The organism is Paenibacillus qinlingensis, from assembly GCF_013204845.1.
GTDB classification, from domain to species: domain Bacteria; phylum Bacillota; class Bacilli; order Paenibacillales; family NBRC-103111; genus Paenibacillus_E; species Paenibacillus_E qinlingensis.
The window spans coordinates 1-57,671 of sequence record NZ_JABMKY010000010.1 but is presented as its reverse complement, the minus strand read 5'-3'; the positions used below and the strand labels follow the sequence as shown (position 1 = coordinate 57,671).

At 45.4% G+C, this 57,671-nt stretch carries 54 protein-coding genes, 1 tRNA gene and 1 other annotated feature (1 of these 56 running past the window's edge); of the genes, 9 read left to right on the top strand and 46 right to left on the bottom strand.

Annotated elements, in window-relative coordinates; genetic code table 11:
* From minD to HQN88_RS18760, 9 genes are all read right to left on the bottom strand, one after another.
* Positions 1-27, bottom strand: partial view of a septum site-determining protein MinD gene (minD, locus tag HQN88_RS18800; RefSeq protein WP_056610363.1) — the start only. 768 nt of this gene lie to the left of the window's left edge; 27 of the gene's 795 nt are visible here — the first part of the coding sequence; its start codon is at positions 25-27; its stop codon lies beyond the left edge, outside the window.
* A gap of 36 nt (positions 28-63) precedes the next feature.
* Positions 64-723: a septum site-determining protein MinC gene (gene minC / locus HQN88_RS18795; protein ID WP_173115360.1), complete on the bottom strand. Its 660-nt coding sequence runs from the start codon at positions 721-723 to the stop codon at positions 64-66.
* Positions 724-795: 72 nt separating this feature from the next.
* Positions 796-1,323, bottom strand: coding sequence for a rod shape-determining protein MreD (mreD, locus tag HQN88_RS18790; RefSeq protein ID WP_173115357.1), 528 nt, complete (start codon positions 1,321-1,323; stop codon positions 796-798).
* 13 nt (positions 1,324-1,336) lie between these two features.
* Positions 1,337-2,200 carry a rod shape-determining protein MreC gene (mreC, locus tag HQN88_RS18785; RefSeq protein ID WP_246320322.1) on the bottom strand — a complete coding sequence of 288 codons (864 nt, stop codon included), beginning with the start codon at positions 2,198-2,200 and terminating at the stop codon, positions 1,337-1,339.
* Positions 2,201-2,221: 21 nt separating this feature from the next.
* Positions 2,222-3,256, bottom strand: coding sequence for a rod shape-determining protein (locus HQN88_RS18780; protein ID WP_173115354.1), 1,035 nt, complete (start codon positions 3,254-3,256; stop codon positions 2,222-2,224).
* A 36-nt stretch (positions 3,257-3,292) separates the two neighbouring features.
* Entirely contained in the window at positions 3,293-3,982 is a 690-nt protein-coding gene (gene radC / locus HQN88_RS18775) for a RadC family protein (protein ID WP_173115351.1), read from the bottom strand.
* A 110-nt stretch (positions 3,983-4,092) separates the two neighbouring features.
* Positions 4,093-4,542 (bottom strand): RrF2 family transcriptional regulator, encoded by a 450-nt coding sequence (locus HQN88_RS18770; protein WP_173115348.1) that lies wholly within the window; start codon positions 4,540-4,542, stop codon positions 4,093-4,095.
* Positions 4,543-4,663: 121 nt separating this feature from the next.
* Complete coding sequence (locus HQN88_RS18765) at positions 4,664-5,266, bottom strand: Maf family protein (RefSeq protein ID WP_173115345.1); 603 nt, start codon at positions 5,264-5,266, stop codon at positions 4,664-4,666.
* A gap of 52 nt (positions 5,267-5,318) precedes the next feature.
* On the bottom strand, positions 5,319-5,561 hold the full coding sequence (locus HQN88_RS18760; RefSeq protein WP_056610348.1) for a DUF4321 domain-containing protein: 243 nt from the start codon (positions 5,559-5,561) through the stop codon (positions 5,319-5,321).
* Between the two features lie 164 nt (positions 5,562-5,725).
* Between HQN88_RS18760 and HQN88_RS18755 the strand changes: the two genes are divergently transcribed.
* Positions 5,726-6,961 carry an N-acetylmuramoyl-L-alanine amidase gene (locus HQN88_RS18755; protein WP_173115342.1) on the top strand — a complete coding sequence of 412 codons (1,236 nt, stop codon included), beginning with the start codon at positions 5,726-5,728 and terminating at the stop codon, positions 6,959-6,961.
* 56 nt (positions 6,962-7,017) lie between these two features.
* Here the strand turns inward: HQN88_RS18755 and HQN88_RS18750 are convergent, their stop codons facing one another.
* The 6 genes from HQN88_RS18750 to HQN88_RS18725 form a co-directional block, all read right to left on the bottom strand.
* A complete protein-coding gene (locus HQN88_RS18750) occupies positions 7,018-8,373 on the bottom strand; it encodes a hypothetical protein (RefSeq protein WP_173115339.1) in 1,356 nt (451 codons plus the stop codon).
* A gap of 163 nt (positions 8,374-8,536) precedes the next feature.
* Positions 8,537-9,925: a UDP-N-acetylmuramate--L-alanine ligase gene (gene murC, locus HQN88_RS18745; RefSeq protein ID WP_173115336.1), complete on the bottom strand. Its 1,389-nt coding sequence runs from the start codon at positions 9,923-9,925 to the stop codon at positions 8,537-8,539.
* Positions 9,926-9,932: 7 nt separating this feature from the next.
* A complete protein-coding gene (locus tag HQN88_RS18740) occupies positions 9,933-11,306 on the bottom strand; it encodes a bifunctional folylpolyglutamate synthase/dihydrofolate synthase (RefSeq protein ID WP_420794187.1) in 1,374 nt (457 codons plus the stop codon).
* Between the two features lie 70 nt (positions 11,307-11,376).
* The gene (locus HQN88_RS18735) at positions 11,377-14,037 is read right to left on the bottom strand and encodes a valine--tRNA ligase (RefSeq protein WP_173115330.1); all 2,661 of its coding nucleotides are present in this window, start codon (positions 14,035-14,037) and stop codon (positions 11,377-11,379) included.
* Positions 14,038-14,092: 55 nt separating this feature from the next.
* Positions 14,093-14,353 (bottom strand) — a binding site (T-box leader).
* 187 nt (positions 14,354-14,540) lie between these two features.
* A complete protein-coding gene (locus tag HQN88_RS38430) occupies positions 14,541-15,641 on the bottom strand; it encodes a LysM peptidoglycan-binding domain-containing protein (RefSeq protein ID WP_173115327.1) in 1,101 nt (366 codons plus the stop codon).
* 116 nt (positions 15,642-15,757) lie between these two features.
* Positions 15,758-16,645, bottom strand: coding sequence for an RluA family pseudouridine synthase (locus HQN88_RS18725; protein ID WP_173115324.1), 888 nt, complete (start codon positions 16,643-16,645; stop codon positions 15,758-15,760).
* A 265-nt stretch (positions 16,646-16,910) separates the two neighbouring features.
* Here HQN88_RS18725 and HQN88_RS18720 point away from each other — a divergent pair, with 265 nt between their 5' ends.
* Positions 16,911-18,419: a phosphodiester glycosidase family protein gene (locus HQN88_RS18720; RefSeq protein ID WP_246320321.1), complete on the top strand. Its 1,509-nt coding sequence runs from the start codon at positions 16,911-16,913 to the stop codon at positions 18,417-18,419.
* 655 nt (positions 18,420-19,074) lie between these two features.
* Here HQN88_RS18720 and hemL read toward each other — a convergent pair.
* Complete coding sequence (gene hemL, locus HQN88_RS18715) at positions 19,075-20,373, bottom strand: glutamate-1-semialdehyde 2,1-aminomutase (protein WP_173115318.1); 1,299 nt, start codon at positions 20,371-20,373, stop codon at positions 19,075-19,077.
* A gap of 81 nt (positions 20,374-20,454) precedes the next feature.
* Between hemL and HQN88_RS18710 the strand changes: the two genes are divergently transcribed.
* Entirely contained in the window at positions 20,455-21,114 is a 660-nt protein-coding gene (locus HQN88_RS18710) for a Crp/Fnr family transcriptional regulator (protein WP_173115315.1), read from the top strand.
* Here the strand turns inward: HQN88_RS18710 and hemG are convergent.
* From hemG to lonB, 15 genes are all read right to left on the bottom strand, one after another.
* Positions 21,111-22,562: a protoporphyrinogen oxidase gene (gene hemG / locus HQN88_RS18705; protein ID WP_173115312.1), complete on the bottom strand. Its 1,452-nt coding sequence runs from the start codon at positions 22,560-22,562 to the stop codon at positions 21,111-21,113. The two genes, HQN88_RS18710 and hemG, sit on opposite strands and share 4 nt — an antisense overlap.
* Entirely contained in the window at positions 22,559-23,506 is a 948-nt protein-coding gene (gene hemH, locus HQN88_RS18700) for a ferrochelatase (RefSeq protein WP_173115309.1), read from the bottom strand. The genes hemG and hemH overlap by 4 nt, the downstream gene beginning before the upstream one ends.
* Position 23,507: 1 nt before the next feature.
* Positions 23,508-24,572: a uroporphyrinogen decarboxylase gene (gene hemE / locus HQN88_RS18695; protein ID WP_173115306.1), complete on the bottom strand. Its 1,065-nt coding sequence runs from the start codon at positions 24,570-24,572 to the stop codon at positions 23,508-23,510.
* Between the two features lie 159 nt (positions 24,573-24,731).
* Complete coding sequence (hemB, locus tag HQN88_RS18690) at positions 24,732-25,724, bottom strand: porphobilinogen synthase (RefSeq protein ID WP_173115303.1); 993 nt, start codon at positions 25,722-25,724, stop codon at positions 24,732-24,734.
* Positions 25,721-27,265, bottom strand: coding sequence for a uroporphyrinogen-III C-methyltransferase (gene cobA, locus HQN88_RS18685; RefSeq protein WP_173115300.1), 1,545 nt, complete (start codon positions 27,263-27,265; stop codon positions 25,721-25,723). The genes hemB and cobA overlap by 4 nt, the downstream gene beginning before the upstream one ends.
* A 5-nt stretch (positions 27,266-27,270) precedes the next feature.
* Positions 27,271-28,215 carry a hydroxymethylbilane synthase gene (gene hemC, locus HQN88_RS18680; RefSeq protein WP_173115297.1) on the bottom strand — a complete coding sequence of 315 codons (945 nt, stop codon included), beginning with the start codon at positions 28,213-28,215 and terminating at the stop codon, positions 27,271-27,273.
* Between the two features lie 13 nt (positions 28,216-28,228).
* Positions 28,229-28,978, bottom strand: a complete 750-nt coding sequence (locus HQN88_RS18675) for a precorrin-2 dehydrogenase/sirohydrochlorin ferrochelatase family protein (protein WP_173115294.1) — start codon at positions 28,976-28,978, stop codon at positions 28,229-28,231.
* A complete protein-coding gene (locus HQN88_RS18670) occupies positions 28,969-29,799 on the bottom strand; it encodes a cytochrome C assembly family protein (protein WP_173115289.1) in 831 nt (276 codons plus the stop codon). Before HQN88_RS18670 ends, HQN88_RS18675 begins: the two co-directional genes overlap by 10 nt.
* Before the next feature lie 32 nt (positions 29,800-29,831).
* Positions 29,832-31,235 carry a glutamyl-tRNA reductase gene (gene hemA, locus HQN88_RS18665; RefSeq protein ID WP_173115287.1) on the bottom strand — a complete coding sequence of 468 codons (1,404 nt, stop codon included), beginning with the start codon at positions 31,233-31,235 and terminating at the stop codon, positions 29,832-29,834.
* A gap of 153 nt (positions 31,236-31,388) precedes the next feature.
* Positions 31,389-31,925 (bottom strand): S-adenosylmethionine decarboxylase, encoded by a 537-nt coding sequence (locus HQN88_RS18660; RefSeq protein ID WP_173115284.1) that lies wholly within the window; start codon positions 31,923-31,925, stop codon positions 31,389-31,391.
* 117 nt (positions 31,926-32,042) lie between these two features.
* Positions 32,043-32,450 (bottom strand): adenosylmethionine decarboxylase, encoded by a 408-nt coding sequence (gene speD / locus HQN88_RS18655; RefSeq protein WP_056610310.1) that lies wholly within the window; start codon positions 32,448-32,450, stop codon positions 32,043-32,045.
* A gap of 307 nt (positions 32,451-32,757) precedes the next feature.
* Positions 32,758-33,345 (bottom strand): non-ribosomal peptide synthetase module, encoded by a 588-nt coding sequence (locus tag HQN88_RS18650; RefSeq protein ID WP_173115281.1) that lies wholly within the window; start codon positions 33,343-33,345, stop codon positions 32,758-32,760.
* 243 nt (positions 33,346-33,588) lie between these two features.
* A complete protein-coding gene (gene yihA, locus HQN88_RS18645; RefSeq protein WP_173115278.1) occupies positions 33,589-34,239 on the bottom strand; it encodes a ribosome biogenesis GTP-binding protein YihA/YsxC in 651 nt (216 codons plus the stop codon).
* Between the two features lie 17 nt (positions 34,240-34,256).
* Positions 34,257-36,608, bottom strand: a complete 2,352-nt coding sequence (gene lon / locus HQN88_RS18640) for an endopeptidase La (protein WP_173115275.1) — start codon at positions 36,606-36,608, stop codon at positions 34,257-34,259.
* A 259-nt stretch (positions 36,609-36,867) separates the two neighbouring features.
* Positions 36,868-38,586: an ATP-dependent protease LonB gene (lonB, locus tag HQN88_RS18635; protein WP_173115273.1), complete on the bottom strand. Its 1,719-nt coding sequence runs from the start codon at positions 38,584-38,586 to the stop codon at positions 36,868-36,870.
* A gap of 191 nt (positions 38,587-38,777) precedes the next feature.
* Here lonB and HQN88_RS18630 point away from each other — a divergent pair, with 191 nt between their 5' ends.
* The gene (locus HQN88_RS18630) at positions 38,778-39,458 is read left to right on the top strand and encodes an N-acetylmuramoyl-L-alanine amidase family protein (protein WP_173115271.1); all 681 of its coding nucleotides are present in this window, start codon (positions 38,778-38,780) and stop codon (positions 39,456-39,458) included.
* 1 nt (position 39,459) lies between these two features.
* Here HQN88_RS18630 and HQN88_RS18625 read toward each other — a convergent pair whose 3' ends face one another.
* The 6 genes from HQN88_RS18625 to HQN88_RS18600 form a co-directional block, all read right to left on the bottom strand.
* Positions 39,460-40,209 carry a divergent polysaccharide deacetylase family protein gene (locus HQN88_RS18625; protein ID WP_173115658.1) on the bottom strand — a complete coding sequence of 250 codons (750 nt, stop codon included), beginning with the start codon at positions 40,207-40,209 and terminating at the stop codon, positions 39,460-39,462.
* A gap of 234 nt (positions 40,210-40,443) precedes the next feature.
* Complete coding sequence (ispG, locus tag HQN88_RS18620; RefSeq protein WP_056610296.1) at positions 40,444-41,544, bottom strand: flavodoxin-dependent (E)-4-hydroxy-3-methylbut-2-enyl-diphosphate synthase; 1,101 nt, start codon at positions 41,542-41,544, stop codon at positions 40,444-40,446.
* Positions 41,545-41,641: 97 nt separating this feature from the next.
* Positions 41,642-42,910: an ATP-dependent protease ATP-binding subunit ClpX gene (gene clpX / locus HQN88_RS18615; protein WP_171630418.1), complete on the bottom strand. Its 1,269-nt coding sequence runs from the start codon at positions 42,908-42,910 to the stop codon at positions 41,642-41,644.
* Between the two features lie 12 nt (positions 42,911-42,922).
* Complete coding sequence (clpP, locus tag HQN88_RS18610; RefSeq protein WP_028556985.1) at positions 42,923-43,513, bottom strand: ATP-dependent Clp endopeptidase proteolytic subunit ClpP; 591 nt, start codon at positions 43,511-43,513, stop codon at positions 42,923-42,925.
* 196 nt (positions 43,514-43,709) lie between these two features.
* Positions 43,710-45,011 carry a trigger factor gene (gene tig / locus HQN88_RS18605; protein WP_173115269.1) on the bottom strand — a complete coding sequence of 434 codons (1,302 nt, stop codon included), beginning with the start codon at positions 45,009-45,011 and terminating at the stop codon, positions 43,710-43,712.
* A gap of 110 nt (positions 45,012-45,121) precedes the next feature.
* Complete coding sequence (locus HQN88_RS18600; protein WP_173115267.1) at positions 45,122-46,042, bottom strand: hypothetical protein; 921 nt, start codon at positions 46,040-46,042, stop codon at positions 45,122-45,124.
* A gap of 153 nt (positions 46,043-46,195) precedes the next feature.
* On the opposite strand from HQN88_RS18600, the gene HQN88_RS18595 reads away from it, so the two are divergent.
* Together HQN88_RS18595 and HQN88_RS18590 are read left to right on the top strand one after the other, a co-directional pair.
* A tRNA-Arg gene (locus tag HQN88_RS18595) sits at positions 46,196-46,269 on the top strand.
* A 208-nt stretch (positions 46,270-46,477) separates the two neighbouring features.
* Positions 46,478-47,332: a methyl-accepting chemotaxis protein gene (locus tag HQN88_RS18590; RefSeq protein ID WP_173115265.1), complete on the top strand. Its 855-nt coding sequence runs from the start codon at positions 46,478-46,480 to the stop codon at positions 47,330-47,332.
* A gap of 125 nt (positions 47,333-47,457) precedes the next feature.
* Here HQN88_RS18590 and HQN88_RS38125 read toward each other — a convergent pair whose 3' ends face one another.
* From HQN88_RS38125 to HQN88_RS18580, 3 genes are all read right to left on the bottom strand, one after another.
* Positions 47,458-47,589 (bottom strand): hypothetical protein, encoded by a 132-nt coding sequence (locus tag HQN88_RS38125; RefSeq protein ID WP_274319606.1) that lies wholly within the window; start codon positions 47,587-47,589, stop codon positions 47,458-47,460.
* Between the two features lie 174 nt (positions 47,590-47,763).
* Positions 47,764-47,877, bottom strand: coding sequence for a DUF4023 family protein (locus HQN88_RS18585; RefSeq protein ID WP_082595252.1), 114 nt, complete (start codon positions 47,875-47,877; stop codon positions 47,764-47,766).
* 46 nt (positions 47,878-47,923) lie between these two features.
* Complete coding sequence (locus HQN88_RS18580; protein ID WP_173115263.1) at positions 47,924-48,280, bottom strand: hypothetical protein; 357 nt, start codon at positions 48,278-48,280, stop codon at positions 47,924-47,926.
* A gap of 177 nt (positions 48,281-48,457) precedes the next feature.
* Here HQN88_RS18580 and asnB point away from each other — a divergent pair, with 177 nt between their 5' ends.
* Positions 48,458-50,302 (top strand): asparagine synthase (glutamine-hydrolyzing), encoded by a 1,845-nt coding sequence (asnB, locus tag HQN88_RS18575; protein ID WP_173115261.1) that lies wholly within the window; start codon positions 48,458-48,460, stop codon positions 50,300-50,302.
* 73 nt (positions 50,303-50,375) lie between these two features.
* On the opposite strand, the gene rdgB is transcribed toward asnB, so the two are convergent.
* From rdgB to HQN88_RS18560, 3 genes are all read right to left on the bottom strand, one after another.
* Positions 50,376-51,023 carry an RdgB/HAM1 family non-canonical purine NTP pyrophosphatase gene (gene rdgB, locus HQN88_RS18570; protein ID WP_173115258.1) on the bottom strand — a complete coding sequence of 216 codons (648 nt, stop codon included), beginning with the start codon at positions 51,021-51,023 and terminating at the stop codon, positions 50,376-50,378.
* Complete coding sequence (gene rph, locus HQN88_RS18565; protein ID WP_173115255.1) at positions 51,007-51,765, bottom strand: ribonuclease PH; 759 nt, start codon at positions 51,763-51,765, stop codon at positions 51,007-51,009. Before rph ends, rdgB begins: the two co-directional genes overlap by 17 nt.
* A 180-nt stretch (positions 51,766-51,945) precedes the next feature.
* Complete coding sequence (locus HQN88_RS18560) at positions 51,946-52,995, bottom strand: GerMN domain-containing protein (protein WP_173115252.1); 1,050 nt, start codon at positions 52,993-52,995, stop codon at positions 51,946-51,948.
* Between the two features lie 270 nt (positions 52,996-53,265).
* On the opposite strand from HQN88_RS18560, the gene HQN88_RS18555 reads away from it, so the two are divergent.
* The gene (locus HQN88_RS18555; protein WP_173115249.1) at positions 53,266-54,228 is read left to right on the top strand and encodes a phosphatidylglycerophosphatase A family protein; all 963 of its coding nucleotides are present in this window, start codon (positions 53,266-53,268) and stop codon (positions 54,226-54,228) included.
* Positions 54,229-54,509: 281 nt separating this feature from the next.
* Here HQN88_RS18555 and HQN88_RS18550 read toward each other — a convergent pair whose 3' ends face one another.
* Genes HQN88_RS18550 through HQN88_RS18540 form a run of 3 tightly spaced genes read right to left on the bottom strand, consistent with a single transcriptional unit; the run spans position 54,510 to position 56,951 of the window.
* Entirely contained in the window at positions 54,510-55,487 is a 978-nt protein-coding gene (locus tag HQN88_RS18550; protein WP_173115246.1) for an MBL fold metallo-hydrolase, read from the bottom strand.
* Positions 55,488-55,497: 10 nt separating this feature from the next.
* Positions 55,498-56,229 carry a class I SAM-dependent methyltransferase gene (locus tag HQN88_RS18545; RefSeq protein ID WP_173115243.1) on the bottom strand — a complete coding sequence of 244 codons (732 nt, stop codon included), beginning with the start codon at positions 56,227-56,229 and terminating at the stop codon, positions 55,498-55,500.
* 47 nt (positions 56,230-56,276) lie between these two features.
* Positions 56,277-56,951: a DUF6483 family protein gene (locus tag HQN88_RS18540; protein WP_173115240.1), complete on the bottom strand. Its 675-nt coding sequence runs from the start codon at positions 56,949-56,951 to the stop codon at positions 56,277-56,279.
* A gap of 195 nt (positions 56,952-57,146) precedes the next feature.
* Between HQN88_RS18540 and HQN88_RS18535 the strand changes: the two genes are divergently transcribed.
* Entirely contained in the window at positions 57,147-57,368 is a 222-nt protein-coding gene (locus HQN88_RS18535) for a helix-turn-helix domain-containing protein (protein ID WP_028556998.1), read from the top strand.
* Positions 57,369-57,671: the final 303 nt, after the last annotated feature.

Here is a 57,671-nt window from a genome sequence, read left to right as displayed (position 1 = left end):
TGAGGTGACAACGATAGCCTCTCCCATATTCCTCACCCCAGACACAGTTTATATGTAAAAAAATTATTTAATTGGAGCATCCGGCCAAATCCGATGAAGCTGATGCAGCTTATCGATTTCCATTTTGCCTTCTTTGACGTAAGCAAATTCCATGAAAGCCTCTTCGATTCCCCACTCATCTGGAGAACGACTGATGACGCCGGCAATTCGTAATTGTGTAGGCCGCATATGAGACGCAGCAATGATTGCTTTTTCATCGCCATCTAACCCTGCGTGAGCCATGCCTCGAAGTGAACCCATTATGTAAATGTTCCCTGTGGAGGTAATGATTCCGCCTGGGTTAACATCACCTAAATACAGTAAATCACCTTCGTTGTGAAGGGTTTGTCCTGAACGAATCATTCCTCTTAGCGTTGTCATGGTAACCTTGGGCTCTGGTGGAATCTCCACCTTAGGTGGTTCACTTTCGATGGATTGAATCAAGAGGTTTCCCTTCTGCTTAATCACAGCACGAATCTCTTCTTTCTGCTCATCGGTAGCCTCACGGTTGCCCAGTTTGACATTCACATGAATAATCGGACCCGTTAATATTTGTTGATGCGTTTTCTCAAGCTTATGTTGCAACTCTTGCAACAGCTCTTGCCAATCGCATGCGTCATTTAGTAAAAATACTAGGCCATCTTTGACCCCTTTAATCATAACATGGTGCTTCGCTACAGACATAATGGCATGACGACCTCCCAACCTATACATTTCGGCCCTTGTTCTAAATTCTCCTGCTTATCGCCTGGAAAATTAATCTTCCTTCGCTGAAGCTGCAAGTCGTTTGCCTTCAAGCAGTTTGCGGATGGGAACGTAGCAAATCAAGGCCACAAGTAAATTGAATAGAACACTTGGGAGCATGTAATGGGTGAGAGCCCAATTCAAATCTATGGCAATCAGTTTGAATAAGCGGTTGATCCCATAGTTAAGAAACTCAAATATGAATAATCCTAAGCTTGTAATAAGCAAGTTGTAAAAAATAAGATTGGGCTGCTTGCGCTGCGCAAGACCTGCCAAATAACCTACGAGCCCCATGCTGAAAGAGTAAACACCCAACATCGCGCCATAGTAAGTAAAATCGTGTAATAAACCGAACAGAAGACCGTAAAGCAGAGCCGCATGACGATGATGAAAAAGTCCAATAAAAATAATGAATACCAAAGGTAAGTGAGGTGTTACATAGACGATTGATTGCCATGAGGCCGGCAGCAACCATACGACCAAACTGCCTTGAAGGATAAACAGGCTGAGCAGGATGAGCCATAACACATGTCTATTCATTTATTGGCTCACCTCATTTCACTTCCGGAACTTCAACAACGAACACTTCACGAATTCGGTTAAAGGATGCTTTGGGCTTCACCATGACCTTATACGTAATGCCGAATTCCCCCGGTCCAATCGAAGAGATCGTTCCAACTTCTATCCCCTTGGGAAATACTTGTCCCAAGCCTGATGTAATAATCGTATCGCCGACTTTCATATCGTCCGCATGCTCAACCTTGTTCATCACTAGCTCCCCAACCTTGGGATCATAGGATTCAATCATCCCGAATGGCTGCGAATCGTTCCCTTTAACCGTAACCGCAATCGCTTTGGAGTTGTTGTCTGTATCATTCGTCTCCGACAGTAGCTGTACGTTGGAGTGGAACCCAAAAACTTTGCTCACTCTTCCTACTAAGCCATCGACAGACATAACCGCCATATTTTCCTTAATCCCATCTTTATCACCCAAATTAATCGTTACGGTGCTATTGTACGGATCTGGATCAATGGTGACGACCTCAGCGATTCGATACGTATAATTGTTGGCTTGTCGCTGACGTTCTGTAAAGCCAAGCGATTCCATAAGCCGTTTGTTCTGAGATTCAAGTTCATTCAACCGTTGCGTATCACGTGCATATTGCGTGAGCGTCAGCTTCAACGTCTTGTTCTCTTCATAAATGACACGAAGCTGTCTGATGTCTTCGAAGAAGCCCGCTACCTGCGCAGCGGGCTTGTACAAGAGTCCTTGCGTCCATGCTATGGAGTCTTTAACGAATTTCTCAGGCCATGTCATCGGCCCACGATTCCCTAGTGTTAGTCCCATCAAAATAAAGAAGCAGACTAAACCTGACATAAGAAAAATAAGTCGTTTATTTCCCATGAATTTAAACAAATTAGCACCTTCTAACGAAAATTAACCCTTATACCTCGAACCAGATCCTGATTTGTTTTTGAATAAGTGAATATTCTCTAATGCACGTCCCGTTCCAATCGCAACGCAATCGAGCGGATTTTCGGCAACCATCACGGGCATCCCCGTTTCTCTTGCTAGAAGTCGGTCCAAATTACGAAGTAATCCGCCGCCGCCAGTCAGGACAATACCCCGATCCATAATATCCGCAGATAACTCTGGTGGACATTTCTCAAGTGTGACCTTTACGGCTTCCACAATAGCACTTACCGTGTCAGACAACGATTCCGTAATCTCAACGGACGTTACACTGATCGTTTTCGGTAGTCCGCTTACAAGATCACGACCACGAATTTCCAGCGAATCCGCCTTCTCTGTGTTGAGCGCTGAGCCAATTTCAATCTTCAGTGTTTCCGCGGTACGTTCCCCAATCATGAGGTTGTAGGTACGTTTAATATATTGAATAATGGCCTCATCCATTTCATCACCAGCGATACGAATCGAACGACTGGTTACAATACCGCCTAGTGAGATAACAGCAACTTCCGTCGTACCTCCGCCAATATCAACAACCATACTCCCCGTCGGCTCCCATACGGGAAGATCCGCTCCGATCGCAGCAGCGAAAGGCTCTTCGATCGTGTAGGCTTCTCTTGCTCCTGCTTGCTTCGTAGCATCTTCAACAGCGCGCTTTTCTACAGCGGTAATCCCGGATGGCACACACACCATCACATTCGGATGACGCGGAAATAACCAACGCTGCTTCTGTGCCTGTCGAATAAAGTATCGAATCATCGTTGCAGTCGTATCGAAATCAGCAATTACGCCATCCTTCATCGGTCGAACTGCACGGATATTCCCTGGTGTACGACCAATCATCTTCTTGGCTGATTCACCGACTGCTTCAATTGTTTTTGTATCTGTACGAAGGGCGACCACCGAAGGCTCCCTAACGATAATTCCTCTGCCTTTTACATAAACCAATGTATTCGCGGTACCTAAATCAATTCCCAGATCTTTCGTAAAACCACCAAACATACAAACGGCTCCTTTCCTGTTGCGTGTTCTATTATATTACATAAAGCCTTGTTCCTTCAAACTTATAAATCTCTGATCTCCAATGATAACATGATCCAACACTTCAATACCAATTATTGCTCCAGCTTCAACTAATCGACCTGTGAGACTAATATCTTCCGGACTTGGGGTGGGATCTCCACTAGGATGGTTATGTACACATATGATCGAGGCACTGCTTCGTTTGATCGCTGCACGAAAAACTTCCCTTGGATGGACAATCGATGCATTCAAGCTGCCCATAGATAAAGTCTCTTGCGCAATGACATGATTTTTGGTGTTTAGGAACAAGCAAACAAAGTGCTCTTTCTGTAAATAGCGAAGATCCTCGCTCATTAAACTGGCGATATCCTTAGGCGAACGGATCGTTATCCGCTCCTCATATGAGCTTTTGGCCAGCCTGCGCCCAAGCTCAATACCCGCCAGAATTTGAAGCGCCTTGGCATCGCCGATCCCCTTGATCTGCGTTAATTGATCCTTGCTCATATCAACAAGACTGCGCAGACCCCCGCTTTCACTTAGAATCCGGCTCGCCAAATGAATGGCAGATTCCGCTACCGTACCTGTTCGTAATAGAATCGCAAGTAGTTCGGCATGACTTAACGCTCCTGCCCCCAGTTGCAGCATGCGCTCCCGCGGTCTCTCTTCGATTGGAACTTCTCGCAGCATCAAGCTTGAGCTTTCCATGTTTTCCCCTCTTCCGTAATGTAGGTTATGTTACTTACTGTTATCCCATGCATGCGGGGACAACCCCTAAAAACAACATAAAACCCCCGGATTGTGAGATCCGAGGGCTTCTAGGATAGAGATTCTGTATTCGATTGCGGGCATTCAAATGCCCTTATTTGTTCTAGCATACTGCCTATTGTATGACCTTCAAAGTAATTTTCCATTTGCTTCTCAGCATCATTGAAAACTGTACCCATCAATCTATCCATTTTGGATGATATCATACAAGGCTTGGACTCATCACCAGAGCACCAGCTCGGCTTCAAAGTACCTTGACATGTCAATCGGTAAATCTCCCCGAGTGTGACTTCCTCAGGCTTGCAACTCAGTATAAAACCGCCACCGATGCCTTCCTTCGTTGACACATACCCTGCTTTTCGAAGAAACCCCATAACTTTACGAATACGGGCAGAATGCGTGGATACATTAGCTGCAATTTCTTCACTAGTTGCCATATGATCAGGCAAGTGTGCTAACAGAACAAGGCTGTGGACGGCAATTGTAAATTCGCTGTTCATGGCAGATACCTCCCAGAAGAATGCGAAGTCATGTCGCTTACTGTCATTGTAACCGTTACAGATTGCTCAGTCAATCTTATTACCCTATTTTGGACTAGAATGGATAGAGTTGGTAATGGGACTACAGAACTTGAATATCAAACGTCAGCAGCAAGTCACTCAACAAGGAAAGTGGAAGTCCCACAACTGTGAAATAATCCCCCTCGATCCCACTGATAATCGTTGCGCCTATACCTTGAATTGCGTAAGACCCTGCTTTATCTTTGGGTTCCCCAGTAGCAATATAGCGTAAAATTTGTTCATCCGTCATCGGTTTCATCCGTACATGCGTCATGCTATGCGAGACTACTTGTTGCCCCGTTGCTGCATCCACACAAGCAACACCACTGTAAACCTGGTGCACATTCCCTTGCAGACCCTTGAGCATGCGGAAAGCATCTTGCTCATCGACTGGTTTGCCTAGAATTTCCTCGTTATACACAACTACTGTGTCAGATCCAATGATAATACCATACTGATCTTGAACATCTAGCATTTCTCTCACTGTTGAGGCTTTGCGTATAGAAAGCAACTCAACGAGCTCCGCTGGCGTTATTTTTTGTTCGACGGTCTCATCCGCGTCACTCACACGAATAATATAGGGTAGTCCGAAAGATTGGATAAGCTCCTGCCTCCGCGGCGACGATGAAGCAAGAATTAATCTTTGATGTTCTCTGGTTTGCACGCTCAACAACTCCTAAATTCATAATCCCACTGCTTTAACGTTCACAAACTCACTAGAGTTTCCGATATAGGAGATAGGCTCCTACTAATCCAATAATGCTGCATAGGTTTAGCTTCACCAAAAGGTGGAATTCATATTTCACAACTTGTAAATCTGCTTTAGGTTCCCAAGAAATTTGAACTGATTTGGTTAAAAATGCGAGAGCAGGAACGGGCGCCAGCAGCTGGCCGATAATAATCCCAGTAATTAACCCGACGATTAAAAAAATGATCAGTGTAAATGTGCTTTTTTTCATTCCTGTCATCCTCTCCAAGTATGTACAAGCACTATTATACGAGGAATCCCCTCTTTTTTCCATGCAAAATAAGCGGCCGGCAGTTAAATAAACCAATGGTGATTCTTACCTGCTTACAGCCTAGATCAATCCTAGTAAAATAGTCACCGGAGGTAATTTCAACTATGACTCTTCTCAAAAGGCTTATTCTGTTCACTTTATTCCTTACAATTGCATTCCCTTACCAGGCATTTGCTTACAAGGTCGTACTCGATCCTGGGCATGGGGGAAGTGATCCAGGCGCAATAGGTGTTGGTGGACTCCGTGAAACAGATGTCAATCTGGACATCACGTTAAAGGTGCGACAAGCCCTTCTTGAACGCGGTTACGAAGTGGTCATGACACGCACCAACGACACTTTCTTATCACTCGCTCAAAGGGTAGCTTTCACGAATGAACAGGAAGCTGACTTATTCGTATCCATTCATGCCAATGCACATTCGAGCAGTAAAGCCAACGGAACCATGGTGCTCTATTATGACAATGCGTACCCCCAAGAAGATTACCCAGCAAGCAGCGAGATGACGCAATTAACGCCGTACAGTAAAGATTTAGCACAGCGTGTACAAGATGCCTTACTCGCTCAATCCGGTACCAAAGACTTAGGGCTGACACCAAGTGCTGTCTATGTAGCCCGAATGGGAACTATTCCGAGTATTTTAGTAGAAACGGCTTTTCTCACGAATGCTAATGATGCTGCCTTACTTGCTAGCAGCTCTATGCGTTCTAAGATGGCGCTCGGCATCGCTAATGGGATTAGCGCCTATGAACCGCCTCTTTTTACCGACGTGCTAGTGCACTGGTCCAGATCATCTGTTCTTCGCATGAAGAATAAAAGCATTGTCGAAGGCGTCGGCAACAACTACGAACCAGACCGTGCGCTTACACGAGCGGAGTTCCTTACACTGATGGATCGCGTATTTTCCTTTAACAAGCTGCCAGCTGCCAGTTGCACGAACGGAAGTGTAACTTCCAATGTTTATGGCTGCGGGACTGGAGCAACGAAAACCTATTCGGACTTATCAACTTCCCATTGGGCAAGCGCCGTTTTTGCCAAAGCAGCGAAATTAAACTTACTGCAAGGGTATGCCGATGGAACTATACGTCCTAATCAAGCGATTACACGTGGAGAAGTTGCTTTTTTATTCAATCAGCTTCTACAAATGACATCACCTACTGCACAATCAACGTATACAGAAGCATTCGATGATGTCCCGAAGTCCATGTGGAGCGCTTCAGCCATTCTGACTTTGAAAGATAAAGGGATCATTAATGGCATATCGGACACTTCCTTTAAGCCTGATCAAACTATGACAAGGGCTGAGATTGCTGCCCTGCTTGATCGTTACATCACGAAATGAGTAAAAAGCCGTGTATCCTGAGCTCCGTAGAGTTCAGGGGTACACGGCTTTCTCTTTTATACGACGCTAACCGTCTTAAGGAGATTTTTCTGCGCAATAATGTACTGCATCAAGGCTGACTGCGCTTGCCACATCAAGGCCTGAGATGGCGTTTTCTTGTATTCCTCCATCGATTGAACCGCACTATTGAGCGCTGTTGTCATCTTCGTCAGCAACGGTTTAACATCTTCACCCGCTCCGTTAGTCAGTCCTGTACCGAGCGTGATTAGCGCCTGATGTGAAGTACGAATCGACTGTAAGGAGACATCCGTAAGTGCTGTGGGCTTCGTCTCCGCCAAATGAATCAGTGTGAGTCCACTCATTGCAGCCACAAGTTTGTCGCCCTCTGCAATATAATTGGGTAGGGACTCCGGCTTTGCACCAGACCAACGAATACCGGTTACCGCTGGGAAATCCACATTTTTCATGAAGACCTCAATCGTTTTATCCGTAGCCTGCACACCTTGTCTCAAGGCAATCGCATCGTCCCGCGTCTTTGCAAAGCCTACAAACACAGTAAGCTTATCGGAATTATCCAGTGCGGAAGCAAGCCCCTTCTTATTGAGCGAATCCTGAACAGCCTGAGCGCCCTGAAGCGAACTGAACACCCCATTTTGCAAAAAGGTATACGATTTAGCAGGAATTTGCACAGCAGTTACAGCTGCTGTTGTTGCTGGGAGAGCTGCATCTCCTGTACCCGCTTGTGTTTTGGTCGTGGAGGTAGCTGTTTGTGTATTAGGTGATGGCACCGTAATTTTACTAGGATTCGATGTCGCTATACTTGTGGTTGTATCTCGATCCGAAGAAAACATAGAGAGCACGAAGAAACCGAATGCGATTCCCGTTACTACTGCCCCTGCCACAGATGTGGCTATGCGAATCCATGGCGCACCGGACGACTTCGCATAGCGAGTTCCAGTCCCCGGATCCCTATAAGGATCCTTGGATGTCCAACTGGACCACTCCTCTCGATTATCCGCAGGTTTGGGCTCTATCTCGAGTTCTATCTCTCGTTCTTGTCGAACTGTTTTTGGAATAGGCGCATTCTGCCCTTCTCGAGATATTTGGGTTTCACGAATGATGCGTTCTACACGCTCTCCTTCAGATTCAATCTGGCTGTGCCAGCTCCCAAAATCAGTAGTAAACGTATTCAGCGCATGCGGTTCAAATAAGGATTCTACTTGCTCTCTTTCCCCTTGCTCATATGGCGTTACTTCCTTAGGGGTGCGATCTATCTTCGGTTCTATAACTTTATACTCTTCTTGATAGAGCGGAATGATGTTCTCTTCTTGTTCATGCACCCTGGCTGCTCTGCGTGTGGATTCTGCGCCTTCCTTGGGGTCGAAGCGATATGTGATTCTACCTTTGTTCATTCTCTTCCCTCACTCCTCATCGTATATATGGCCCGAAACGGGTACAATGCCGTAGTATCTTGTCCCAATCTTCTGTTACTAGAGTATGAGAGAGAGAACCATAATATGATTTTTCCAAGAAAAAAAGACCGCCTCCAGCCCATCGGCGCAAGCGATCTTCTCTTTAGGTATGTGCTTCGTATTTCTTGCGCAGCGATTTAGCTAACCCATCCGCTGCCTTCCAGATGTCTCCTGCGCCCATCGTGAGTACAAGGTCACCTGGTTGAACATGATCTACCAAATACGATAGTACTTCTTCACGTGTGGCAATGTGCTGAACATTCGGGTTGCTATTGCTGCGTATCAACTCAACTAGCTTAGCAGAGTCAACACCTTCAATCCGTTGTTCGCCTGCAGGTGAATAAATATCCGTTATGATCACTTCATCCGCTTCTAGGAAGGAGCGGCTAAACTGCTCGAACAAATAGTAAGTTCGCGTATAGCGTTGCGGTTGGAACACGGCGACAATACGCTTTTTTGTTGCTTTCGCAGCAGAAATCGTTGCTTGAATTTCCGTAGGATGATGCGCGTAATCATCAATAACCAAGATGTTTTCAACTTCTCCGAGTACTTGGAATCTACGTTTAGCACCACGAAACTCCTGAATGGCTTCCGCAATACTCTCGAAAGACAGCCCTGCTTCCAAGCAAGTAATCACTGTCGCAAGAGCATTGTATACATTATGTTTACCAGGCACTGACAGGCTGACTTGGCCAAGAGATGAACCGTTACATTCTACCGTAAAGGTTACCTTGCGATCACCTAGTAAGATGTCACGTGCGATATAATCCGCTTTCGTCTCAATCCCGTACGTAATTACTTGACTTTGAATTTCCGGTATCATTTCGCGCAGGAATTCATCATCCTGACATACAATCGCTTTTCCGCCAGGTCTGACTTGACTCAAGAATTGTTTGTATGCCTTCTTCAAGTTCTCGAAATCGCCATTATAATTTTCCAAATGGTCCGCTTCGATATTGTTCACTAATGCAAGAGTTGGGTGATATTGCAGGAAGGTTCCGTCACTCTCATCGGCCTCCGCAACAACATACTCTCCTTTCCCTGCTTTGGCATTGCTGCCAACGTTCATAATTTCTCCACCGATAATATACGTTGGATCTGTGCCGCAAATCTCCATGACCAAAGCAATCATGGAGGACGTTGTTGTTTTCCCGTGGGCGCCTGCAACAGCAATCCCTTTACGCTCATTCATCAGTCTGCCCAGCATTTGTGAACGATGAATAATGGGAATGTTTAGTTCCTCTGCTGCTTTCAATTCTACATCGTCTTTGGCTATTGCGGTTGAATATACAACAAGATCAGCACCAGATACATTCGCTGCCTGATGACCGATAAAGACTTGGGCGCCTTTGGCTTTCAATTTCTCAGTTAACTCTTGCTGAGCAATATCTGACCCTGAGACACGGTATCCCATCTCGAGCATGACTTTGGCAATGGCACTCATGCCGTATCCGCCGATTCCAATAAAATGTACGTGTTCTGCTTGATTCACGCCGTTCTCACCATCCTTTTTCAGAATCGGTTTGATAGGTTATCCAAGAACGAACATCAGAGATTAAATACAGCGTGCCGGATACGACCGCCAGATCATCCTGCTCAGTTCTATTTGTTAATAAGGTTAGAGCTTGCTTCCAATCGCGTTCTACGACAACATCGACTTCAAGATTCATCTCTCGAAGCAGACCATTGGCAATTTCAGCGAGAAGGTAAGCATCCCCTTTTTTATGAAAATTTGCTTCTGTAATAATGAGCGTATCCACCAATGGTAGTATATGCCTTAAGTAGCCTGTATGATTCTTCGTGGCTAGCATTCCGATCATCATATGAAGCTTCTTATAACTATACACGTTCTGAAGTGCTGCAGCCAACGTTGCAGCCCCTTCAGGGTTATGAGCCCCATCAATTAAGATGCGCGGCTCCTGTGAAACCATTTCCAATCTACCTGGCCATTTGGTTCCCGAAAGCCCCTTCTGCAAATCTATGTCCTCCACGATGGTGGCGTAATATTGACGAAGAACCTCAAGTGTCATGACCGCTACGGCAGCATTCTTCAATTGATGTTCACCATTCAATGTAATCGACAGATTCGGAATAGGTCGAAATGGTCCGTTAAACTGAAAGCTTTGATGATCGAGCTCGCTGTTCACTTCGGTCAAGTTAAATTGATCGCCAAGCGAATAAAGTGTCGCTTTCTTCGCCTTCGCTGTTTGTTCGATAACGCTCCAAATCGCTGCAGGTTCCACAGCTGTAATGACAGGTACTCCTGCTTTGATAATCCCCGCTTTTTCAGCTGCAACAAGCTCTAGAGTATCCCCTAGAATATCCATGTGATCATGACCGACATTCGTAATTACGGTAACAATTGGATTCACGATATTCGTGCTATCCAGCCTTCCCCCGAGTCCGGTTTCCCATACGACATAATCGGGATATGCCACTTTGCCAAAGTATAGAATCGCCAGTGCCGTTGAAATCTCAAACATCGTCGGCGGACCAACCTCTGTGGCTGCAATCTCATCCACAATTGGCTTCATCTCATTCACTAAGCGAAGTAGTACGTCATCCTCAATATCGGCGCCATTGACTTGTATGCGATTCGTATACCTCACCAAGTAAGGCGACGTAAACGTCCCCACATCATAACCGCACGCTTGAAGCACAGAAGCTAGGTAAGCGCATGTTGAGCCCTTACCATTCGTTCCGGCCACATGAATGAACTTCAGCCTGCGTTCGGGGTGCCCTAACTTCTCCATGAGTAGATGCATACGTTGGAGGCCCGGCTTCATGCCGAGCTTCTCCATCCGTCCAACGATCCAATCAATGGCTTCCTGTGCGGATTGGAATTCACCCGCCGTGTTCTTGATTTCATCCATTGTTCTCATCCTCTTTTACTATATGAATCACCATGTAGACGAACCTAGGCAATCGTATCATTTACGTTCTTTAAGCCTTTAACTCCGCTAATCGAGCGATAACTTTATCCCGTTTGTCTGCATAATCAGCAAGCTTAGCTTTCTCTTCTTCGATGACTTTCGCAGGCGCCTTAGCTACAAACCCTTCATTACCTAACTTCTTCTCGATCCGCTCAACTTCACCATGTAAGGATTGCAGCTCTTTGTCCAAGCGTGCAAGCTCTTGCGTGATATCGATCAAGCCCGCCAATGGCAAGTAAAGCTCAGCCCCCGTGATAATCGACGTCATTGCTTTGTCAGGTGCTGTCATTGTAAGGTCAATTTCAAGCAGGGACGTGTTACAGAAGCGTTTCAGGTATTCTTCATTTTTGCTGAGAATGTCCTGTGTCTCTGCACTAGCTGGTTTAATCAAGAGCTCTACTTTCTTACTCATCGGCACATTCACTTCAGCGCGGATATTACGAACGGAACGAATCGCTTCCATCAGAAGCTCCATCTCACGAATCGCATCCGGCGCTTCGAATGCGGCATTCTCAGTCGGCCAAGCCGCGAGGGTAATCGTGTCCCCAACATGCGGCAAGTGCTGCCAAATTTCCTCTGAAATGAACGGCATGAACGGATGAATCAAACGCTGCGTTTGATCTAATACATAAGCTAGAACCGATTGTGTCTGCTTTTTAGCCGCTGCATCCGTACCATATAAGCTTAGTTTGCTAATCTCAATATACCAGTCGCAGAGATCATCCCAAATGAAGTTGTAGAGTAGACGGCCTGTTTCACCGAATTCGTAGCTGTCGATTAAGCGGGTAACGTCTCGAACCGTCTCGTTCAAACGATGTAGAATCCAACGGTCAGCCGTCCCTAATTGGCCAGTCAAATCGATGTCTGCTGCAGTAACGCCTTCCAAATTCATTAGAGCGAATCGGGAAGCATTCCAAATCTTATTGGCAAAATTACGAGCTTGCTCAACCCGCTCCCAACGGAAGCGCAAATCTTGCCCCGGCGTGGAGCTCGTAGAAATCATATAGCGCATGGCATCCGCGCCGTATTTCTCGATCACTTCCAACGGATCAACACCGTTTCCGAGCGATTTGGACATTTTACGTCCTTCGGAATCACGAACAAGACCATGCATAAGAACATCTTTAAAAGGAATTTGGTCTGTAAATTCTAGACCTTGGAAAATCATTCGAGCTACCCAGAAGTAAATGATATCGTAACCAGTAACGAGAACACTCGTCGGATAGAAACGTTTCATATCTTCGGAATCATTCGGCCACCCTAATGTGGAGAAAGGCCATAGCGCCGAGCTGAACCATGTATCCAACACATCGTTATCTTGGTTAAGATTCGCACTTTGACAATGGGAGCAAGCTGTAGCATCCTCACGGGCTACAGTGATTTGACCGCAATCCGCACAGTGCCAAGCCGGAATTCGGTGACCCCACCATAGTTGACGGGAAATACACCAGTCGCGAACATTTTCAATCCAGTTCAGATACGTTTTCTCGAAGCGATCAGGAACAAAATTAACACCCTTCCCTGATTTTTGTGCTTCAATCGCTTGATCAGCCAGCGGTTGCATTTTCACGAACCATTGGGTGGACAAGTAAGGCTCAATAACTGCGCCACTGCGCTCGCTATGTCCAACTTGATGAACGTGCTCTTCGATTTTGATCAGAACACCTTGCTCTTTCAAATCAGCAACGATTTGCTTACGGCACTCGAACCGATCTTGACCTTGGTATGGGCCAGCATTCGCGTTCATCGTTCCCGTTTCGTCCATAACCAGAATTTGCGGCAGATTGTGACGCTTTCCTACTTCGAAATCGTTAGGATCATGCGCAGGCGTAATTTTCACCGCGCCGCTACCGAATTCTTTTTCAACATAATCGTCTGCAATAATCGGAATTTCACGGTTTACAATCGGAAGCAGCAAAGACTTCCCAATAAGATGCTTGTAACGCTCATCCTTCGGATGAACAGCAACCGCTGTGTCTCCTAGCATCGTCTCAGGCCGTGTTGTAGCAACTACGATCGAGCCTGATCCGTCTGTTGTTTCATATTTCAGATGATACAGCGCACCTTGAACTTCCTTGTATTCCACTTCAATATCCGAGAGCGCTGTGCGTGCCGCTGGATCCCAGTTAATAATATAGTTGCCGCGATAAATGAGACCTTTTTCGAACAAGCTAACGAAAACTTCACGAACCGCTTGCGAAAGTCCTTCATCCAATGTGAATCGTTCACGCGAATAATCGAGAGAGAAGCCCATTTTGGCCCATTGCTCACGAATCGTATCCGCATATAACTCTTTCCACTCCCATACCTTCTCCAAGAATTTCTCGCGCCCGAGATCATAACGCGTTTGTCCTTGTTCGCGAAGCTTCTGCTCTACACGTGTTTGTGTAGCAATACCAGCATGGTCAGAACCAGGCAGCCAAAGCGTATCAAAGCCTTGCATCCGCTTCGTACGAATAAGAATATCTTGGAGCGTGAAATCAAGTGCATGCCCGATGTGCAGCATACCCGTTACGTTCGGAGGCGGTATCACAATCGTGTAGGTTTCCGCATCAGGACGGTTACCTGCCTTGAAAAATTCATTCTTAATCCAGTAGTCGTACCATTTACGCTCCGCTTCTTTCGGGTCGTACGTGGTAGGCATTTCCGTTTGTAATTTCGTTTCGGTCATAAAAGTACCTCCATATCTGGTTAGTTGTTATAAACACAAAAAAACCTTTCGCCCCAAAAAGGACGAAAGGTATAGCTTCCGTGGTACCACCTTCATTTCATGCGACTTGCCCTAATAGCAAATAACATGACACTTAAACAGATAACGGCTGCGACCGGAAAATGCTAATGCAGGCGAGAAAATGAAACTCGGCGATTGCACTCACATTTACTGCTCCAGGGCGACTTCGATCGGATGTATCCTGAGGAACCTCTCAGCGCTGCAGTTCCACTCTCTGAAGGGCGTTCCGACTACTACTCCCTATCTTTGCAATTCCATATGTTGGTTTGAAAATGATTTACACTATATGATATCGAATTATCGACACATAGTCAATAATTTCGACGCCTATTATAAGGATTATTTTCTAGTATTGGATGAAACGGTGGATTTTATACGAGAGCAAACATAAAGAGCCCCCAGCCGCTATTAGCAGCCAGAGGCTCTTGCCTATGTATAGGTATTTATTTGGGCAAATAAATAACTTGACCCACAACAATATCTTGGTCGCCTAGACGATTCATCAATTGAAGCTCACGCGTTGTCAGTTGATAGCGCTTCGCGATGGATTCTAAGGTGTCGTCCTTCTGAACGATACATAGTTTGAGTTTCCTGAACTCTTGTGACTCCGATCTGCTCTGAAGGAATAATCGCCGCCACTCTACTGCATCTATCCGCGATTCCGCCTCAAGAGCCGCTTGCGCCTCAGCTTCCGCAAGCCGCTTGTCGGAAAGATACGTGCCTGCCTTAGATAATAGCGATTTGATGCCATATGGGTTAACCTCCACGGCGTCCGCTGCCTTCTTGCCAAAGGCAACTTTCAGTTCCTTTTTTTCCTCCGTAACAACGGTACTATCAGCATGAGGGGTCACCTTCAGCTCGATTTGTTCAAAATCAACACCTATGGAATCATCCCCCGTAAAGGACTCTGGCTGAGCCGCAACAACGGTTGGTTCAGGTGCTGCTGCTATCAACGTTGGGGATGGGGTAGGTAAAGGTGTAGGAAGAACAGGCGTTGGCATTGGCACTGGTGGTGGTTGGATCACTTGTGGAACTGGTTGAACCTGTGGTTCTTGAGCATACGGTGCTGGTGTAGGTACGGGTTCCGATACGTATGGCATGATGGGCTCAGAGCGCGGGTACTCAATTTGATGGACAAAAGTAACTTCTTCTTCCTCCCGCCAACTTTCTTGCGGCACAGAAACCATTTCTACACCTTGCAAAGAAAGTACACCTGTTACATTAAGACTTCGTGCCGATAAGAGGTCGATATCAAAATTCTCGATTTCCACCTGAATATCTTCTACACGATGAATACGATTCAAGGGCAGTGTAATTTCGACAGGAATCAAATGCTCAAGCGTACGAGGACTGCCGCCTTCTTCGCTAAAGTAGTTACCTGTAAGTAGTAGATTCCCCTTTAAAATCGCTTGATCATCCAGCGTTATTACTTGAATATGCGGAAGCAATTCTACCTCATTCAATTCTTGTATAGCCGCTAAATTCTCCTGTAAATGCACACGTTCATAAATATCAAAGCGTAACCCTGGTTGTTGTTCAGACACCGAATGAATCCTCCCTTCCGTTAATTCGAAACATACAGCAGCTCCGAATTGTTGGGTGATATACTTGATTGTCTCTAAAAGTATATGGGTGGATGAGGCCAGGCATGACTACATTTTTAATTCATTGACAATTGGTCCAACAACGTCTTGAAATCTAGTGGATACGGAGCGTGCACAACGACATCATTTTGCGAAATTGGATGCTTGAATATGAGCCTTTCACCGTGAAGAGCTTGACGTTGAAACAATCGTGAAGAGCCTCCATACAAGGTATCCCCGATTAGTGGATGTCCTAAATGACTGAGATGAACGCGAATCTGATGCGTCCTGCCCGTTTCCAACTCTACTTCAACGAGTGCACCAGCTTTCATTTGCTGAAGGACACGGTAATGCGTAAGTGCCTGATCCCCATTAGGGGCCACTCTTCGTTTCCCTGGTTGATGACGATCTTTGCCTATCGGTTCATCAATCCATCCTTCCTTTTCCTTGAAAATCCCGTGAGCTAGCGCAACATAGCGTCTATCGATTAGTTTTTCTCGCATGGCTTCATCCAATAGGACATGCGCCCATTCATTTTTGGCATAAAGTACAACGCCCGTCGTATCTTGATCTAGACGATGAATATGACGAACGCCGCATGCCTGTCCTGTTGCTTCATAATAGTAAGCTACCGCATTAGCCAGCGTCCCTCCTTGGCCGACTTCGGCTGGATGGACAGACTTACCAGCAGGTTTATTCACGACTAAAGTGAACTCATCCTCAAATAAAACGTCTAATGCATAAGACTCAGATTTAAAAGCCGCCTTTTCCTGAGGAAAAACCTTTAACCGTATCGTATTATTTTCTATGCGAATAAGTCCCTGGGAAGCTAATCGCAGGAAAAATTTGCGAGGCACAGGCAGATATGCCGTTAATTCTTCAACAGCACCTGGTTTAAGCGGTTTCCACTGTTCATTTGGGAGTGGGAGCTGCAACCATTCCCCATCACGCGACCACTCAATCATGATTTCATGCCCTTACGAAATGATAGAAAGATTGCTAGTAGAATGAGTAGAAATACAAAAACAATCGCCATAAGGTCGATCGGGAAATCAAAAAAGTAATAACGTTTCATAATTAGAACGAGCTCCTTAAGAAAGAGGGATTAAGTACACTTTATTTTAACAATTACCATTACCATTTGCATGCAAAAATATGATACTATTATTCTTGTATTGTTTTTTTTCGACATTTTCTATCAATTTATTAATAGAGCAGGAGAGGTATACCTTGGGTAGTTCAATTGCAAATCACTTTCGAAATTATAGTTGGCTGAAACGAACTTTACTTGTTATTGCAGCATGTACATTTTTAAGTTCGAGTTTTTTATTTCTTACCCCGCCAGGGACATTCATTCGTGAATATTTGGCCAAAACGGTCATCACAACGCAGCATCGTGACTGGGCTTGGATCTTCGTAGGCGCACAGCGCCGAGATCAAATGGTTCTTGAAATGCAGAACCTAACGGAAGTTAACTCGATCGAGAAGCAAGATATTGAGGCTGTTCAGTTTAATACTAACCGCCCTATTGAGAGCCTCGTCAAAGTAGAAGATATTTCTGGCACCCTGTGGAAGGGTAAGCGAATGTATGTATATGATCCACGTTCTATCCGTGTTGTCGTTCCGTCCAAACAAGGTGAAGGTGAACGAATTACAGCTATGGTTCAACGTACAGGTGCTGTTGCCGGTGTCAATGGCGGTGGATTCAATGATCCTGACGGCCTCGGAAACGGATTTGCCCCAATCGGTGCTATTATGTCCGGTGGTGAAATTCTTTATACCGACCAAGAAGGAAGCAACCCGCAACAAATTGTTGGTTTCACGAATGAAGGAACACTCATTATCGGTAAATACACGATTAACGAATTACTGAAACTTGGCGTCTCTGAAGCCGTTTCCTTCTATCCGCGAGTTATCGCGAACGGTAAACCGCTAATTACAAGCGGTGATGGTGGTTGGGGACGTGCTCCGCGTACAGCCGTCGGACAGAAAGCAGACGGTACAGTTATCTTTATCGTCATTGATGGTCGTCAAACATCAAGTGTTGGAGCTACACTGAAAGAAGTGCAGGATCTTTTCTTAGAAGACGATGTCATCAACGCTGGATTCCTTGATGGCGGAGCATCTTCTGAAATGGTTTATAATAATGCACTCATTACCAAACCATCTAGCCGTTATGGCGAGCGTCGCTTACCTTCAGCTTTCTTAGTGTTCGATCATCCTGAGAAAGTCCATGTGAAGAACATTTGGGAGGGCTTGACGACAATTGATGCAGGCGGTGCTTCAACTCACCCTGAATTCTTGAAAGAACAAGCCGAACTGAAAGCGCAAGGTAAATTACCAACGCCTACGCCGAAAGCAACGCCTACACCATCTCCAAAACCAGAAAACACAGCTGAATCAGTCAAAGGTGGCGGGTCATCTTCGCCTTCAAGTACCGACTCGACGAAGCCTAGCTCGACGGATAAGCCGTCAACTGGAACACCAACGAATACAACTAGCCCAACACCAACAAATACAGGCAACCCTACATCAACGCCTACACCTACACCTACGCCAAGTGGTGGGAATACGAATACGGGTGGTACGAACACAGGTACCAACACGGGGAGTACCAAGCCAACGACGACGACAACACCGTCGCCTACGCCGAGTCCCACACCGAAGCCAGCAACGAATGGAACGGAGACAGTACCAAACGCATCTACTTCTACTGCGCCAACAGTTAAACCTAACTAGTAGAAGAAATGGATGAGCAACAGCGATTACTTCTAGAAAGTTAGCAACCGTTACTACGGATGCTAACTTTTTTTTATCCAAACGCCGGCGCGACGCGATAAGGCACCTGCGTGGCCGGGTGATACGCCGGCGCAGTGCCCAGCGGGTGATATGCACGCCGCGGGCGTGGCGTTTCAGCGCGAGGAAGTTGCTGCTTTTGTGGCGTTTGGAGGGGGGAGGTAACTGGACTATTGTATTAACTGGAAAAAGTACAGCATTAGAGTGAAAATTCATCAGAAATTTGATTTAACTGGAAATTATGTAGTTAAAAATGCCTCTATTGTTCAGATCGAGTAAATTGGGCAGAATTAACTGTAGTTTTTCCATCTAACTCTGCGTTTGATTGGGAAATCGCAAATTTAACTGTAGAAAATCCATCTATTCCTCTGAGGTACAAGATAGTTATTAAACTTGTTCGTCTTATTCACTAAAATGACTCAGCAAACTATATTTCTACTTCTTCAGCTACTCCCACTCTTACTCTTACTCCTATACCTACCTCCACACCCCAACTTAACCAGCAACCGCACATCATACATACATACATACATACATCACTCCGAATAAAATAAGGGCAGCCCTCACGTAGAACATGCTACGGAGGGCTGCCCCTTTCTTATAATCGTTTCAAAGCCTCGCGATGAGCCTCAATTGTCGTTTCAATATCCGCATCGGAATGCACGGTAGATACAAACATCCCCTCAAACTGCGAAGGTGCAACCGAAACACCGAGATCTAGTAGATTACCGAAATAAGCATTAAATCGGCCAAGGTCAGATGTTTTGGCTGTTTCGTAGTTGGTGACTGGTCTCTCCGTGAAAAACGGACAAACCATTGATCCTACACGATTGATCGTGCTGGCAATGCCGAACTCCGCAGCATTCGCAGCAAAGCCCGCTTCTAGTCTAGCTGACTTGCGTTCCAGCTCCTCATAAACATTCGGCTCGCCTAGTAAGGATAATGTCGCGAAACCAGCTGCCATGGCAAGTGGGTTACCCGATAACGTACCTGCTTGGTAAATCGGACCTGCAGGAGCCATCTGCTCCATAATGTCTAAACGGCCGCCATAAGCACCTACTGGAAGCCCGCCACCGATAACTTTGCCTAGACAAGTTAGATCTGGTGTTACGCCGTATAAACCTTGTGCACAGTTCTTATGTACACGGAAACCGGTCATAACCTCATCAAAAATCAACAAGGAACCATACTGCTTGGTAATATCACGTAGACCTTGCAAGAAACCATTTGCTGGAGGAACAACCCCCATATTCCCTGCAATGGGTTCTACGATAAGCGCGGCAATTTCTTCTCCAAACTTTTCGAAAACAAGCTTTACGGAATCCAAATCATTATAAGGCACAGTAATTGTGTTAGACGCCACGCTACTTGGTACACCAGGGCTATCTGGTAATCCAAGTGTAGCAACCCCAGACCCAGCCTTGATCAACAATGCATCTGCATGCCCATGATAGCTTCCTTCGAATTTAACGATCTTGTCGCGCTTCGTGAATCCACGAGCTAGACGCAACGCACTCATTGTGGCTTCCGTCCCCGAATTGACCATACGAACCATATCAATTGACGGTACGCGTTCAATGACAAGCTTAGCCATCTCGGTTTCAAGCAACGTTGGAGCACCAAAGCTTGTACCTTTTATAGCTGTAGCGTGGATCGCTTCCAAAACCTTCGGATGTGCATGTCCTACAATGAGGGGTCCCCATGAACCAACATAATCAATAAACGTATTCCCATCAATATCCGTAACTCGCGAGCCGGATCCACTCTCCATGAATAACGGTGTTAAGCCCACTGATTTAAAAGCACGAACTGGACTGTTCACCCCTCCAGGAATCAGCTTTCTTGATTCTTGAAAAGCAGCCGCTGACTGTTTGTCGATTCTGCTCGAATTTACCATTATTTAGCCCCCAATAACGTAATCTTGTGATAAAATGAGGTCATAACCTACCCATGACTACCTATAAAGGCGGTGCAACCTATGCTAGAGCATATCAAGAAAGTTCCATTATTTGCCCAGCTTAACGAGCATCAATTGAACGCTCTTATTGAAATTTGTACAAGACGTACTTACAAAGCAGGCACAATCCTCTTTCAAGAAAAAGAAATCGGATCTGTCTTCTACATGGTGCTTAGCGGTTCCGTTAAAATCTATACAACAAGCCAAGCAGGTGAGGAAAAAATACTATCAATCTGCAAAACCAGCGAAAGCTTCGGCGAGCTGTCTCTCATTGATGGCAAACCTCGTTCTGCCTCAGCTCAAACTTTAGAAGAATGCACACTTCTAACGATAACTGGACATAGCTTCCTTGAGCTGCTTCGTACTCATTTTGACATTAGTCTAGGTATCATGCAAGAACTCAGTAACCGTTTGCGCGATACAAATCAACAAGTCTATGATCTAACCTTCGTAGATGCAAGAACACGAGTCATCAAAAGTTTGATCAAAATGGCGAACTCGCATGGCTTGCGTAAAGGCACTACAATCGTCATTAAGCTAGTTCTTAACTTTGATGAAATCTCCCAACTAGCTGGCGTTCAGAAAGCAACGCTCATGCAAGTCATTCGTGATCTTGAAGAGAAGAAAATCCTGACCATCTCTGCCAGCGAATTCACTTTGGAATTGACTAAGCTCCGTTAATCCCGTTGTGTGAAGACAAGGTCAGCAAGCTGACTTGCAGCTTCTTTGCCTTGTCGTATACAATCAGGCAGTCCGACGCCATGAAACCCTGCCCCCGTGACCAGGACTCGCGGCATAGCAGCAGCCAGTTCTTTGTTGAAATCCGCAATCGCCTCTAAATGGCCAACAGGGTATTGCGGCATGGAATTCATCAATCTCGTCACTTCAACGAAACTAGGTTCAGCCGTAATCCCAAGCAGATTATCTATGTCGCGTCGTGCTTTACTGATTAATTGCTCATCGGACCATGCCGGCCATTCCTGCTCGCCAGAACGACCAATATAGCAACGAAGCAGCACCTTGCCTTCTGGTGCAGCATGCAGCCACTTCGCTGAGGTTAACGTACACGCTGTAATCGTGTAACCTTCATGCTTAGGAACGAGAAAACCAGAGGCATCTAGTTCAAATGGAATATCCTTACGATCGAACGCCATAATCACATTAGCTACCGAGATATAATCAATCTTCGCTAGCTGGTTTGCAGCTGGCAGCTCCGAAAGCATCCTCGCCGCTTGATACGTTGGCGTAGTCACAATGACCCCGTCAACGACTTCATGCTGACCATCCTCAAAGACAACTTCAGTTTGTCCACCCGCTACACGACGCACGGACACAACACCAACTCCAGCACGTAAATCCACAGTAGATAACGCGTCTACTAACCCATTCACTAGTGATTGCAACCCTCGTTTAAACGTTACAAATACCGAATTGCGAACAGCCGCAGGCAAATGCGCGCTTTCCTCAGTCACATTTTTGCGGCTCGCCATCATCCCAAGAATTAAACTGCGATTCTTCTGCTCCATAGCCCGAAACTGCGGGAAGGTGGATTTCAAGCTCAGCTTGTATGTATCCCCAGCGTAAATCCCTGCAAGCAGCGGCTCGACAATACGTTCAAGCACTTCCTTACCAAGTCGTCGCTCGAGAAAATGACCAAGCGACTCATCCGCTGCGACATCCCGCTTTGGTTTAATCAGGTCCATCGCAGCGCGAAGCTTGCCAAAAGGCGAGATAAGGCCTGTCTTCATAAACGGTGTCATCTGAGTCGGGATTCCCAGTACCAAGCCAGGAGGCATGCGATGCAGCTTTCTCCCGCGAACGATATAAGTCTTCTTCGCTTTCGGATTCGTACCAGTCAGCTCATTTTCCATGCCGAGATCATACGCCAAATCAATAATGGGACGTTTACGCGCTAGAAAGGAATCTGGCCCCTTTTCAATCACAAAGCCGTCACGCTCAATCGTATGAATTTTCCCGCCAAATGACGGTGATTTCTCGACAACAGAAATGCGAAAGGGGGCACCTCCACCGGCTTCAGCTTCCGTCATCAGTTTTTTCAAATAATAAGCAGCACTTAGCCCCGTAATACCCCCGCCAATAATCATATAATGAGGCACGTTGTTACTCATTCTGAACCAGCTGCCTCTTGCCATTTCTTGTAGACAACATCACTTAAGGTTTCCATATATAGAGGATCAGTGTTGAGCGACTCTGTACGTTCCAAGTGAACGCCTAGCTCTTTCGCTAACCCTTGTGCTTCGATATCGATATCATACAGAACTTCTAAATGATCAGAAACGAAACCGATTGGACAGAGGAGTATCTTATCCACGCCTTCTTCTTGCTTAATCGTACGCATGACGTCCATAATATCCGGACCTAACCAAGGCATGGCTGTCTGGCCCGCACTTTGCCAACCAAACTGCCAATTCGTAAGACCTACCCGCTCAGCAAGCGCTTTGGAGGTAGCCAGCAATTGATCCGGGTATGGATCCTTCATTTCCAGAATTTTCTCCGGCAAGCTATGTGCTGTAAAGATGACTCTCACGTTATCCCGATCCGCCTCAGCAAATTTCCCCAATGCTTTCTCTACACGTGTTTGCAATGCATCGAGCAGCTTCCCATGGAGGTGATAATCCAGAACGAAAGTTATTTGAAGACCTAGCGCTTCCGCCTTATCCTTCGCTCGTTTCACATAACCACCGACACTCATCGTCGAGTAGTGAGGCGCTAGAACGACCCCTACAGCCTCTGTGATGCCGTCTTTAACCATTTGTTCAACGCCATCTTCTACGTAAGGCTGAGCGTGCTTAAGGCCTTGGTAGCAGACGAATTCAAGCTCAGGATGCTCTTGACGAAGCGTAGCTTCGAGTCCTTTTACTTGTTTATTCGTATTTTCACGCAGCGGGAAGAAGCCACCGACAATAGCCTCATAACGCGTCGTTAATTCATGCAATTGCTCAGGGGTCGGAGGATGACCACGACGGATATGCGTATAGTACGCTTCTACTTGATCTAAGCTTTCCGGCGTACCGTACGACATCACTAAGACGCCAATGCGCTTTTTGGTCATGTTAAACACCACTCTTTCCAGCTTGCTGGGTTAAAACGGAATGCGAATAGGAATGAACAAATGTCGTTAGTTCCTTCAATTTCTCCAATGATGCTTCTGGGAATAAGCCATGCCCGAGGTTGAAAATAAACCCTGGTTGCTTCATCCCTTCATCCATAATGGCTTTCGCTTGCGCTTCAATCACACTCATCGGCGCTGTTAGAATATACGGATCTAGGTTCCCTTGCACAGCATATCGGTTCTGTAGTCTTTCACGCCCAACATTAATCGGGACACGCCAATCCAAACCAATCACATCAGCTTGAATGGTTGTCAGATACGGCAGCAATTCACCTGAGCTAACGCCAGGGAAATAAATTTTCGGTTCTTTCAAATCGGATAGTTCTTTGAAAATCCGCATCATCGTAGGACGTACATAGACGTCGAAATCGGCCGGAGAGAGAGCCCCCACCCAGCTATCGAATACTTGAACAGCTTTTGCCCCATTGGCGATATGCGCGCGTAGATACGTGATAACCATATCCCCAAGCTTATCCATCAAGGCGAACCAGACGGCTGGTTCAGAATACATCATTTGTTTCGTACGAATATAACTCTTGGAGGGTCTGCCCTCGATCAAATAGCTGGCGATCGTAAATGGCGCACCCGCGAACGAAATCAACGGAACCTCTAATTCTTTATCTAATATACGAATTGTTTGAAGAATGTGGGACAAATCCTTCTCCACATCAATTGGACGAAGTCGTTCAACATCTTGTGCCGTGCGAACCGGCGTATGTATCACGGGACCGATATCTTTCACAATATCAAAATCAACACCCAACGAAGCCACTGGATTCATAATATCCGAGTACAAAATCGCGGCATCTACGCCAAGCTTTTTGATCGGCATCATCGTTACTTCAGCAGCTAGCTCTGGTTGCTGACAAATTTCAAGCAAGGAGTACTTTTCCTTGATCTTACGGTAGTCCGGGTCGTAGCGACCGGCTTGACGCATATACCACACAGGCAGTGTATCAACTTTTTCTTTCCGGCATGCTTTAATAAAATTATCGTTATAACTCATGAGGCACCTTCCTCTTGTTTCCATCTATTCTCATCCATTATGCCCTAATTATACCCCTCTCACAACCAACGTAAGCTTATCTATTGCGACAAAAGTATGACAAAAAGAACCACTCGAACTCCGTTATACAGCACAGAGGACAAATGGTTCATGATCTCCTTACTTTTGCAAGTAGCGAGCGATATCTTTGGCGAAATAGGTCAAGATAATATCTGCTCCTGCACGTTTGAAGCCTATCATCGTTTCCATCACAATCGCTTCTTCATTCACCCAGCCTTGCTGAGCAGCAGCCTTCACCATAGCGTACTCTGCACTCACATTGTAAGCGACAACAGGCAAGTCGAAGTTATCCTTCAGCATGCGGATAATGTCCATATAAGCGAGCGCTGGTTTCACCATTAAGAAATCTGCTCCCTCGATGACGTCGCTTGACGCTTCACGAAGGGCTTCACGACCGTTAGCTGGATCCATTTGATACGTTTTCCGGTCGCCGAATTGCGGTGTGGAATGCGCAGCATCGCGGAACGGTCCGTAGTAGGCCGAAGCATATTTGACGGAGTACGCCATGATTGGCGTGTTCTCATAACCAGCCTCATCAAGTCCTGTGCGAATGGCTTGTACATAACCATCCATCATATTGGAAGGGGCGATAATATCTGCACCCGCTTTGGCTTGAGAGACAGCTGTGCGAACAAGTAATTCCAAAGAAGGATCATTCGCGACATCCGCTTGCCCTGTAATCGGGTGGTGATGAATAACCCCACAATGACCTGTATCGGTAAATTGACATAAACACGTATCTGCGATAATCAGCAAGTTAGGGTTAAGTTCTTTAATAAAGCGTGTTGCTTGCTGTACGATACCGTCATCCATAAATGCGGACGTTCCAGTTGCGTCTTTGTAATCAGGTACACCGAACAAGAGAATCGCTTGGATACCCAATTGCGTGATTTCATCGATTTCCTCTTTCACACGATCGAGTGAGAAATGATACACACCAGGCATCGAGGCTATTTCTGATTTTACATTTGTACCATGAGTAACAAAGATCGGTTGAACGACATCGTTCACTGTCACTTGATTCTCACGAACAAGATTACGTATAGCTGCATTTCCGCGTAAGCGGCGGTTACGAACGATTGGAAAACTCATGATGGATTTCCGCCTCCTTGAATCATGCTTTGTACCAAAGAAGCCACTGTTGCTTCTTCAGCCGTATATGTGATCGACAGTCCTGCTTGTAGGACAGTCTCTGCCGTTTTGGGACCAATAACTGCAATCTCCACGCCTTGTAGAAGCGATAACGGATCTTCCATACCGAGTTGCTTTAGCGCTTCGAGTAAATTCGTAACGGTCGATGAGCTTGTAAAAGTGATGATATGAATGCTTTGATTTTGCAAAAGATGTATAATCTCTTCTCCGTCATCCGTGGTCAATACATTCTCATATACATCCACTTCGGTAACTTCGAGACCGAGTTCTTTCAATTTTGACGGTAAGTAATCACGTGCTAAGTCTGCTGTCGGCAGCAACACTTTCTGACCTGCGTTCAAATCCCCTTCAATGGCATCTAAGATGCCTTCCCCATGATACTTGGCTGGTAGGACGTCTGCAATGATACCACGCTCAGCGAGCGCCTCAGCGGTCTTAGGACCTACTGCAGCAATTCGTGCCTTCCCCATTCTGCGAACATCAATGCCTAACTCACGCAGTCTGCGGAAGAAAAATTCAACACCATTCGCACTCGTTAGCACAATCCAGTCAAACTCCTGCAGTCTCTCAAGTGCGAGATCCAATGCTTGCCTAGCTTCTTGGCGACTTGGCGGTTGTAAACGAATGACCGGGAACTCGACGGGTTCTCCACCCAAATCATCGATAAGATCGACAAGCTCACTCGCTTGACTCCGAGCTCTCGTGACAAGTACTCGCTTGCCAAACAGCGGCTTCTTTTCCATCCACGCCAGCTTCTCACGAAGCTTAACAACCTCGCCAACGATAATGACGGCCGGAGATTTGAAGTTCGCTTCTCTTACTTTTTCTGTAATATCTGCAAGTGTACCTGTTATCGTCGCTTGATCCGCCCAAGTTCCCCATCGCACTAAGGCAACAGGCATTTCTGGCGGCTTCCCACAGCGAATTAACTCGCGGCATATTTGCTCTAGATTGGCGACGCCCATCAGAAACACCATTGTGCCAATCGCTTTGGCTAGATGCTCCCAGTTCAAGCTGGAATACGTTTTATTTGGATACTCATGGCCCGTTACAATCGCGACTGACGAGGTGAAATCGCGATGCGTGACCGGAATACCTGCATATGCAGGTACGGCGATCGAAGAAGTGATTCCTGGGATAATGTCATAAGTAATATTGTTATCTGTCAGCAGCTCGGCTTCTTCTCCGACACGTCCGAACACACTCGGATCTCCACCTTTAAGGCGTGTTACGATCTTCCCTTGTAACGCCAAATCCACGAGCAACTGATTGATTTCTTCTTGCTTTAATATATGTTTGTCAGGCAGCTTGCCAACAAAGATGAGTTCTGCTTCTGGTCTACGATGCTTCAATAAGCGTGGATTCGCCAGTCGATCATATACGATGACATCAGCTCTTTGGATCGCTTCCATCCCGCGTACCGAGATGAGCTTAGGATCTCCAGGACCCGCTCCAACAAGAAAAACTCTTCCTTTGTTCACAGTGATCACTCCCTCACCTCAGCTAGAATCTTCTCAGCTCCTTGAGCGATGAGCTTATCTGCGACTAACGCTCCCAACGCTTCCGGATCATTCCCGGAAGCCGTTTCCTTGAGCATGGTCACGCCATCCGGCGTCCCGACCATGCCGGTCAGGGTCAGCAGCGGGGCGTCTTCCCCGCTGCTGTTCTCGACGCTCGCGTATGCTCCGAGCGGCACCTGGCAGCCTCCGTTGAGTCTGCCGAGGAAAGCCCGCTCCGCTCGCACGGCAAGCGCCGTTGGCTCATGCTGGAACTTGCCCAGCAAGTCCAGCACGAAAGCGTCGTTGCCGCGGCACTCGATGCATAGCGCTCCCTGCCCTACGGCAGGGAGGCATAGCTCGGGCGGCAAGTAGCTGGAGATGCGATCTTGCCAGCCGATCCGGTGAAGACCGGCGGCGGCAAGCATAATCGCATCGAAGTTCTCTTCTTCGAGCTTGCGCAGCCTCGAATCAATGTTGCCCCGGATCGACTCGATCCGGAGATCCGGGCGGTGATGCTGGAGCTGGCTAGCTCGGCGCAGCGAACTTGTGCCGACGAGCGCACCTTGCGGCAGCTCGTCGAGCGATTTGCCTCCGCGCGTGATCAACGCATCGCGCGCATCCTCGCGCTTAGGGATCGCGCCAACAACGAGACCTTCGGGCAACTCGAAAGGCATATCCTTCATGCTATGGACGGCGATATCAATCTCGCCGTCGGTCAACGCTTGTTCGATTTCCTTAACGAATAAGCCTTTGCCTCCGACTTTGGATAACGTGACGTCCAAAATCCGATCGCCCTTCGTCACAATTTTCTTAATTTCAAATTGACATTCGATGCCATGCTCGGAAGCAAGCTGCTTTAATAGCTCAACAGCTTGTCCTGTTTGAGTCAGTGCCAAAGCACTTTGTCTTGTCCCTACAATAATCGTTTTCATTCGTCTCCGCCTCCTATACGTGCTGCCCAATCTCATTGATGAAAGACCAAGAAGGCCGTCCACTTTCTACTTGTCCTTGCTCTTGTGATTGCATCCAAGCTTCATCATGTAAGGCAAGGTTGAACTTCTCTTTCCAGTCTTCAAACTTTCCTTCACGGATCAAAGGCATGAGATCCCATGCCAGCATGTCTTTAAATAGGCCCTGCCTTGCTTCTTTATCCTTCACGTGTTCCTGAATGAACAAGCGAGTTTCGCTGAGAAAATCCAAATAAATTTCATACTCATCGCCATAAGTTTTGTCGATCTCTTTGGCAATTTTACGCGCTGCTGATGGACTAGCTCCCCCAGTGGAAACCGTAATGACCAGCTTCCCTCGACGAACAACGGAAGGTAGGATGAACGAGCTCAGGTCTGGTTGATCAACAATATTGACGAGCAAGCGATGCGCATTCGCATCCTCTGCGATCTGTCTATTGACTTGGGCATCGTTCGTTGCCGCAATGACTAATGCAAAGCTTGTCTCATCATGGGATACCCACATCCCTGAATCATAGGACTGTCTCTTCACGATCACATTTGGTTGATGCGCCATCTCAAGAATTCCAACCGTGAACGCTGGACTAACAAGCGTCACCTCGGCTCCAGCCGCAAGCAACGAGCGTAATTTCCGTTCCGCTATCGGACCTCCACCGACAATCAAGCACCGGCGTCTTGCTAAATTCATCATAACGGGAAAAGGATGCTGCCAACCATTTAACTCCATATCCACCCGTGAAAATCAGAAACAAGATTCGAAACAACGAAATTCAACACGACGATACAGAAGGCCGCTAAATTCCAAACAGCTAGCTTATTCCCCGAAATCCGCATGGATTTATGTTGAAATAAGTAAAACGCATAAGCTGCCAACACGAAGAAAGAATTGATTACTTTAGGATCATAGAGGAGATTGCGATTGCCTTCAAGCACAACCCACACCACACCAAGACTTAAAGCCATTAGAAGCAACGGCCCTCCGATAATGACCGACAAATACGTATAATGCTCAATTTTCTCAAGAGATGGCAGTCTCATGACAGCCTGCGAGAAATTTTTACTCTTCAACCTTGTATGTAAAAATATGTACATCCCTGAAAAAATAGCAGCAATTGAAAAGGCGGCATAACTGCCAATCGCTAATGAAATATGAATAAATAATAGCTCATCATTAATTTCCCAATCGGACTTGATCGGCACAACATGTGGATTCCCAAATATATTTAGTGCGAGTATAGCAAAACCAAGTACATTCACGAAAAACACGAACAATTCAATCCTGAAAAAACGGTTGATAATCAAGGATATCGTTACAATCAGCCACGAAAACATAAAGAGCACGTCAGATCGAACAAAAGCCCATTCCGTCAAATGACCATATAAACTAATCGCCAAGTAAGCGGTTTGCAAAACCCATACAAACAAAAGCAGCCCCGTCCCCATCCGTTTCGCGCTCCGGCTCGCATTGGCGAAATCCGAAAAGTAAAACAGTAGGCTCAGGGCATACATATAAATCATCGCATCAAACAACCAGCTACGTGTAACCATGGCACCTCTCCTAGGCGGTTAGCGCCTTTTTATCAAGATGGGGCTAGAACATCCACGTTTTGCAAACTACGAACGGACAACTTCTCATCCAACGTTTGTTTACTTTCCACTTTGTTAAAGCCTGACTCCAACTCTTGTGCTATTTGATCTGCCTGTTCTTGTTGTTTAAGCGTATCTTCTAATGCGAAAAGCTTGGTGAAAATCTCGAGCGCATCGTCGCCGTGCCGCTCTCCCGCCATTTCTTTGATCCGTAGAATCGGATCACGCAACACTTGATTCACAATACTCTTCGTTAGTTTGCGAATCACCTTAATCTCACGCTCATCCAAATCAGTCAACTTATTCAGCATGTTCTCCATGGTTTCTTCGTGAATCTGATTCGCCTTGGTTTGCAAAGCACTAATCAGCGGACTGACCCCAAGTGTCTTCGTCCATTGATCAAAAGCAGCGATTTCGGACGTGATCATGATCTCAATCTTAGCCGCTTCTTTCTTTCTCTCCTGCAAATGCTTATCCACGATATGCTCCAAATCATCAATGTCATAGAGGAACACGTTAGGCAAGCCGCTAATCTCAGGATCCAGATCCCGCGGAACCGCGATATCCATCATGAAGAGCGGGCGAGATTTTCTTTTTTGCACATACGTTTGAATATCCTTCTTCGTCAGAACGTATCCAGGCGCTCCAGTCGAACTAATGATAATATCAACCTCAGGTAGATAATTCGGCATTTCCTCAAGTGTGCAAGCCACCCCGCTAAATTTGCCGGCTAAATCCATCGCTCTTTCCAACGTGCGATTCACAACGATAACTTTGTTTGCACCATTCGCATAGAGATGCTTCACGGTCAACTCACTCATCTTGCCTGCACCAATAATCATAATCGTCTTGTTCACATAGCTTCCGAAAATCCGTTTTCCGAGTTCTACGGCTGCATAGCTGATGGAGACTGGGTTATTACTGATACCCGTTTCCGAATGAGCTTTCTTAGCAAGGGTGATTGCTTGTTTAAACAAAGTATTGAAATAAGACCCCGTTGCTTTCAATTGTTGAGATGCTAAAAAAGCATCCCTCACTTGACCGAGAATCTGAGTTTCCCCAATGACCATCGAATCAAGTCCCGTTGTTACACGGAACAAATGCTCATTTGCTTTGTCATTCTCGTACATATATAAATGCTTCTGGAACTCATCCTTCTTCACATGAAACCAACGCTCAAGGAAATGCGTTAAGTAATGACTGCACAATTGAGGTCGATCCACGACAGCATAAATTTCAGTGCGATTGCAGGTGGCAACAATAACACATTCTAGAATACTTTTCGTCTCTTTCAACTCAGCGATTGCTTTGGGTAAATCTTGATCTGAGAACGCAAACTTTTCACGAATTTCTACCGGGGCTGTCCGATAATTCAAACCAACTGCGATAATATGCAACGTTACCACCTGCCTTTCGTTTTATTTAGAATCATTATAGCACAGCAATACCGACATTCCGACAAAATATTTGAATAAATTATGAATGCTTTGGGTCTGTTCGTTAGTTTTAACAGCTCTGTGCTCCTCTATACCTCATCCATGCAGAATCCCCTATTGCAGCCCTTTTTTTCTTAAAAAGGAAGTCAATTCGCGATCAAGTTTTGATAGCTCGGTATTCTGCGATGAAATAATATCGCCGTTCGATGCCATCATTTTCTCATAGATCTCATACATGTGCCCAAATTGCTTCTGGGCTTCCTTTAATGTTAACGTCTCATCCGCTTTCAGAGCTCTGGCGCCACCAAGCTGTAACCTCTGTATGTATTGGCTTAATTGGTTCATGAAGCTGAGAGAGCTTAACTCCTCTTTTCCCCCTGCTGCTAGTATCAGTCGCTCATGTGTGTATTCCGCTGAGTATAGCGCTCGTCTCACTGGATCGAGCTCATTCGTACTTTTACTCTGAGAGGCTTCTTCTAGACTGCTTTTCAGTATTTCCATTTGAAATAAGGATACTTGGAACAGTAAATGTGTGGCATCATGATCTTCCTTATGATGACCTAACATTTGAGCGAGTTGATAAATAGGCCATATGATTAGAAAGAGTACAACGATGTACAGCACCGTTTTCCTAATTAACTTTTGTTTCAATCTTCTTCCCCCACTCCAAGAATTGGACATGTATCACCAATATCATTGTATGGGCGTCTGAACAAACAAATAACCACGGATTTCTCCGTGGCTATCGTTATGGTAAGGTGCAGAATTTTATTTAACAAGCTCTGCTTGCTTTATTTCAGGAGTTTCTACTTGTAGTTCACCCATTCCGCGAACAAGTTTCTTCGCATAGAACGTTTCTGGTTTTAGTACGGATACCATAAAGTCGATTGCTAATTGAGGGTCGACTGTCTCACCGCATGTATAACAATCAAGTGCGGCAAAACCTCTCTCAGGATAAGTATGAATGGAGAGATGACTCTCGGACAACATTACAAGAACTGTTGCTCCTTGTGGTTCGAATTGCTTGGATTGTACAGATAAAACAGTTGCTCCACATACCTCGGCAGCTTCAACCATCTGAGCTTGCAGCCATTCTGCATTGTTCAGAAGTTCAAAATCTACCCCCCAAGTATCAACAGCAACGTGTCTTCCGAAAGTTGAGTATTCTGTTTCCATCTTTCGGTTCCCCCTTCCTAGGAATAAAATGTGTGAAAAAAATTTCATCCGCTAGGACCTACGTCATTCACTTCCCGAGGGTATAATCTCTCGCAACATTCAATGTCCTGAGTGAATCCTGGTTCCTATATTGTTTCAACGAGAATAAAAATAACATCTATCGACGATAAATGCAATAGTTTTTTTTGTTAAAGGCCAACTGTCACATCGACGCCATATCTAAATTATGTCGTAATGCCCTTGCATGTGCTTGAAAACAAAGAGAGACCCAAAAATGGGTCTCCATAAATATAGCATGTATGGGTGATTATGCCTCCAAAACGAACAAACGATGTGTAAGCTCATTGAGGCGAATGTCGATCTGTTGGTGTTCATCCCTAGCCTGCAGCATGTTACGCATATCAAGAAGGTGATTGATTTGATCGTAGATCATTTCAATCTCTTGCTCAACTTCTCTCTTCTGGAACATCATCTGCATAAGACCAATGGTATCTTTGTGCTCATAGACAATTGTTACTAGTTGACCTTTGATTTCCTCGATCTTCACAACGGTCCCGCGTTCATAATAATAAACCATCGTGTAGCTTGGGTAAATCCGATTGACTTTAGCGCTGCCTTTGAATTCCGATACTGCTTTACGCATTAAATTAGCTAATAAGGTATTACTTAATCTGCAGGATCCTGTGCATTCATATAGGCCCGATTTCTTTTCAAATGAGAGGACGATTTCTTGACCTTCGCCATCTTGAAAAACAACTTCTTGATTCCCGTTTTCCAAAACTTTGACTTGCAATGTCACTTGATGGTCCACAAACATTTGAAAAAACTTCAACATATCGGCTTCTGTTAACTGGAGGCAGGTTTTGACATATTCAGTCGCTAACCTTTGTGCCATAAAAATCCCTCGATTCTTTGTTTTCAAGCCATTAACTATTACCTTGCTTATTATTATACTACAAGAGTCATGAATATTCCTGCCTGCAAATCATGATAATCAGCCAAATATTCTGAAAAATGCTTGATTAACTGGAATGCCATCAAATTTCCCCCAGTTTACCTCGCTTTCCCGTATGCTTCTTTTTGATTTCCTCTATCTTTGAACGTTATCCTTTACAATACGCAAAAAACCGCCCTGCGATTAGGACGGTTGCGGATCGATTACAGCGCTAGTCAGTACTTCTTCGGTATGAGGCTCCGGCTCGCCATAAGCAATCGCTTGCTCTAGAATTCCCCACAGTTCATCTTTGCCAAGCCCTAGCTCAGAAGAGAACATCAGCGGTTGAACTCCTTTATCCATCCCTAGTGTTTCACGTACAATCTTCAAATGTTTCGGCCATCTGCTCTTAGGAATCTTGTCCGCTTTGGTCGCAACAACAAGAACAGGTACATCCATGTGGCGAAGCCATTCGTACATCGCCTGATCATCTTTGGAAGGCGGATGCCTCAGATCGACCAACTGCATCACAAGACGCAAAGGCTCACGATTCAATAAATAGCTTTCAATGAATTTACCCCATTGCTCGCGCTTGGTTTTAGATACCTTTGCATAGCCATAGCCGGGGAGATCAACGAAATATAAGTCCTGATTAATTTTATAATAGTTAAGAGTTTGCGTCTTGCCCGGTTGTGAACTGGTTCTAGCTAAGTTTTTACGAGAAATCAAACAGTTAATGAGTGACGATTTCCCGACATTAGAACGCCCTGCCAGCGCTATCTCTGGCAAGGCATCCTCTGGATATTGGCTAGGTCCAACCGCGCTGATGATAAATTCAGCTTGATTGACTTTCATGAATATTCAACTACTTTCTAAGTCGATCCGACGTTAGCCGTCGGCTTATTTTTGATAAGCGCATGTTCCAGCACTTGATCCATGTGACTGACAGGGATGAACGTCATCTCTGTGCGGACACTTTCTGGTATTTCAATAATGTCTTTCTCGTTATCTTGCGGTAAAAGGATAGTTCGTATACCTGCACGATGTGCAGCGAGTGCCTTTTCCTTCAAGCCCCCAATTGGTAGTACGCGGCCGCGAAGCGTGACCTCTCCCGTCATTGCAACTAAGCGTGAAACCGGAATGTTCGTCAAGGCAGAGATTAATGCTGTAGCCATTGTAATCCCCGCTGATGGACCATCCTTGGGAATAGCTCCTTCAGGAATGTGAATGTGTACATCATTCTTCTCATGGAAATCTGGGGCAATACCAAGGACATCAGCACGCGAACGCGTGTAACTGAACGCTGCTTGCGCAGATTCCTTCATGACATCACCTAGTTTACCCGTTAAGGTTAACTTGCCAGTACCAGGCAGCACAGATACCTCAATAACGAGTGTATCTCCCCCGACTTCCGTCCAAGCCAGACCTGTTACAGCACCGATCTGATCTTGTTCTTCCGCAACATTATATTTAAACTTAACGGGACCTAAATAGTCAGTTAAGTTATCTATAGTTACATGAACTGGTGTCTCAGGGTCTGCTACGATCTTCTTAGCTGCTTTCCGATTCATACCTGCAACTTGCTGCTCTAGATTACGTACGCCTGCTTCTCGCGTATATTCGCGCACAATCTTCATCAAAGCGGCCTCATCAACGACAAGTTGCTCTTCTTCAAGACCATGATCACGTTTCTGCTTAGGAAGTAAATATTTCTTGGCAATTTGGAGCTTCTCAATCTCCGTATAACCTGGAATATATAGAACCTCCATCCGATCTAGCAGAGGACGAGGAATATTATGCACTGCATTCGCCGTTGTCACAAACATCACGTTGGATAAATCAAAAGGTACTTCAATGAAATGATCGCTAAAAGTGCTATTTTGTTCAGGATCCAATACTTCAAGCAAAGCTGAGGCAGGATCTCCACGGAAATCCATCGCCATCTTGTCAATTTCATCTAATAAGAATACGGGATTATTCGCACCTGCATTCTTCATGCCTTGAATAATTCGACCTGGCATGGCCCCAACGTACGTACGACGATGACCGCGAATTTCAGCTTCATCTCTCACGCCGCCTAGTGAAATACGGATGAATTGTCTTCCCATGGATCTAGCTATTGAACGAGCAATGGACGTTTTACCAACCCCAGGAGGGCCAACTAAACAAAGAATCGGACCTTTGAGCTTCTTGACTAGCTTCTGTACGGCTAAGTACTCCAGCACCCGCTCTTTCGGCTTCTCGAGACCAAAATGATCCTCATTCAATATCTCTTCCGCTTTATCTAAGTCTAAATCATCATCGGTCTGTTTGTGCCAAGGAAGACCTAGCAACCAATCGATGTAATTGCGAATGATGCCGCCTTCTGCTGAAGTAGCAGGCATTTTCTCCAATCGATCAATCTCTTTCTCAACTTTCTCACGAACCTTTTCCGGAAGCTCGGCTTCCGTCAGTTGATTGCGTAACTCATCAACTTCACCAGCACGACCTTCTTTATCCCCAAGCTCTTTCTGAATCGCCTTCATCTGCTCACGGAGGTAATATTCCTTCTGCGTTTTCTCCATTTGCTTCTTGACTCGCTGACTGATTTTGCGTTCGAGTTCGAGCACTTCCCGCTCATTATTCAAAATATTAAGCATTTTCTCGAGCCGTTCACGTACGTCAACGGTCTCGAGAATATCTTGTTTATCTTTGATTTTAAGCGATAAATGGCTACAAATCACATCTGCCAATCGGCCAGGCTCATCAATATCAGATACCGCGGCTAGTGTTTCAGGCGTTACTTTCTTGGAAAGATTGATGTAATGCTCGAATTGACTTAGCACACTTCTCATCAAAGCATCAATCTCAGGATCTGAAATTTCTTGCTCCGGCAATTCTTTTACGGTTACCTCGTAGTATTCGTCGTTCGTCAAGTACTCTACGGTTTCAGCACGTAGTACACCTTCAACTAAAACACGAATCGTACCATTCGGTAACTTGAGCATTTGCCGCACTTTCGCGATGGTTCCGATGCGATAAATATCCTCTTTTGTTGGTTCTTCTATGTTGATCTCTGATTGAGAGCAGAGGAGAATCATGCTGTCATCCACCATCGCCCGCTCGAGTGCTTTCACCGATTTTTCACGTCCTACATCTAGGTGTAGAACCATGCTCGGATAGACCAGCAGTCCCCTAAGTGGCAATAACGGCAATCTGCGCACCTTCATTTTTCCAGGCCCCATCCTCTGCACCTCCAATAATAGGGATCCTTGAACCTTATGTTCAAAGTCTCACCTTGAAATAATAAAAGTAATAATAGGTTTCACATAATAAATCGGCTTTATTTTAGATAAACACTGTGATACATCCAAAGAATAGTGCAGCCGTTTATTTTATCTCTGTGGGATTTTCTACCTACGTTGCCTTTACATTTTAACAAAACTCCAAACAAAACACCAATTGAGGGCTGACGCGCCATGTAAGGTAGCGAAAAGCCTCCCTTTAAGAGTCAATTGTATGCTGTGAATTGGCATGTAGAATGGGTAAAGTTGTAGCTGGAATCGTTCTTTCCATAGAGAAAGGTAACGGAATCACATTATCATGAAGCTCAATGCCGAGTGCTGCCGCAAGCACTTCCTCAATGGTTTCTGCCGCGACAACTTCAACACCAGGTAAATCAACAAATAAAGCTTGCCAATTTTCCTTTGGAATAATAACACGGGTAGCTCCTGCTTGGAATGCCGCCTCAACTTTGGCAACAACGCCGCCGACAGGCTTCACTTTTCCATGAATGCTCATTTCCCCTGTCATGGCTAATTTGTTATCAACAGGTATTTTATGTATGGCTGAGGCAATTGCTGTAGCCATCGAAATACCTGCGGATGGTCCATCAATCGGCACCCCGCCAGGGAAATTAATATGCAAATCATAATCCGACGTATTAAAACCTAGTTTACGAAGAACAGTTAACACATTTTCCACAGAGCCTCTGGCCATGCTTTTACGACGAATGGTTCTAGAACCTCCGCCCATTTCCTCTTCATCAACAACACCAGTAATATTGAATTTCCCTGTACCTGCAACTGCAATTGGAATCGCCGTAACTTCAATCTCCAATAGCGTGCCCAAATTAGGACCATAAACAGCTAAGCCATTAACAAAACCAATTTGAGGCAGTGCAGGTATTTTGCGCTCCGGTCTAGGCGGAATTTGTGATGAATTCACTACCCATTCAATATCAGCAGCTGTGATTGAATCCCGTTTATCGGTTAGCGCGATTCCCGCGGCTAATTGAATCACATTGACTGCTTCGCGACCATTGGTTGCATATTTCGTTACAACTTCAATGGCGTCTTCACATTTTTTGAAACCAATTTTATCAAGCGCTTTTCTTGCAATTTCCCCTACCTCACCAGGCAAAAGCGGCCGGAAGAAGATTTCCAAACAGCGTGAACGGATCGCAGGAGGAATCTCGCTCGGTGTGCGAGTCGTCGCACCAACCAAACGGAAATCTGCCGGTAGTCCATTCTGAAATATATCATGAATATACCCTGGAATATTCGCATCCTCAGAGCTGTAATATGCACTCTCTAAGAACACTTTACGATCTTCAAGCACCTTTAATAATTTGTTCATTTGCGTCGCATGCAATTCACCAATTTCGTCAATAAACAAAATCCCACCATGCGCCTTAGTTACAGCACCCGGTTTCGGTTGCGGTATCCCGGCTACACCCATCGCACCAGCGCCTTGATAAATGGGATCATGTACGGATCCAATCAGCGGATCAGCAATACCACGCTCGTCAAAACGAGCAGTCGTAGCATCTATCTCCGTAAACTTTGAGTCCGGTCGAAATGGAGACTCTTGATTTTTCTTCGCTTCTTCTAATATGACGCGCGCTGCAGCAGTTTTCCCAACGCCGGGAGGGCCGTAAATAAGCACATGTTGTGGATTCGGACCACACAGCGCTGCTTTCAGAGCCTTCAATCCTTCGATTTGGCCAACGATATCCTGCACAGAAGAAGGTCTCGTTTTCTCAGACAGAGGCTTGGTTAGCGAAATGGATCGCAACTTGCGCAACTTCTCCAGTTCTTTCCTAGACTCTCTATCCACTGCAGACTTGTTCGTCTGTTGATTTCGCAGTAAATTCCAGAAATACAACCCGATTACAACTGCAAAAAACACTTGAATGACCATTAGAATGATACTTAAACTCATGTGTTGAACCTCCTTAAACACGTCATCTTCGATTAGATACGTTAAATGTCTTGGCTATCTTTTGCTAATTTCCATTATTCCCGTGTAAAAGAAGGTTAATCCAATGCATGCAAACTTTTGCATCACGTATGATAGCCTCCTTGTGGAAGAAGGATAAGGGTAGTTATTCTTGCAAAAGGATGTGGCGGGATTTGAAGAAATACTTGTTGATTATCCTACTTGCGCTATTTCTTTGCGTGCCTAATTCGCAGTTAGCTTCAGCTGCTCGTTATGATCCTCTGCTTCCATCCGCGGACATCATTCTCGACGTAGGACATGGCGGAATCGATAGTGGAACCATGGTTGGCAAATATGAAGAAAAAGATATGAATCTAGCTATCGCCAAGAAAACGTATAAATCACTTGTTAAACGAGGGTATCGCGTTATTATAAACCGTACCGAAGACTATGCGTTGAGTGATGATAATACATGGTCCTACGGAAGCAGACATCGCAAAGATCTCGCTCAACGTTCTGGCTTAGCAAATACGATTAAACCGAGTATGATGCTTAGCTTGCATATCAATTGGTCCAAAAAGTCCAACACACGAGGGCCACTCGTCATTTATCAAAATCAATCTGACAGCATTCTGCTAGCAAGCCTCATACAAGATGCTTTGAATCAAGTCTATGGCACGGAAGAGCTTCCTGTTCTTGGTAAAAAATATCATGTACTCAAGTATACAAAATGCCCTTCCGTCATTGTTGAGCTTGGATTTTTATCCAATAAATCGGATCGTAAGCTCCTGGGTGAAAGTCATCATCAAGCCAAACTTGCCAAAGCCATTACACAAGCCGTTGAACAATATTTCACCATGACACATCCGAAATAATTTATTTGACCATTTGTGAAATAGAAACAAACGTTGCTTCCTTCTGAATACTTGGAATAGCCTCCTGAATGACATGAGCGGTCTTTTTCCCTGGAGGCCCTACGTGACCAATCGCAATGACTTCATCCCTGTCATGTATTAATTTTCTCAGCTTAACCATTTGCTTATTTATGTGACTGTATGTATACAAATCGTCAAAAAATAACTGATTGTCCGCATGCGGTACGCCACGTGAATCTGCAATTTTGCCAATTAAGCTCTTCGGTGTCGTCCGACTATCCAGTAGGATCAAATTTCGTTCTTTGCAAATCTCAATAAGAATCTTCATGACTCTTTCGTCAGAGGTCGCTTTGGAACCCATATGATTATTAATACCTATGGCAAAAGGAACATCGTCAATCGCGGCAACGATCCGTTTATGGATTTCTTCGCTGGACAAATCCGTTGTGATGGCGCCTGGACCCAGCCAGCTCTTCTTGCCTCTCACAGGCTCCATTGGAAGGTGCAGAATGACCTCGAGTCCTCTGTCATGGGCTAATTGTGCATCTTGCTTCGTTGAGGGCAAAAACGGCATCACAGCCACTGTAAATGGAATGGGCAGCTTCAGCATTTCGGCTGTTCCCTCCATGTTATTGCCAAAATCGTCAATCACGATGGCTACTTTCTTCGTAATCGCTCCGGTCGGCTGTTGCGGGATTACATCAGGTTCGGCATGTGTAAAGCTTGGATTCGTTATCAAGATAGTCCCCATGATTAGGGTAAGCGCTACCTGTCGATATGATGCAAACGTTGGAAATAACTTCATCCTCTTCTCCTCCTTAAAGTTTCCTCAGAAAGTCTTACTGACAATTGAGCATGCTTTCCAGTTTTACTCATTATGCTTCTCTTGCTTGGCAAATATTCGCTTAGAAATGGGCATACAAAAAAAACCGTTAAAGACTCATCGTTGAGTCTTTAACGGTTTCTTATTTCATAATATTGCTATTTAGTGCTGCTTGCGCCCAGGGATGACCCCAGTTTGTTCGTAGGAAGCCACAATAATATCAATTTCTTTTTTCAATTCAGCAAGCAATTCAGCCTCAGGTACCTTACGAATCATTTCTCCGTAACGGAACAACATACCTTCTCCACGAGCCCCTGCGATGCCAATATCCGCTTCTCTCGCTTCACCTGGTCCGTTCACGGCACAACCCAATACAGAAACCTTAATCGGCACTTTGATTTTGGCAATATAATCTTCTACTTCGTTAGCAATCGAGAATAAATCAATATCCAGACGACCACAAGTTGGACAAGAAACCAACGTTGCGGCGTTCGTAATTAAACCGAAAGTCTTGAGCAGTTCTCTTGCAACTTTAATTTCTTCAACAGGATCCGCACTCAAAGAAATACGAAGCGTGTTACCAATGCCCATGTTAAGCAAAGTTCCAATCCCCGCGGCGCTTTTCACAGCACCTGTAAAGAGAGTCCCTGCCTCTGTGATCCCTAGATGAAGTGGATAATTGAATGCCTTCGCAGCCTGAGAATACGCCGCAATGGCCATAGGGACATCAGAAGCCTTCAAGGACACGATGATATCATGGAAATCGAGTTCTTCCAAAATGTTAATATGGAACAAGGCGCTTTCCACCATTGCTTCAGGCGTTGGATAACCATACTTTTCAAGAAGATGATTCTCAAGGGAGCCAGCATTAACACCGATACGAATCGGAATACCACGCTCTTTGCATGCCTTCACAACCGCTTCGACCTTCTCACGACGACCGATGTTACCCGGATTAATGCGGACTTTATCAATGCCGTTCTCAATCGCAGCAAGTGCCAAACGATGGTCAAAGTGAATATCCGAGACCAACGGAATATGAATTTGTTTCTTAATTTCCTTGATAGCTTCAGCAGCTTCCTTATTGTTGACCGTCACACGCACAAGCTGACAACCCGCTTCTTCTAGACGAAGAATTTCGGCAACTGTCGCTTTGACATCAGCTGTTTTGGTCGTACACATGCTTTGCATGATTACTTCGTTACTGCCACCGATCGTTAAATCACCTACCCGAACGGCTCTTGTATCTCGTCTATGGAACATTTTGGTTTCTCTCCCCATGACACCAAACATCCTCCGCTCCAATTCCCAGAAATGGAAATCGGATTGGAGGCTGTCTGTTCATTTATAAAATTATAGGTTAAGCACTTTCTTCCTTCTTCTTACCAGACGGCTGTACGCCTTCTTTAGTTGTCAGAACAGGCGTAATCTTGTTTTGTACCGTTTCTTTGGAAACGACACAAGACGATACATCTGTTCTTGAAGGAACTTCAAACATCACATCAAGCATAATGCTTTCAATGATGGCTCTTAGACCACGAGCACCGGTGTTCCGTTTAATCGCTTCTTTGGCAATCGCATCGAGTGCTTCTGCATCAAATTCAAGCGAAACGTTATCCATTTCGAGCATCTTCTGATATTGCTTCACGAGTGCATTCTTAGGTTCGGAAAGAATACGCACAAGCGCTGCTTCATCAAGCGGCTCTAGTGTTGAAATAACCGGTAAACGACCTACGAACTCCGGAATCAAACCGAATCTCAATAGATCCTCAGGAAGGACCATAGATAGGTATTCACCTGGTTTCAAGTCAACTTTCATGCCATCTGTGCTAAAACCAATTACTTTTTTACCGATTCTGCGCTTGATAATTTGCTCTAAACCATCAAAAGCTCCACCACAAATAAAGAGAATATTCGTTGTGTCGATTTGAATGAATTCTTGATGCGGATGCTTACGTCCACCTTGTGGAGGTACGGAAGCTACTGTGCCTTCAAGAATTTTGAGAAGAGCTTGTTGTACACCTTCACCGGAAACATCGCGTGTAATGGATGGATTCTCGGATTTACGTGCAACTTTATCAATCTCATCGATATAGATAATGCCGCGCTCTGCTTTTTCAACATCGTAATCAGCCGCTTGGATCAATTTGAGCAAGATGTTCTCGACATCTTCCCCTACGTAACCAGCTTCTGTCAACGAAGTTGCGTCTGCAATTGCAAAAGGCACATTCAAAATTTTCGCAAGTGTTTGCGCAAGAAGTGTTTTACCACTACCTGTTGGTCCTAGAAGGACGATATTACTTTTTTGAAGTTCAACATCTTCAAGCTTGTTCTGCGAGTTGATCCGTTTGTAGTGGTTATACACGGCAACAGCCAAGGATTTCTTCGCTTGTTCTTGCCCAATCACATATTGGTCCAAAATATTGCGAATTTCCTTAGGTTTCGGAACATCTTTCAGATCCAGCTCTTCTTCATGCCCTAATTCTTCTTCCACAATCTCCGTACAAAGCTCTATACATTCATCACAAATGTAAACTCCCGGTCCGGCAACAAGTTTACGAACTTGGTCCTGGGATTTTCCACAAAAGGAACATTTGAGTTGGCCTTTTTCATCGTTAAATTTAAACATGGGATCACTCCTTTATTTCAAGTCGTTTCGAGTGATAACCTCGTCGATTAACCCGTATGCCTTCGCTTCATCAGCGCTCATAAAGTTATCCCGGTCGGTGTCTCTTTCGATCTTTTCAAGCGGCTGTCCCGTTCGGTCCACGTAAATCTGGTTGAGTTTATTCTTGGTCTTGATAATCCAATCCGCATGGATTTTGATATCGGTTGCTTGACCTCTAACACCGCCGAGCGGTTGGTGAATCATTACTTCTGCATTCGGCAGCGCGTATCGCTTACCTTTGGCTCCTGCCGTTAACAGCAAAGAACCCATACTTGCAGCCATACCTACACAAATCGTAGATACATCTGGTTTAATAAACTGCATGGTATCGAAGATACCCATTCCAGCCGTAACAGACCCACCAGGTGAGTTGATATATAAGTGAATATCTTTTTCAGGGTCCTGGGCGGATAAAAAGAGCAGCTGGGCAATGACCAAATTAGCCACATCGTCATCAATAGCGGTCCCGATGAAGATTATGCGGTCCTTAAGTAAACGCGAGTAGATATCGTAGGAACGCTCCCCACGAGCCTCTTGTTCTACAACCATAGGAATAAGACTCATTGTACCAACTCCTTTTGCGGCAAGCGCCATGTTATCTCACTTGAGATTCAATTACAGTTTAACACGATTGAACAACAATGTCATTTTTCTGAAATCAGCTATGTAAGCGGTAATACGTATGTACTAAGGCGTTTAGACGTAAATTAGGGTAAAAGAAAGGCACGTTGCTTACGTACGTGCCTTTTACTTACCTTATTTACACGGCTGCGGAAACATGCTTGCTATTTTGAAGCAAGAAATCAACCGTTTTTCTGATTACTAGATCATTGCTAAGACCTTCAAGAGATCCGTTGGAAGCAAACAGCTCACGAAGTTCAGCTGTTGATTTTTGGTAAGACGGTGCATATTTCTCAAGTTCCGCGTCAACTTCTTCGTCGGAAACTGTGATTTTTTCTGCAGCTGCGATAGCTTCAAGAACAAGGTTGTTACGAACACGCTTCTCAGCATCTTCTTTCATTTGTTCTTTCAATGCGCTCTCGTTTTGACCGGAGAACTGGTAGTAGATCTCAAGCGTCATGCCTTGGGAGCGAAGACGTCTTTCGAATTCTTTTACCATGATATCAAGCTCAGCTTCAACCATCGAACCTGGAATTTCAACATCTGCGTTAGCAGCGGCTTTCTCAACAACTGCAGTTTCAAGTGCAGCTTCGGAATCTTTTTCTTTACGTTCTTGCAAACGTTTTTGAAGCTCTTCTTTGTACTCAACAAGTGTATCGAACTCACTTACGTCTTTTGCGAACTCATCGTCAAGCTCAGGCAGGTTTTTGCGTTTGATATCGTGAAGTTTCACTTTAAACACAGCTGCTTTGCCTTTCAGATCTTCGGAATGGTAGTTTTCAGGGAAGCTAACGTTAACTTCTTTCTCTTCGTCCTTACCAAGTCCAACAAGTTGCTCTTCGAAGCCTGGGATGAATGAGTTGGATCCAAGCTCAAGGGAATACTTCTCCGCTTTACCGCCTTCGAAAGCTTCTTCATCAACGAATCCTTCGAAATCGATGATAACGACATCCCCGTTAGCAGCTTGTCCTTCTTCAAGAACAACCAATTCAGCATGACGTTGTTGCAAACGTGCAAGCTCTTCATTCAATTCTTCTTCAGACACAGAAGCGTTAACCGCTTCTACTTCGATACCTTTGTAGTCACCAAGCGCTACTTCAGGTTTAACTGTTACTTTAGCTTTGAATTTCAAGACTTGACCTTTACCAAATTGCTCAACATCTACTTCTGGACGATCTACAGGCTCGATTTTAACCTCTTCAATCGCTTCAACGTAAACTTCTGGCAAAATGATATCTAGTGCATCTTGATACAAGCTTTCAACACCGAATTTAGCTTCAAAGATTGAACGTGGCACTTTCCCTTTACGGAATCCTGGAACATTCACTTTCGCTGATACCTTTTTAAATGCTTTATCCAAAGCATCTGCTACACGTTCTGCCCCAACTTCAACTTCAAGAACGCCAACGTTCTTCTCTATTTTTTCCCAACTTGCTTTCATTTTATGCCTTCCCCTCCAAAAATGTACCATGACATATATTTTTCACGTTAAGCTCATTATAACCATTCTATTATACCATATAACATTCTCATTTCAAGCGAGCTTTGTTCTTAGCCAGGATCTGGGCTAAATTGCTTTACAAAAGCGGTCAGCACGTTGTGCGCACGCTTCCACTGCAGCGTCATCGCATCCACGATTCCATATGTCTCTAACAGCTCATCTCGATCAACCGTACCAAATAATTTGTCTTGCAAAATCGCATGCAGCGCAGAGGCCCACACGTCTACCGCGCTTTCTTCTGCCCTTAGCAGCTCCGTGTAAATCGAAGTGCCATATGCGTAGGCAAGAAACTCCTGCCAAGTCTGAGTTGCGAAATACACAAAGTCAGGCTGGCTTATTTCACTAATGTCCCCGACTCTACGAATCATATCACGAATTCGCAATGGAAAATCCTCCGCAGTAAGCGGCGTCTCATCAATTTCGACGAGAATTGTTTGACCATTCTTGGGAAACTCAATGAATCCGTGCTCCCCCATCTGCTTAAGGGTCTGTAACGCTTTGAATTGAAGATGAGGATGTCTCGGCTTTTCACAAAGCCACGTCTTTACAAATTCACTCACCTCAGGTTGCTCGATAAAAGCTAGCTGCTCCAATGCACTTACTTGTCCCTCTAGGGAACCTTCTTGCAGCATGTGTTGAAGCTTCGTCACAAAAGCACCATCATCTGAAGCTGATTTATCATGGATATACTGGCGCAAAAGGTCGGATTCTTCCTCCGAATCCTCTTCTTCTGTCACGGATGATGAAAACATCGTTTCTGGGAACATGGTGAGCAGCCAGTGGCGCAAAGCTTCCCATTGATCAGATTTATTCGCATCGACACTAGGAAATTGGAGCAAGAAAGTAAGTATCTCCAGTGCTTCTTTATACTGTTCGGAGCGCAGAAGTTTCGTTAGCTCATCTTCATAGAACTGCTCTGTTTTAGGAAAAAGGATGACATTATTGGGTTTAGGATCTGATATAGGGATCACCTCTGTTCATGGGTCTCGCTTGTGCCAGTTTACTCTATCATCCAAATGATTGCAAAAATATTTAAAAATGAAGTTGACTCGCATTATACGTTATGATATATTAACTCTTGCTTCGCCAAACGGATCTCGTCCAGGCGGTAAGAAGTGTCATAGGTCTCAGTAGCTCAGCTGGATAGAGCACACGCCTTCTAAGCGTGCGGTCGGGGGTTCGAATCCCTCCTGGGACGTCAATTTTAAAACAAAAGGCCGCGCAATTGCGCGGCCTTTTGTTTGTTATAGACTTATAAAATTTTTAACATCGGATGTTTAGAATATGTTGTAAATCCGCCGCAAATTTTGTCGAATATTCTCTTTTTTTAGGTTAAAATATGATATAGCACATGTTAACAACTCAGAATTAGCTAAGTTACTTATAAACTTAGAGGAGAGAGCCGGATGCAAGATACAACGAAGCACCATTCAGAAATTTTATTATCTATACAAAGCCATCTAGCTATGATTATGTTTGACACGAGCGGCTATGTAACATGGGCAAATTCACTTTTCACTTCTGCCATGGGATATTCGGTTGAAGAAATTATTGGCTTTCATCATAGCAAGTTTTGTTTACCTGAATTTGCTTCCAGTTCAGCGTATGATACTCTTTGGAAAGATTTACGTAGAGGTAAAGCCTTTCAGGATAAAATTATTCGGGTTACTAAAGGCGGAGGCAGACTAACGCTTGAAGCGACTTACATGCCTGTCTACAACGAAGGCCACGTGGATGCAATTATCAAGATCGCTACGGATGTCACGAGACGTGAAACTGTTCTACAACAGAGTACTTCAGATCTGAAAGCTATGGTAGAGAAGATTACTGCCAACACCGATGACGTATTAGAAGCTTCGAAAGTGATTGTAACGCATATGTCGGAGATGAGTAAGGAATCTTCTACAGTTGATAAGCAAGTCAAAAGCATCCAATCCGTAACCACGATTGTCAAAGAAATCGCTTCTCAGTCCCATCTATTGGGCCTGAATGCCGCAATTGAAGCTGCTCGTGCAGGCGATATTGGACGCGGCTTTGAGGTAGTTGCAAATGAAATTAGGAAAATGGCGGCTTCTAGCAAAGATTCTGCCCAAGATATATCCGATCAGCTAACTGATATATCAACATCAGTAACATCAATGATTCAACACATTGAAGATATTACACAGCAAATTTCCGTCAACACCCATTCTATTGAACAATTAAAGAAAGCTTATGATCATATCGCTTCGACCACGGAACATTTGGCATCCTCCATTTAAATGATTTACTTTCCCTAACCTTAGCCTGGCCTGGCCAATAAACGCTTCTATATAATTTCTATATAATTGAAAAGCACCCCGCTGCATCTGCAAGCAAGGGTGCTGATATGGATAGATTCGTACTCCTACACAGACGGCCTATTTGGTTGATGATGTCCAGGCTCCGTTGAATCGAGATTCGATTGGATACGAGATGATTGTTTCGAGTGATCGATCGCACTTTGTGTTTTCTGCCCCATACTTTTCTTTTTACCCATGGTAAGCAACTCCTTCTATTTATAGAATGAACGCCACCTTAGTATGGAGGGTTTCACTACTGACTATGCTGGTTATCGTTTCCTATTGTCTGGCATCAAATAAGAATAAATGTTAGAGAGTAACAAAGAGCCTGTAGGGGTATCCCTACAGGCTCTTGCTCATGCCAAACGACGTTAGTGCATCTTGTGAGGCAAATTCTTGCCTGTATGACCGTCACCTTGTGTCCTTTTATTCTTCTCGGCTTTCCTCTGCTTCTCATGCAGCTTGCTAATGAAATGACTATCCATGAGCACTCGCCTCCTGAATAAAGAATGGCATTACCCTAATAGAATGTCACGCAAGGTCGGTATTTAATCGCATAGCCAAATTAATTATTGCACCTCTGAATTCAACATCAGATTGTGCTTTTTCGTATAAAGACTCAAAAGTTTCGCGATTTTGTATAAATTCAGGCTCGGATTTAATTGCTGTTTGGGTCCAATTAATCAATAAGTTCTCAGCTTGAATCAGTTCATTGTAAGCGCGATGTAAGCCAACCTTCTCAATAATTTCTTCCATTTCAGCTTGACCTAATTCTACGCCATCTTGTTTTGCAGTTTCAATTCGTTTATCCGCTTGCGTGCTAATTTGCAAAAAGTGCTCTTTCGATGCTAAATAATCAACTTGAGCTCTTGAATATTTAATTCCCATTGTCATCACCTTCGTTTATATAATGGCAGTACTTGGATTGATTGTAACAGTCTTGTCAACAAAACACAAAAACCACGGTTCATCTTACTTTTGTCATGTTCTGGACAGACATTTAATACCTTTCATTCGCATACCCTTTATCATTATGCTCTCTTCAAAAGAAAGGAAGGAACGTCTATGTGCGGAATAACGGGTTGGATAGATTGGCGGAAAGACTTGACCGGGTACCCGTCCATTCTAGAAAATATGACGGAAACGCTCCAACTGCGCGGACCTGATGCTTCAGGCACCTGGATTTCGCAGCATTGTGCCCTCGGACATCGACGTCTAAGTGTTATGGATCCTGAGAATGGCGCTCAGCCTATGGTCCGTAAACAAGGCGACTATACGTATACCATCGTATATAATGGCGAACTCTATAATGCCCCTGAGTTAAAAAAAGAGCTCGAGCTTCGCGGCCATCAATTTCGAACAACGTGTGATACTGAAGTCCTTCTGGTTGCCTTTATCGAGTGGGGGAAAGCATGTATAGACCGTCTGAACGGTATCTTTGCCTTCGCAGCTTGGAATGACCAAGAGCAGTCACTGACCCTAGTACGGGACAGACTCGGCGTAAAGCCTCTTTTTTATTCCCATCAGGATAGTGTATTATTATTCGGCTCTGAACCAAAAGCTATTCTAGCTCACCCTGACTTCAAAGCAGAGGTTGGTGCTGAAGGCTTTGCAGAAATATTCGCTGTCGGACCGGCTAGAACGCCAGGACATGGGATTTATCGCAACATGTCTGAGCTGAAGCCAGGTCAATTTGCTATTTTTGATCGGAATGGCTTATCCATTCGAACGTACTGGAAGCTCGAAAGCCATTCCCATCCCGATGATATCGCAGGTACTGCCGCGCAAGTGCAGCAATTGCTCCGGGACACTTCAGAGCGTCAACTCGTATCCGACGTCCCCATCTGTACGCTCCTCTCCGGCGGACTTGATTCTAGCGCACTTACCGCGCTCGCTGCGACGCACTACAAGGATAGCGGGAAAGGACCGCTTCACACCTTCTCCGTGGACTACAAAGATAACGATAAGCATTTCAAAGCGAACCTGTTCCAACCGAACTCGGACGCACCTTGGATAAAAAGGATGACAGAGCATTTAGGAACCGAGCATCATTACATTGAATTTGATACCCCGGAACTTGTGGAATCTTTGAAGACAGCCGTAATAGCCCGAGATACACCGGGAATGGCCGATGTCGACGGGTCTCTCTATTTATTTTGCCGAGAAATCAAGAAAGAAGCTACGGTTGCGATCTCTGGAGAAGCAGCTGACGAAATATTCGGTGGATATCCTTGGTTCCACAATACAGAAGCATTAGAAGCGAACACATTCCCGTGGTCACTTAAGCTAGCGAATCGGGTCGACCTGCTCGCACCAGACTTCGTCGATTGGATTAAACCAGTCGAATACGTCAGTAATCGATACCAGCAAGCCTTAAGCGAGGTACCTCGCTTAGCTGGGGAAACGAAGCAGCAGAATCGGATGCGAGAAATGTCCTATTTGAATATTACGCGTTTCATGCCTACGTTACTTGATCGTAAAGACCGCATGAGTATGGCCGTTGGCCTCGAGGTTCGCGTCCCTTTCTGCGATCACCGTCTAGTTGAGTACGTGTGGAACATTCCGTGGGAAATCAAAACGTCAGGAGACAGAGAAAAAGGCATATTACGTCAAGCATTACGAGGTGTATTGCCTGAAGATGTGCTGACGAGGAAAAAAAGTCCATATCCGAAAACACATAACCCGAATTATTTAACTGCCGTAAGAAAATGGGTATTGGAAATCTTGGATGACCCTTCATCCCCTATCTTGCCTTTTATCGATGTCAAAAAGATTCGCGCACTCGCCAGTTCGGAGTCGAATGATTTCGACCTCCCTTGGTTCGGTCAGCTAATGACAGGGCCGCAGTTATTCGCATATTTAGCTCAAGTGGATATGTGGCTGCGAACCTATAAAATCTCGATCCGATAGAAGGAATATGAGATTGCGGAATAATAAAAAGACCTGCTTCCACGCATTCTCGTGGTTGCAGGTCTTTCTGTGTCTAGCTCGTTTGATCAGGAAGCTGATCCAAGAACATACGCAAGGCTTTTGCGCGATGACTCATTTCATTCTTCTCTTCCATCGTCAACTCAGCCATCGTTCGGCCCAGTGATGGAATGTAGAAGAGAGGATCGTAACCAAATCCGCTTTCGCCGCGCTCTTCATGAATAATAAAGCCTTGGCAGACATCCTCCGCTTCGATCACTTCATTCGCAACGGGATCAATTAACGTGAGCGCACAAACAAAGGAAGCCTCACTAAGTAATGGAGGGTGGCCATCCCCCGCACTTAATTCAATCCGATTTTCCAACTCATGCAAAGCTTGAAGTAGTCTGGCATTATTGTCAGCATCCGTTGCGTTTTCTCCAGCATAGCGAGCCGAAAATACACCTGGATCACCACCTAGTGCCCTAACGCATAAACCAGAATCATCAGCAAGTACAGGTACATGAAGATGTGCAGAGATGATTTGCGCCTTGATTCGCGCGTTCTCTGCGAAGGTCTTCCCACTCTCAACTATCTCAGGTAAATCTGAGTAATCCGCTAAACTTCGAACCTTATACCCTTTTGCTCCGAAAAGCTTGGCGAACTCTTTCACTTTACCCTCATTACGCGTTGCAATTACAACAAAATTACTTTGTAGCTGCATGCCCAGCACCTCGAATACGATCTGCGATCGGTCCTAGCACACCGGATTGTACATCAATCATCGTGTTAATTCCCGCTTCTGCGAGTGCTAGTAACTCATCAAGCTCTTTACGGGAAAAAGGAGCATCCTCGCCCGTACCTTGCACTTCCACGAATTGACCTTGGCCCGTCATAACAACGTTCATATCAACCTTCGCTTTGGAATCTTCTTCATAATTCAGATCCAGCCTCGGAGTATCCCCAATGACGCCTACACTGACAGCAGCAAGGAAGTCGTTGATTGGGAACTTGGCAAGGTTTTTATCATTAGCAAGCTTATTAATTGCAAAAGCCATCGCCACAAAAGCACCTGTGATGGAAGCTGTACGTGTACCGCCATCGGCTTGAATCACATCGCAGTCCAGTGTAATGGATCTTTCGCCGAGCGCTTCCAAGCTGACTACCGAACGTAGCGCTCGACCGATCAGACGTTGAATTTCCATCGTGCGTCCACCGAGCTTACCTTTTGCCGCTTCACGCTGATTCCGAACTTGAGTTGCCCGCGGCAACATCGAATATTCCGCTGTAACCCAACCTTTCCCTTGTCCTTTCATAAAAGGAGGAACACGCTCTTCTATCGTTGCTGTACAAATGACTTTCGTATCCCCGACCTCAATGAGGACCGAGCCTTCTGCGTGTTTTATATAATGAGGGGTTATTTGCATAGGTCGCAGTTCTTGATTTGTTCTTCCACCAATTCTCATAAATGTCTTTCTCCTCCTGTAACTACATCTAAAGCTCTAATCCTTACGCCCCATTGTAACAAACTCATCAAGGAAAAGCATCCTAACACTAGCTAATATGGAAAAAACCGAAAAACCACCAGGCACTCCTCCGTCTAAGAACGTTGGAATCACCTGGTGGAACGTTGGTTATCAATTCGATTAAAGCTTGATCGCAGGATTAATATGCGTTGGTCTCAGGACAGGCTTACTGTAGTTTTGATTATCTGTGGACGTAATTTTCACAGCGCCATCCACTTTAATTTGCACTTGTTTAAACGTGGTGTTCTCCGTTAATGACAAGATGATCGATTGCAAGGCATCCGCTGAAGCTTTTTGATCCGTACCCAGTAACTTGTTGGAGAAATCCACGGTGATTAAACCTTCGCCTGGCTTAATACTCTTGAGCTCTGTCGTTGCATTTAGGACAGCCCCAAGCCCCTTCTTCTGATCCGGCCCTTTAATTAATTGCTCAACAACAGCCTTCGCAACATCGTCCGTTCTCTTAATTAGACGTGTCACAGGGACGTAGTATTTGTAATTTTGATCATTCTGATTTAGGAAATAGAGCGTAACCGGTGTAGCTTGACCAAATTCGGTATCCTCTGACTTCTCCAGATTGATACCCATCGTGCGCGCCAATGGCGCATCAAGTGGTGTTCGGCCCTTCGGCATCTCTTTTAAGTCCTTGCCATCTACACGCAACTGAACCTTATCGATCGTAGGGAAGTTCGTCAAGTTCCACGTAATTGCCTCAAGGAGCTTGCGTTCATCCTTCACATCGTAGCCCAGGAATTCTTTCGAGAAATCAACTATAGCACTTTTGTCTGATTTTACATTTAAGCTAATAACCTTAGTACCTTTGGGTAAAAGCGCTTGGAAACCTGAAGGCAGCTGACTCGTTTCTGGTCCGCCGTCCACCATGTACTCTAATGTCGTCTTTGCAACAGAGACTGTCTTTGGCAACGCTAGACTTAACGGCGTCACGAAGCCTTTGGCATCTTTCACATACACCGTCATTTGTGACGTAATATCTTCAGACATGTCAACTGTAACAGCAGCTGAAGTCGTCTTCACATCTACGTCTGTACCCGCCCCAGGAGGTGCATCGATGTCACTCTTCTTTCCACTGCCCAAAATGGAACATCCCGTGGTCAGTAGAACAATCACCCCCGCTAAAGCGGCTGAACGAATCCAATGTTGATGTTTCATTTGCTTATTTCCTCCTTCGATTTTTGCTATTCGCATGGCCTGTACGATGCTTTTTCGTATTACTATGTATACGGGGCTTTGTCCGATTTATAACTACTTTTTGTCCACCTTTCTATGAATCGCAAAAAAAACTTAATGACTACGAGGATTATCACCAATCTTAGTAAATTCGAACTCATATGCTATACTGAATACCAGCATGAAACTGAAATGATAAACCACGATCAAGTGCAATAACTACTTTCGGATATGGATCAAGGAGGTCTTGTTATGAGAACATTTTTAAAGGAAAAGACCCTCATTTTCAATGAATTTCGAGAAGAGGTTTTCAGTCATTATCCACAAGCTATCATTGAGGAAGCTGTTGCTAGATTGCTTGTTGAAATAAAAGGCATTAAGAAAATCCCCACCGACTTGATCACAACCACCCTGCTCGGGGTGCTAAGTAAGACAGAAACATTCAACGTCATGTCAACCCTCATGGAGCTTCAAAAAAAGGTGAAACATGATGCCGAGCTGCTAGCTAGCATGAAAGACCCTGCCTATAACGTTCACCGCACAATTGCGATGTCCATTTGCGGATTATACGGGAGCGGCGCGATTTCACTATTCGGATTCATCGATTGCAAATTCCGCTTCTTTTTCCCGACGAAAAGACCTAAATCCTTCATTTCCAAGGGGATTTGTGCGATTGTCGCCTCAACTGCAAGTGTCATTATTTCGGATAGCGTGAAGATGGATTACTCCAAACGCAATCTGCAAATGCTCGAGGCCCGCGGTGTGCTTCTGGATGATATGGTCGAGATTCTCGACCAATTGCAACGTCCCTATAATCCAGATATGCCACGAAGTCTCTGTGAAGAGCATATTCTAGCTGTCCTTCGCAAACAGCAAACCTTTCATGCGCTCCAACTCGCGATCAAGATTGATACCGCTGTCGAAGCGAAGGAATTCAACCCTCAATACAATCATATTGTCGGGATGGACGAAGGACTTTTCGGTGTAGATGAAAGCATCGCAACTGCCGTCCCTCTCATGTACGGGACTATAGCACTCACGAATTTCGGCTATCTCGATAAGGCCAAAATCGGAATAATTGAGCAGCTCGATAGTGACCATGCCGATGGGAAATGCAACACATTTATCGACGATATGGTCTGTGGGATTGTGGCCGCAGCTTGTGGTCGGTTAGCGCATAACCATACGCCGACGTATAGTAAGCCGTTGAAGTAGCGGGAAGTGTGATTTGAAGCAAAATAACTGGTTGAAAGTGCGAAAGGGAACGTAGGGGCGCTATTTGGATGAAATTCGGAGTAAATGCTAGGGATGGGGAACGTAGGGACGCTATTTGGATGAAATATAGTGTTTTGGCATCATTTTGAGGGAATAAGGGATCTACGTTCCTCCTTCTGGGTAAAAGTGGCTGTTTTGGGGCAAATAGAGGATCTGGGTTCCCCCTCGTTAGATCATTGAAAAAAAGCGCTGACCATGTTACCACGGTTAGCGCTTTTTCGTTATTTGGATATCGCGACGTAGGACACGCGATCTGGTTGCGGATCCACCTGCTGGATGCGGCCTTCGGCCTCCAGCAGGATCAAGTGCGCGATCGTCTCCGACAGCGCGAATCGCAGCTGGTGCACGCTCAGCCGGTCGCCGAACGTCGCCCGGCACACCTCATAAGCGCTCAGCGGCGCGCTTAGCTGCCCTTCCATGAGCGCGAGCCGCTCATGGTGATGGCGCACGAGCTCCTCTGCGCGCGCACCGAAGCCCTGCCATGGCTCCCGGTGCCCCGGGTAAGCCATCACAACCGGCAGCCTGCTGATTTCCTGCAGGCTGTTCAAGTACGCGCCGAGCGGGTTTTCTTCCACCTTCGGGAGGAAGGAAACGTTCGGCGATATTTGCGGCAAGACATGGTCGCCGCAAAACATCACCTGCGCCTCAGCGTCGTAGAAGACGAGATGCCCCGCGGCATGGCCGGGGGTCTCGATGGCTTCATAGACGCGGTCGCCGAGGCGCACGGGCCCTTCACGCAGCAGGGTAACCTGCGGCTGCGGGGAGACCAGATCGACGAAGCTCACCATGTGCTTCGTCATCTCTTCCAGCCCGGCTTCGGGGAAGCCATGCCGGGCGAAAAGCTCGAGGAGCAGCGGAGACATCGGCTGCTCCGGGCCCCACAGGAGCTGCACCTGCGCGTATCCGGTCTCCGATAGGAGAACCGGCGCGCCTGTGCGCTCCTGGAACCAACCGGCCATCCCGTAGTGGTCGGGATGGTGATGAGTGAGCACGATTTGTTCCACGTGCTCATAACCTATGCCCTGCTCCTTAAGTACTTGCTCCCAGAGCGCTTCCGCTTCCGGGGTGTGCAGCCCCGGATCAATCACCGTGTAACCGTTGCTGCCACGAATCAGGTAAGCATTCACCCAACGCAAAGGGAATGGCAACGGCACCTTCACTTGCGTAATTTCATCTGTATGTATGGTCACGACGTTCATAGCCTGGTAGTCATCCTTCCTTATGTCCAACAAAAATCATCCGACTCGAAACTTCTGGCGAATAAGCCTGACCTTCATAGTCACCATAGACTTGATCAATATGTAATCCAGCTTTGGCCAGCATCTCCTCAAACACCGGACGCTCATATAACTTCACCTGCTCCAAATAATGCCTGTCTGGTGCACCTGCTTGCGAAATCATGATCCGTTTGCGTACACAACCATCTTCGATCGTTCTCGACTCACGAATGGTCATTTCCTCTACCTTCCGCTCCGATTGCGCGACCAAGTTCGCTTTCACGTATACGGGATTCAGAAAATCGATAATGAATCGACCTTCCTTTTTTAACAACCGATGCATCTCATGAAGCACTTTCTCATTCTGCTCATCTTCATCAAAATAACCAAAAGACGTAAACAAATTCACAACCGCATCAAACGACTCACTTAGCGGCACATCCCGCATATCTCCTTGAATCCATGTCACTCGCTCTTCTCCACTCTGCTTGATCGCTTCCTCAAGCAACACTTTCGACAAATCAACGCCAGTTACGGTATAACCAAACTCCGCAAGCGCCATCGAATGCCGCCCCATCCCGCAACAAAGATCCAAAAGACGATCCCCTTGCTTCAGATTCAACCAGTTCACCATTTTCTTCACTTCATGGTAAGCACCCTGCATGTCTCTATGTTTATAAACAAGTAAGTAATCATTGCCAAAACTCTCTTGGTACCACGCCATCTTTTCAACACCTTCATCTTTATGATTAAAATTCTACGATTAAAATGTTATAAGAGCAGCTTCTGTTTCATGATCCGTAAACCCTCTAATGCTTCTTCCCTGCTAAAATTCCCTGCTTTCAATCGCTCATCCTCAACCTCGAGTAACTTCTCGTAGAAAATAAGACCTTGCTTCGGCAACTCCAACCTCTCCGGATGGTCCTCCATATAATGAAACAAAATATCTTCAACCTTCGCATAATTGCTTTGTTTCTCATAATGTAAGAAAAGCAGCTTCTGCATCCCTTCAGGGATCTCCCAGCCTTTCAGATGATTTAAGCTCGTAACCAGCCTAGAGGCAATTTCTTCATTAAGTTCATCCTCAGGCTCAACTTCCTCTGACAAAGACAAATGCAGAAGTAAATCTGAGGACTTCAGGTACGCCCAATAAGCCTCCCCATCTTCCTCATGCTGACTCATCATGTCACCTTGCCCCACGAACATATCGCTAATGACTAACGCCTTCGCCGTGTCAATGCTCCCTTGGTAGGATAGCAATTCCAGAATATCCTTACTGGACAAAGACTGGAGGGAACGAATATTCAAACCCAATAGGTGACGACTAGCTTCATCTAACTGTCTCTGCGCATCTTCAATCGGGATATGTTCCTTGTTAAAAAGAATCCGATGCAGCACCACCGTCAATTGTTCAATCTGTCGCATCAAATAATCACGCCTGAACATCCGAAGCAGCTCCTCTCGGTTTCAAAATACACCTCAATTTAGCTTACCACGCCTCGGGCGGAAACTCAAAAATACATTCCGCCTATTTTTCTCAGATACCGCACCATTGACAGCAGCCCTTCATAAACTAATTTTGACTGTATCCCTTAACCTTGTAATTCCCAATACCCGAGCAAGGAGGGGTGACACACATCCATGGGCAGCGACCACAAAAACAAATTTTTACTTACGAACCGCGAACGCGAAGTATTCGAACTCTTAGTGCAGGACAAAACGACAAAGGATATCGCACAGCAGCTTTTCATAAGTGAAAAGACTGTGAGGAATCATATATCGAACGTCATGCAAAAGCTGAACGTAAAGGGTCGTTCACAAGCGGTTGTAGAACTGATTAAGCTTGGGGAATTAAAGATCTGATTCCGTCAGCAAAGGGATCCATGCAAGCCACCCACCCTCCTTCGGAGGGAAACGGGGGCTTTTATGTTTGTATTGTGATTCTACTACTCTACATACCAATACCTCATTGGCGGATGTAGCAGTCAACTTACCAACTAACTACCCAACCATTAACCCCCCACACAAATTAACTGGATTTTGTACAGGCCTGTTGATTAACCAAAAAAAGGTAGCCAAAAAGACCGCTCATTCGGTATGGTATTTGTACCCCTACAAACACCCGAAATGAGGCGGCCTCATGAACAAGTCTACTTCACTATCAAC

What these genes read in the sequence shown, in the direction of transcription:
- minC (WP_173115360.1), bottom strand. Translation starts at nt 723, where the DNA reads ATGTCTGTAGCGAAGCACCATGTTATGATTAAAGGGGTCAAAGATGGC.
- mreD (WP_173115357.1), bottom strand. Translation starts at nt 1,323, where the DNA reads ATGAATAGACATGTGTTATGGCTCATCCTGCTCAGCCTGTTTATCCTT.
- HQN88_RS18780 (WP_173115354.1), bottom strand. Translation starts at nt 3,256, where the DNA reads ATGTTTGGTGGTTTTACGAAAGATCTGGGAATTGATTTAGGTACCGCG.
- radC (WP_173115351.1), bottom strand. Translation starts at nt 3,982, where the DNA reads ATGGAAAGCTCAAGCTTGATGCTGCGAGAAGTTCCAATCGAAGAGAGA.
- HQN88_RS18770 (WP_173115348.1), bottom strand. Translation starts at nt 4,542, where the DNA reads ATGAACAGCGAATTTACAATTGCCGTCCACAGCCTTGTTCTGTTAGCA.
- HQN88_RS18760 (WP_056610348.1), bottom strand. Translation starts at nt 5,561, where the DNA reads ATGAAAAAAAGCACATTTACACTGATCATTTTTTTAATCGTCGGGTTA.
- HQN88_RS18755 (WP_173115342.1), top strand. Translation starts at nt 5,726, where the DNA reads ATGACTCTTCTCAAAAGGCTTATTCTGTTCACTTTATTCCTTACAATT.
- HQN88_RS18750 (WP_173115339.1), bottom strand. Translation starts at nt 8,373, where the DNA reads ATGAACAAAGGTAGAATCACATATCGCTTCGACCCCAAGGAAGGCGCA.
- HQN88_RS18740 (WP_420794187.1), bottom strand. Translation starts at nt 11,306, where the DNA reads ATGGATGAAATCAAGAACACGGCGGGTGAATTCCAATCCGCACAGGAA.
- HQN88_RS18735 (WP_173115330.1), bottom strand. Translation starts at nt 14,037, where the DNA reads ATGACCGAAACGAAATTACAAACGGAAATGCCTACCACGTACGACCCG.
- HQN88_RS18725 (WP_173115324.1), bottom strand. Translation starts at nt 16,645, where the DNA reads ATGATTGAGTGGTCGCGTGATGGGGAATGGTTGCAGCTCCCACTCCCA.
- hemL (WP_173115318.1), bottom strand. Translation starts at nt 20,373, where the DNA reads ATGGTAAATTCGAGCAGAATCGACAAACAGTCAGCGGCTGCTTTTCAA.
- HQN88_RS18710 (WP_173115315.1), top strand. Translation starts at nt 20,455, where the DNA reads ATGCTAGAGCATATCAAGAAAGTTCCATTATTTGCCCAGCTTAACGAG.
- hemG (WP_173115312.1), bottom strand. Translation starts at nt 22,562, where the DNA reads ATGAGTAACAACGTGCCTCATTATATGATTATTGGCGGGGGTATTACG.
- hemH (WP_173115309.1), bottom strand. Translation starts at nt 23,506, where the DNA reads ATGACCAAAAAGCGCATTGGCGTCTTAGTGATGTCGTACGGTACGCCG.
- hemE (WP_173115306.1), bottom strand. Translation starts at nt 24,572, where the DNA reads ATGAGTTATAACGATAATTTTATTAAAGCATGCCGGAAAGAAAAAGTT.
- hemB (WP_173115303.1), bottom strand. Translation starts at nt 25,724, where the DNA reads ATGAGTTTTCCAATCGTTCGTAACCGCCGCTTACGCGGAAATGCAGCT.
- hemC (WP_173115297.1), bottom strand. Translation starts at nt 28,215, where the DNA reads ATGAAAACGATTATTGTAGGGACAAGACAAAGTGCTTTGGCACTGACT.
- HQN88_RS18675 (WP_173115294.1), bottom strand. Translation starts at nt 28,978, where the DNA reads ATGGAGTTAAATGGTTGGCAGCATCCTTTTCCCGTTATGATGAATTTA.
- HQN88_RS18670 (WP_173115289.1), bottom strand. Translation starts at nt 29,799, where the DNA reads ATGGTTACACGTAGCTGGTTGTTTGATGCGATGATTTATATGTATGCC.
- speD (WP_056610310.1), bottom strand. Translation starts at nt 32,450, where the DNA reads ATGGAAACAGAATACTCAACTTTCGGAAGACACGTTGCTGTTGATACT.
- HQN88_RS18650 (WP_173115281.1), bottom strand. Translation starts at nt 33,345, where the DNA reads ATGGCACAAAGGTTAGCGACTGAATATGTCAAAACCTGCCTCCAGTTA.
- yihA (WP_173115278.1), bottom strand. Translation starts at nt 34,239, where the DNA reads ATGAAAGTCAATCAAGCTGAATTTATCATCAGCGCGGTTGGACCTAGC.
- lon (WP_173115275.1), bottom strand. Translation starts at nt 36,608, where the DNA reads ATGGGGCCTGGAAAAATGAAGGTGCGCAGATTGCCGTTATTGCCACTT.
- lonB (WP_173115273.1), bottom strand. Translation starts at nt 38,586, where the DNA reads ATGAGTTTAAGTATCATTCTAATGGTCATTCAAGTGTTTTTTGCAGTT.
- HQN88_RS18625 (WP_173115658.1), bottom strand. Translation starts at nt 40,209, where the DNA reads ATGGGGACTATCTTGATAACGAATCCAAGCTTTACACATGCCGAACCT.
- ispG (WP_056610296.1), bottom strand. Translation starts at nt 41,544, where the DNA reads ATGTTCCATAGACGAGATACAAGAGCCGTTCGGGTAGGTGATTTAACG.
- clpX (WP_171630418.1), bottom strand. Translation starts at nt 42,910, where the DNA reads ATGTTTAAATTTAACGATGAAAAAGGCCAACTCAAATGTTCCTTTTGT.
- clpP (WP_028556985.1), bottom strand. Translation starts at nt 43,513, where the DNA reads ATGAGTCTTATTCCTATGGTTGTAGAACAAGAGGCTCGTGGGGAGCGT.
- tig (WP_173115269.1), bottom strand. Translation starts at nt 45,011, where the DNA reads ATGAAAGCAAGTTGGGAAAAAATAGAGAAGAACGTTGGCGTTCTTGAA.
- HQN88_RS18590 (WP_173115265.1), top strand. Translation starts at nt 46,478, where the DNA reads ATGCAAGATACAACGAAGCACCATTCAGAAATTTTATTATCTATACAA.
- HQN88_RS38125 (WP_274319606.1), bottom strand. Translation starts at nt 47,589, where the DNA reads ATGGGTAAAAAGAAAAGTATGGGGCAGAAAACACAAAGTGCGATCGAT.
- HQN88_RS18585 (WP_082595252.1), bottom strand. Translation starts at nt 47,877, where the DNA reads ATGGATAGTCATTTCATTAGCAAGCTGCATGAGAAGCAGAGGAAAGCC.
- HQN88_RS18580 (WP_173115263.1), bottom strand. Translation starts at nt 48,280, where the DNA reads ATGGGAATTAAATATTCAAGAGCTCAAGTTGATTATTTAGCATCGAAA.
- asnB (WP_173115261.1), top strand. Translation starts at nt 48,458, where the DNA reads ATGTGCGGAATAACGGGTTGGATAGATTGGCGGAAAGACTTGACCGGG.
- rdgB (WP_173115258.1), bottom strand. Translation starts at nt 51,023, where the DNA reads ATGCAGCTACAAAGTAATTTTGTTGTAATTGCAACGCGTAATGAGGGT.
- rph (WP_173115255.1), bottom strand. Translation starts at nt 51,765, where the DNA reads ATGAGAATTGGTGGAAGAACAAATCAAGAACTGCGACCTATGCAAATA.
- HQN88_RS18560 (WP_173115252.1), bottom strand. Translation starts at nt 52,995, where the DNA reads ATGAAACATCAACATTGGATTCGTTCAGCCGCTTTAGCGGGGGTGATT.
- HQN88_RS18555 (WP_173115249.1), top strand. Translation starts at nt 53,266, where the DNA reads ATGAGAACATTTTTAAAGGAAAAGACCCTCATTTTCAATGAATTTCGA.
- HQN88_RS18550 (WP_173115246.1), bottom strand. Translation starts at nt 55,487, where the DNA reads ATGAACGTCGTGACCATACATACAGATGAAATTACGCAAGTGAAGGTG.
- HQN88_RS18545 (WP_173115243.1), bottom strand. Translation starts at nt 56,229, where the DNA reads ATGGCGTGGTACCAAGAGAGTTTTGGCAATGATTACTTACTTGTTTAT.
- HQN88_RS18540 (WP_173115240.1), bottom strand. Translation starts at nt 56,951, where the DNA reads ATGTTCAGGCGTGATTATTTGATGCGACAGATTGAACAATTGACGGTG.
- HQN88_RS18535 (WP_028556998.1), top strand. Translation starts at nt 57,147, where the DNA reads ATGGGCAGCGACCACAAAAACAAATTTTTACTTACGAACCGCGAACGC.